This window comes from Arthrobacter sp. B0316-1-20 (assembly GCF_059091865.1).
This window is the reverse complement of sequence record NZ_JBNHHC010000002.1, coordinates 112,315-169,985: the sequence shown is the minus strand read 5'-3', so window position 1 is coordinate 169,985 and position 57,671 is coordinate 112,315. Positions and strand designations below refer to the sequence as shown.

Sequence of the window (57,671 nt, the reverse complement as noted above, 5' to 3'; positions counted from 1 at the left end):
CGCTGGGCTTTGGTCAGTTTGGCCATGGATCTTGTTACTTTCCTAGCAGGATTCGGGCGTCGGCCACCAGGGTGATGGACCCGGTGATCAGTACGCCGCCCGAGAGGTCGTTGTTGGCTTCGGCCCGGCCGACGGCCCATTCGATGGCATCGTCCAGCCGAGGAGCAATGTGGACAGCATCTTCCGGGAAGCCGGCGGCCATGGCGTCCTCGGCCAACTGCTCGGCCGGAATGGCCCGGGGCGAGTTGGACGTCGTGACGCAGATTTCGTCGGTCAGGTCGATGAGCTGCTCGCGCAACTGCTGGAACAAACCGATGGCGTCCTTTTCCTGCAGCACGCCGACCACCGGGACCAACGTGGTGAAGTTGAACGCCTCCAGGATGGCCTGCGCACTGGCCTTCATTCCGTCGGGGTTGTGGGCGGCGTCCACAATGATGGTGGGCGCGGTCCGAACCACTTCCAGCCGGCCCGGTGACGTGACCTCCAGGAACGCCTCGCGGAGCACTTCGACGTTGAGCTCTTTCTCCCCGCCGCCAAGGAACGCTTCCAGCGCCGCCACGGCCACCGCGGCGTTCTGGGCCTGGTGCGCGCCGTGCAGCGGCAGCAGCAGATCCTCGTAGCGGCCGGCCAGCCCGCTGATCGTCAACTGCTGGCCGCCGACCGCCACCGCGCGCGACTCGACGCCGAATTCCACGCCCTCGAACCGGAACGGCACCTGCAGGTCCCGCGCCTGTTCCAGCAGCACCTCGGCTGCGTCCAGCGGCTGCGCGGCGCTGATCAGGAATCCGCCGCTCTTGATGATGCCTGCCTTCTCCCGGGCGATGTCCGCGGTGGTGTCCCCCAGCAGGTCCGTGTGATCCAGCGAGATCGGGGTGACCACCGAGACCTGGCCGTCCACCACGTTGGTGGCGTCGGTGATGCCGCCGAGGCCCACCTCGACCACCGCCACTTCCACCGGCTCGTCGGCGAAGATGGCGATGGCGAGGATGGTCACGCACTCGAAGTAGGTCAGCCGCGGTTCGCCCTCGGCATTCAGCTCCTGGTCCACAATGTCCAGGTACGGCCGGATCTCGTCCCAGACCCGCACAAACGTCTCGTCCGCGACCGGCTCGCCGTCAATACTGATCCGCTCGGTGACCTTGGACAGGTGCGGGCTGGTGTACCGGCCGGTGCGCAGTCCGTGGGCCCGCAGGCCGGCCTCAATGATCCGGGCCGTGGACGTCTTGCCGTTGGTCCCGGTCAGGTGGATGCTGGCGAACGCCTTGTTGGGTTCGCCCAGGATGTCCATCGCACGGTACAGCGGCTCCATCCGAGGTTCCATCTTGTTCTCCGGGGCGCGGCCCAGCAGTTCCGCGTAGACGCTCTCAACGCCGAATTCATCACTCATGGTCGGTACCCCTTCAGGATCCGGTTTTTTCCACGGACACGGCATCGCCGTCCCCGGCCACCAGGACCAGGTCCACGGTGAGGGTTTCCTGCGACACCAGCCCCTGGTGCAAGGTGAGCGCGTCGAGCACGGACTGGTCCGCCGTCACCGTGGTACGGATCCGGTCGCTGACTACCAGTCCGGCGTCCTTGCGGGCCTGCTGGATGGTGCGCACGTAGTCGCGCGCCACTCCCTCGGCCTCCAGTTCGGCAGTCACGGTGGTGTCCAAAACCAGGAACCCGCCGCCAGGCAGCATAGTGACGGCGGCACCCGCCGCGGCGTCCTCGGCGACCACCGTTTCCAGCGAGTATTCCGACGGCTCCAGTACCAGTCCCCCGGCGGTGACCACACCGGCGTCGTCCACCAACCAGTCACCGGACTTGGCCGCCTTGATGGCCTGCTGCACGTTCTTGCCCAGCCGCGGTCCAGCTGCCCGGGCGTTGACCACCAGCTTCTGCGAGATGCCGAACTCCTCCGGCGAGGCGTCGGCGGCGTCGATCAGCCGGACGGACTTGATGTTCAGTTCGTCCTGGATCATAACCGCGTACTGGCCGGAGAGTCGTTCGGCGCCCGGGACCACCACGGTCAGCGAGGCCAGAGGCAGGCGCACCCGCAGGCTCGCACCCTTGCGCAGGCTTGAGCCGGACGAGCATATCTGCCGGGTGGTGTCCATCAGTTCCACCAGCTCGGCCAACTGCGGGAACTCAGCGGCGTCGGGCAGGTCGGTCAGATGGACCGACCTTCCGCCGGTGAGCCCGCGCCAGATCTCCTCGGTCACCAGCGGCAGCAGCGGAGCGGCCATCCGGCACACGGTTTCCAGGGCGGTGTAGAGCACGTCGAATGCGTCCCGGTCCTCGTCGAAGAACCGTTGGCGGGAACGGCGGATGTACCAGTTGGTCAGCGTGTCCAGGTACTCGCGCAGCGCGTCGCAGGCACCGGAGACGTCGTAGGCGTCCAGCGCGGCGGTCATATCCCGGACCAGGTCGCCGGTGTTGGCCAGGATGAACCGGTCCAACGACTCCATCCCGTCGATCCGGGCGGTGTCGCCGAGGACGGAGACCGCCTCGTAGCCCGCACCATGGTTCGCGGAGTTGGTGTACAGCTTGAAGAAGTGCCAGACGTTCCACAGCGGGAGCATCACCTGGCGGACGCCGTCGCGGATGCCCTGCTCGGTGACGATCAGGTTGCCGCCGCGCAGGATCGGTGACGCCATCAGGAACCAGCGCATGGCGTCGGAGCCGTCGCGGTCCAGCACCTCGGACACGTCCGGGTAATTGCGCAGGCTCTTGGACATCTTCTGCCCGTCCGAGCCGAGCACGATGCCGTGGCTGATCACATTGCGGAACGCCGGCCGGTCGAACAGCGCGGTGGCCAGCACGTGCATGGTGTAGAACCAGCCGCGGGTCTGGCCGATGTACTCGACGATGAAGTCCGCCGGGTTGTGGCTGTCGAACCAGTCCTTGTTCTCCATCGGGTAGTGCACCTGGGCGTAAGGCATCGAGCCGGAGTCGAACCAGACGTCCAGCACGTCCTCCACTCGGCGCATCATCGACTGGCCGGTCGGGTCGTCCGGGTTCGGTCGGACCAGGTCATCGATGTACGGACGGTGCAGGTCCACCTCGCCGTCGTGGTTGCGCGGCAGGTTGCCGAACGCTTCCTCCAGCTCGGCCAGCGATCCGTACACCTCGCGGCGCGGATAGTCCGGGTTGTCCGATTCCCATACCGGGATGGGTGAACCCCAGAACCGGTTGCGGCTAATGGACCAGTCGCGGGCGTTCTCCAGCCACTTGCCGAACTGACCGTCCTTGACGTTTTCCGGGATCCAGTTGATCTGCTGGTTCAGCTCGACCATCCGGTCCTTGAACTTGGTGACCTCCACATACCAGGAGGAGATGGCGCGGTAGATCAGCGGCGTGCGGCAGCGCCAGCAGTGCGGATAGCTGTGCTCGAAGCTGGCCTGCCGGACCAGCCGGCCCTCGGCCTTCAGCACCCGGGTGATCGGCTTGTTCGCCTCGAATACCTGCATGCCGGCGATCTCGGCCAGCGGGCCCTCGGCGAAGGTGGACAGGAACTTGGCGCCCTCGTCCACGGATACGATCACCGGGATGCCGTGGTCCTCGCAGATCTTCTGGTCGTCCTCGCCGAACGCCGGCGCCTGGTGGACCAGGCCGGTACCGTCGGTGGTGGTCACGTAGTCGGCCACCACGATCTGCCAGCCGTTGCCGGTGCCCCACTTTTCGGCGTCCGTGTAGTAGTCCCAAAGCGGCTCGTAGCGCAGGCCGGCCAGCTGGGTGCCCGCGTAGGTGGCGGCGACCGCCTCGGTGGCGGCAGCGGCGTCGTCGTACCCCAGGTCCTTGGCGTAGGCGCCGAGCAGGTCCTCCGCCAGCAGGAACTTCTCCCCCGTTGCCTGCGTGCCGTGCGGACCGGCCGGCAGCACCACATAGCTGATGTCGGGGCCGACGGCGAGGGCTACGTTCGTGGGCAGCGTCCACGGAGTGGTGGTCCAGGCGAGCGCGTTAACGCCGGCCAGCTCCGCGGCCAAGGGGTTCTCCGAGCCTTCGGCAAGAATCGGAAAGGTGACCGTGACCGTCTGGTCCTGGCGCATCTTGTAGACGTCGTCGTCCATCCGCAGTTCATGGTTGGACAGCGGCGTCTCGTCCCGCCAGCAGTACGGCAGCACGCGGAAGCCCTGGTAGGTCAGGCCCTTCTCGTGCAGCTGCTTGAACGCCCAGATGACCGACTCCATGTACTCGACATTGAGCGTCTTGTAGTCGTTTTCGAAGTCCACCCAGCGCGCTTGGCGCGTGACGTAGTTCTGCCATTCGTCGGCGTACTTCATCACCGAGCTGCGGCAGGCATCGTTGAACTTGTCGATGCCCATGGCGAGGATCTGGTTCTTGTCCGTCATGCCCAGCTGCTTCATCGCCTCCAGCTCGGCGGGCAGGCCGTGCGTGTCCCAGCCGAAGCGGCGCTCGACCTTGTGGCCGCGCTGCGTCTGGTAGCGGGCCACCAGGTCCTTTACATAGCCAGTCAGCAGGTGGCCGTAGTGCGGCAGCCCGTTGGCGAAAGGAGGCCCATCGTAGAAGACAAACTCGTTCCCGCCGTCTTCGCCGGCGTCGCGGGCATCCACGGAGGCCTGGAACGTGCCGTCCTGCTGCCAGTATTTGAGCACCAGCTCCTCGATCTCGGGGAACTTGGGCGAGCTCTCGGCAGCGGCAGCGCCGGCAGTGGAGGCCTTGGGATAGATCTGTGGCATTTTCGTCATCCTGGAAAGACAGCTCGGCAAGTGTGGGTACTTCTGCGAGGACGTGTCCTGCTCCGGCGCACCGGTGCGGCCTGAAAAGCCGAACCTGCTGCCGGGCGGAACCCGCGGTACCACCTCACTTGCTGGCCTAATGCGCCGAAACCGGTGCAAAGGGACAGCCACTCGTTCGCTGCTGTGACGGGCTTACCCGTCCGGCTCTACTAGGCCCGCTGTTGCTATCTGGACCGTTCTTCCGGAAGCTCGCCGGTGATGGTCGGGTCAAAGCTTGTAGCTCAAGTTTAGGGCCACAGCGGCGTGACTGTCGAAACGCTGCGCCCTGCCGGCACATCCGGAACTTTGGTGTGCCAATATCGGTTGCGTCTTCTGCGGCGGCGCGGATCGATATAGCCGGGCGGGATGAACCAAGGGATGCCGTTCTGGACCTCGATTTCCCAGTCACCTTGTTCAACCAGGTCGTGGTGGAAAATACAGAGCAGCACACCGTTGTTCACAGTGGTCCGACCGCCCCGATACCAGGGCACGATGTGGTGGGCTTCGCACCAAACGGCCGGCATTGTGCAGCCGGGGAACGCGCACCCGCAGTCCCTGACGACGAGCGCCTTGCGAACCCCTGGGGTGAAAAACCGTGACGCGCGGCCCAGATCCAGGACCTCGCTCTGAGAACCTAGCACCACCGGAATGATGGACGCGTCGCACGCCAGTCTTCGTACAGTCTTGACCGAGACGGGATGGCCGAACACCGGATGCGCCGGTCCGCTTAACTCGCTGACCAGTTCCTGGTAACCGGTGGTGACCATGATTTGTGCCCGGTGTCCGCCGGTGGCCGGCAGCCTACCGGCAGACAAAGCCACCACGCACCCGGCCACCAAACCGGCCAACTGCTTCTGCGCGAACGACCGCGGATCCAACGTCTCAGCGTCCAGATCCGTCGACCCATCCTCAAACACGGCGCCTGTTGTCCCGGACATGGGAGCGGGCAAAAAGGCCGCAGTACCCGGCACCTCACCGCCTGCATCCACGGTGGCAGCTGTGGTCATGCCTGTGCCATTGCCGGCAGTCACGTTCTCCCCGGTCAGCCGCGGATTGGTCGCTGAATTCATCACCGTCGCCAGCGCCTGGTACTGAGCGTCATCGGCCGCCAAAGTGAAGTAGTGCAAGCCCCCGCGCCGTCCGCGATAAAACACGCCCTGCTTCGCGCGCAGCGCCGCCTCGGATGGCTCCTTCCCGTCGGCGTCGGCGGCCGCCTCCCACATTTTGGCGACCTTGCCCAAAACGTCCTGGTCGGCTTCCACTGCTTGAAGCACCAGCGCCGACTCCATCTTCGACGCAGTGTCCATCCCGGCAGTCGGACGCACCCGTGCCACGGCATCTGTGATCAGTGACGCTGCCCTGCTGGCAATGCGGCCCTCCGCGAGCGCTTTACCAAGCACCGGTAGCTGGACACTGCCCAGTTCCCCGGAGGCCAGCCGCCCGGCGAGCGCCGCCTGACCGACCCTGATCCGCCGCTTGGCCTCGCCTGCACTAATCCCGAGCCGGGCCCGCAGATACTCCGCATTCGTTCGGAACTCAGTGCCCCGGCCGGCGCTGCCGCCTTTTGCCGGGGCTTCGGCTCCCATTGCCTCCGCGGGATCAGCCCACTTGGGCGCTTGCACGTCCACGTCCGTATCCGCACCTGCCGCAGAGACTGCGCCACCATCCGGTAATGAATCGGCACCGTGGCACTTAGCAGCAGTGCCTCCGAAGAGTCCGTCCCGCTCCCCGACGCTTGCAACATCGGCCCGCTCTACTGCCCAAGCGCCTGCAAGCTGGAAGAACTCCACGATCTTGGAGATGTCCTCCACGGCTGCCACCGTGGCCGCCAGTTCACTGGTGGACATGGCCTCCATTCCAGCCACGAAGCTACGGGCCTCGCTGGTCAGTTCGACGCGCACCCGAGCCAGGGAAGCAAGCATCCCGGGTTCCTGTTCGAGCGGTGCGATGGCCATGCATCCATTTTTCTTCGAAGACAGATTCGAAGCAATCGGATTCCTCAATTGTGTAGGGATAGTCGGCCTGGGTGGGCAGCGCGAACCGGTAACGGATGCCGCCTAGTCGGCAGCGCCAACCGGTGCGGACCCCGCCGGGCCGGCTATTCCGCGCTGTGGCCGGGCGCTCCGAACTCCTATTTCCTGATCAGCTTGTGCGCGGCCGCCTGTGCCACAGGGCGCATGACGATCTGGTCAAGGTTCACGTGGTGTGGAAGGTTGAGCGAATAAGCCACGACGTCGGCGACATCCTCGGCCAGCAGCGGCTTCTCCACACCGGAGTAGACATTGTCCGCCGCCGTCTGGTCGCCGCCAAGGCGGTTGAGCGAGAACTCTTCGGTCTGCACCAAGCCCGGCAGGATATCGATCACCCGCACATTGTGTTCGGCCTCTTCCAGCCGCAGCGTGCCGGCCATGGAATGCTGGGCGAACTTGGCGGCCACGTAGCCGCCGCCTCCTTCGTAGGCCACGATGCCTGCCGTGGAGGTCAGCAGCACTACCGAGCCTTCGCCGTTCTCCCGCAAGGCGGGCAGGAAAGCCTGGATCATCCGCAGCGAGCCGAGCACGTTGACGTCGTACATCTTCTCCCAGTCAGCGAACTTGCCCTCGGCGATCGAGTCCACTCCGAAGGCGCCGCCGGCGATATTCACTAGCGCGTCGATCCCGCCGTCCGCCAGCACCTCGGCCACCAGTTGGTCGACGGAGTGCTGGTCGGTCACATCGCCGGGCATCGCAACAGCACCGGTTTCTGCGGCGAGCGCGGCAAGCCTTTCGGCGCGGCGGGCCACCGCCACCACGCCCCAGCCACTGCTACGCAGTGCCCTTACGGTGGCTGCCCCGATACCCGAACTTGCTCCGGTTACTACTGCGCGCTTCGTCATAAAACCCAGCGTAACGGCAGACGCAGAGAGGCCGAAGGACCTTGACAGCGAATGCGAACACTCAGTGATGCGCCGCTGCGCGGGCCGGACCGGTGACGTGGCTCTTTTTGCCAGGCCGGCCTAGCGGCTGATGATGAGGGGCTTCACGGGCATCGCGCAAGACACCCGTTCCATGGTGTTAGCAGGAGGTTTTGCGGCGCGGTTGTTCCGGCCCGTGTCATCGCACCAGTCGACGTTATAGGGCATCGCCGTGACCGTGGCTTCGCCGGCCGCACTTTCGGTGGGGACCGTGAATGTATAGGTGAAGCCGCCGCCGTCGTTCATCGGAGCGGTTTCGCGCAGGACTTCTGCGCCGGAAGCGTCGGTCACCATCACTTCGATCTGGGCGTCGCTGCCGTACCGCGGGTTGCAGCCGGCGTCCGGCGCCGACACCGCCACGGTCTGCCCCGGACTCGCCTCCGTGGGGCTTACCGAATACTCCGGCGGCATGCACGGCGGCGCCGCGAACCCGGTGAAAGCCCCGCAGCCCGGCATGGCAGCGCCCAGAACCGCCGCACCCACCAACCCCAGAACGGCACGGCCCCCAGCACGTCTGCCCCCTGCAACAGGCGACCCGGGAGCCCCCATCCACCGGGCCATGTCAGCCGGCTTCCCCGCCGAGTTTTTCCAGGATCAGGTCACGCAGCACCGCCGCCTGGTTGTGCGTCTCATCCTTGGCGCCGTAAAGCAGGCAAAGCTTCGGATGCTCGCGGGCCAGTTCCAGCAAGCGCTGCAGCGCCTCGGAACCGTCCAGCTCCTTCCGGTACGCCACCGTAAACGCTGCGAACTTCTCGGGCTGGTGGCTGAACTCCTTGCGCAACTCGGCGGATGTTCCCGCTTCCTTCAGCCAGAGGTCCAGCCCTGCCTCATCCTTCTTGATGCCTCGTGGCCAGATCCGGTCCACCAGTACGCGGTAGCCGTCGCCGTCGTCGGCCGGTTCGTAGACCCGTTTGATCTGCACGTCCGTCATAGCCGCATGCTACGCGAGGCGGGCCGAGGCAGGTAGGTTGCACCGCCGTCGCGAATCTTCATTCCGTGCCCGGCATGAAAGAATGGCCAGCATGGCAGACCATACCCCGGGCACAGACACGCCCGTTTCCGTAAACGTTCCCGACAAGCCCGCCCTCGAAGGCCTTGAGGAGGCCCTGTCCCGGCGCTGGCGCGCGGAGGGAACCTACAAGTTCAACCCCGAGACCACGCGGGAGCAGGTCTACTCGATCGACACTCCCCCGCCGACGGCCTCCGGATCGCTGCATGTGGGACACATGTTCTCCTACACACAGACGGACGTGCTGGCCCGCTACCAGCGGATGCGCGGCATGAATGTGTTCTACCCGATGGGCTGGGACGATAACGGCCTGCCCACCGAGCGCCGCGTGCAGAACTTCTACGGCGTGCGCTGCGACCCGTCGGTCGCGTACAACCCGGACTACCAGCCGCCGGCCACGCCGGCGAAGAACCAGCGCGACTTCGACGTGGTCTCGCGCCGGAACTTCATTGAACTCTGCGAGACCTTGGCTGTGGAGGACGAGAAGGTCTTCGAGAACCTCTTCAGCACGCTGGGCCTGTCCGTGGACTGGGACCTGACCTACCGGACCATCGACGACGTGTCCCGTTCGGTCTCGCAGCGTGCCTTCCTGGTCAATCTGACCGCCGGCGACGCGTACATGGCGGAGGCCCCGACGCTCTGGGACGTCACGTTCCGCACCGCCGTGGCGCAGGCCGAGCTGGAGGACCGGGAGATGCCCGGCGCCTACTACCGCTATGCCTTTGAGACTGCCGACGGCAGGAAGGTCCACATAGAGACCACCCGCCCCGAGCTGCTGCCCGCCTGTGTTGCGCTGGTGGCCCACCCGGACGACGAGCGTTACCAGAAGCTGTTCGGCACCACCGTGAAGTCCCCGCTGTTCGGCGTGGAGGTGGAGGTCAAGGCGCACCCGCTGGCCAAGCCGGAGAAGGGCGCCGGCATTGCCATGGTCTGCACCTTCGGCGACCTGACCGACGTCACCTGGTGGCGCGAGCTGCAGCTGCCCACCCGCTCCATCGTGGGCCGCGACGGCCGGATTGTGGCCGAGACGCCGGAGTGGATCACCACCGAGGAAGGCAAGGCGAACTACGCCGAGCTGGCCGGCAAGACCGTGTTCTCCGCCAAGGAGAAGGTGGTGGAGCTGTTGACCGCCGCCGGCGAGCTGGACGGCGAGCCCAAGAAGATGTCCCACCCGGTCAACTTCTACGAAAAGGGCGACAAGCCGCTGGAGGTTGTCACCTCACGCCAGTGGTACATCCGCAACGGCGGACGGGACGAGGACCGGCGCGAACGGCTGATCTCCCGGGGCCGCGAAATCGAGTTCCACCCCGCGTTCATGCGATCGCGCTACGAAAACTGGATCGAAGGCCTCAACGGCGACTGGCTGGTCTCCCGGCAGCGCTTCTTCGGCGTGCCGATCCCCGTCTGGTACCCGCTGGACGCCTCCGGCAACCCGGACTACGACAACCCGGTGCTGCCCAGCGATGACATGCTGCCGGTCGACCCGGCCGCGGAGCCGGCGCCGGGCTACGAGGAGTCGCAGCGCAACCAGCCCGGCGGCTTCATCGGCGACGCCGATGTGCTGGACACCTGGGCCACTTCGTCGCTGACGCCGCAGATCGTGGGCAAGTGGAGCCGGGACGAGGCGTTCTTCAACAACGTCTTCCCGTTCGACGTCCGCCCGCAGGGCCATGACATCATCCGCACCTGGCTGTTCTCCACCGCGGTGCGCGCCGATGCACTGAACGGCTGTGCGCCGTGGAAGCACGCGGCGCTCTCCGGCTGGATTCTGGACCCGGACCGCAAGAAGATGTCCAAGTCCAAGGGCAACGTGGTGGTCCCCACCGACGTGCTGGAGCAGTTCGGCGCGGACGCGGTGCGCTACTGGGCGGCCTCGGCCAAGCTCGGCGCGGACACCGCCTACGAGGTCGCGCAGATGAAGATCGGCCGCCGTCTGGCCATCAAGCTGCTCAACGCCTCCAAGTTCGTGCTGAACCTGGGCGCCACCGAGGCGTCGGTGATTGGCGACGACGCCGCTGTGGTCACCAACCCCTTGGACATCTCGCTGCTGGGTCAGCTGGCCGATGTGGTGGAAACCGCCACGGCAGCGTTCGAGAAGTACGACCATGCCCGGGCGCTGCAGGTCACCGAAAGCTTCTTCTGGTCCTTTACCGACGACTACGTGGAACTGATCAAGGACCGCGCCTACGGTGCCGCCGGCCAAGCGGAGCAGGATTCGGTCCTGGCCACTCTGGCCACCACGCTGGACGCGCTGCTGCGCCTGTTCGCGCCGTTCCTGCCCTTCGCCACCGAAGAGGTCTGGGGCTGGTGGCGCGCCGGTTCCGTGCACCGCGCTGAATGGCCGACGACGGCGGGGCTCGCCTCGGTTGCCTCGGCTGCGGACAAGGACCTGCTGGGCACGGTCGGACTGGCGCTGGGCGGTATCCGCAAGGCGAAGTCGGAAGCCAAGGTCAAGCAGCGCACCGAGGTGCTCACGGCGACCATCAGCGGTTCGGCCGCCCAGGTTGCGCAGCTGGAGGCCGGGTTGGGCGACCTGAAGGCCGCCGGCAATGCCCGTGAGGTCATGCTGGCCGAGGCCGAGGGCGAACTGACGGTCACCAAGGTGGAACTTGCCGCCGTCGAGGCAACGGCCGAGTAACCGGTTACAGAGCCGTTAACGAGGGGAAGCCCCATCAGCGTTTCGCCGTTGGTGGGGCTTCGACTCTTTTGATCCAAAGGTGACGGCTTTGGATCTCGCGAACTCCTCGGATTTTCAGGTCTTCCTAGCCTCGTCACTGGCTGGCAGTTTGTGGAGCTAGTCCACTACCTGTCACTGAATCTTTGGTGTTCGGTCCCGCATCTTTTGGTGGATGCGTATAGATATTTATACTCCTGTGCAAGCCGACACGCCATAGCTGTGCCGAATTAATTTCCGGCTTGCTATGGCGTGTCGGCACGAGGCAGTTGTTAGCCGGGGAAGGTCCGGCGGAATCGATCAGTCAAATTCCGGGCTGGTGGTCCGGGAGCGTTTGATCTCGTAGAAGTACGGGAAATCGGCCAGCGCCACGGCGCCGTCGAAAATCTTGCCGGCGTCCTCGCCTCGCGGGATCCGTGTCATCACCGGTCCGAAGAAGGCGGTGCCGTTGAAGGCCACCACCGGGGTTCCGACTTCGTCGCCTACCTTGGAGATGCCTTCCTCGTGGCTGGCGCGCAGCTGCTCGTCGTACTCGTCCGAGGTGGCGAAGCGGGCCAGCTCAGCGGGCAAGCCGACCTCTTCCAGAGCGGCGGCGGTGACGGACTCGTAGTCGTTGTTCCCCTCGTTGTGGATGCGGGTGCCCATGGCGTCGTAGAGCCTCCCTACGTAGGCCTCACCGTGCAGCTCCTGGGCGGCAATGATCACCCGGACCGGCCCCCATGCCTGCTTCAGGAACTCCTTGTAATCTTCCGGAAGCTCGTCGCGGCCGTCGTTGAGTACGGCGAGGCTCATCACGTGCCAGTCCACCTTCACCTCGCGGACTTTTTCGACCTCCAGCATCCAGCGGGAGGTGATCCAGGCGAACGGGCAGGCCGGGTCGAACCAAAAGTCAACGGTGGACGGTGCGGCGTTTTCAGACATATGGCAGTACTCCTTCATGGGACCGGTTATGGGTGCTGTTGTGCGTAACGGCGCCGCCGGAGGTTTTGTTCCGCCGGAACGGAGTTCGCTGCAGGTGAGTGCGCGGCGTTGGCGGCCGCACAGGATCTTTGGTCAGGCTGAGTCGCGGCGGCGGATGGCTTCCACATCGTGCGGGATGAGCGTGGGCTCATCCCCGTCCAGCACCGTCGCCGCGGTGATCACGGCGGTGGCGATGTCGTCGCGGCCGGGCAGATCGAACATGATCGGCTGCAGCGTCTCTTCCATGATCGCGCGCAGTCCGCGGGCTCCGGTCCCCCGCTCCAGGGCCAGGTCCGCCACGGCGTCCAAGGCGTCCTGCTCGAAGACCAGCTCCACACCGTCCAGCTGGAACATCTTCTGGTACTGGCGGATCAACGCATTCTTCGGTTCGGTGAGGATCTTGATCAGCGCCGGCTTGTCCAGCTCGGCCACCGTGGTGATCACCGGCAGGCGGCCGATGAACTCCGGGATCAGCCCGAACTTGAGCAGGTCCTCAGGCATGACCTCGCCGTAGTTGTCCTGCTGCCGGGCGGCGTCCCTCAGCGGGGCGCCGAAACCGAGGCCCTTGCGCCCGGCCCGCGAGCCGATGATTTCTTCCAGCCCGGCGAAGGCGCCGGCAACAATGAAGAGGATGTTGGTGGTGTCGATCTGGAGGAACTCCTGCTGCGGGTTCTTTCGTCCGCCTTGCGGCGGCACCGAGGCCACGGTTCCTTCCAGGATCTTCAGCAGCGCCTGCTGGACGCCTTCGCCGGAAACGTCCCGGGTAATTGACGGGCCGTCGCCCTTGCGGGTCACCTTGTCGATCTCGTCGATGTAGATGATGCCCTGTTCGGCCTTTTTGATGTCATGGTCCGCGGCCTGGATCAGCTTGAGCAGGATGTTCTCCACATCCTCGCCCACATAGCCGGCCTCGGTCAGGGAGGTGGCGTCCGCCACCGCGAACGGCACGTTCAGCTGGCGGGCCAGCGTCTGGGCCAGATAGGTCTTGCCGCAGCCGGTGGGACCGATGAGCAGCACGTTCGACTTGGAGATCTCCACGTCCTGCAGCTCGCCGGCGGCAGACAGCGCGGCGTTGCCCGGGGCAGCGTGGCCGGAGCGGATGCGCTTGTAGTGGTTGTAGACCGCCACAGCAAGGGCGCGCTTGGCCGGCTCCTGGCCGATCACGTATTCCTGCAGGAACCCGAAGATCTCCCTCGGCTTGGGCAGCTGACCCAGTTCAGCGGCGGCCGCGCCGGCACCGAATTCTTCCTCCAGCAGCTCGTTGCACAGCCCGACGCATTCGTCACAGATGTAGACGCCGCCGCCGGCGATCAGCTTCTTGACCTGCTTCTGGCTCTTCCCGCAGAACGAGCAGGTGAGAAGCTCCGCGCTTCCGGCGGTGCGGGCCATAGTGTGTCCCCTTGTCTGGTCCTCGTGCGGTCGTCCGGTGGTCGTCAGTGGTGCGGCGTCAGGCCGATTTGTTCCGCCGCTTGGCTACCACGTCGTGGGAAATCAGCGTCGGTTCCGCCTTGTTAAGCACCACGTCGGCCGTGATCACCACAGAGGCAATATCTTCGCGGCTGGGCAGGTCGAACATTACCGGCTGCAGGGTCTCTTCGATGATCGCCCGGAGCCCGCGGGCGCCGGTCCCCCGTTCCAGCGCGAGGTCCGCCACTGCTTCCAGCGCTTCCTGCTCGAAGTTCAGTTCCACGCCGTCCAGCTGGAACATCTTCTGGTACTGCCGCAGCAGGGCATTCTTCGGTTCGGTCAGGATCTTGATCAGTGCCGGGCGGTCCAGGTTGGATACCGTGGTGATCACCGGCAGCCGGCCGATGAACTCCGGGATCAGGCCGAACTTCAGCAGGTCCTCGGGCATGACCTCGCCGTAGCTGTCCTTTTCCGCTGCCGCGTCCTTGAGCGGGGCCCCGAAGCCGATGCCCTTGCGGCCGGCCCGCGACCCGATGATCTCTTCCAGCCCGGCGAAGGCACCGGCCACGATGAACAGCACGTTGGTGGTGTCGATCTGGATGAATTCCTGGTGCGGGTGTTTCCGCCCGCCCTGCGGCGGAACCGAGGCCACGGTCCCTTCCAGGATCTTCAGCAGTGCTTGCTGGACACCTTCACCGGAGACGTCGCGGGTGATCGACGGGTTTTCGCTCTTGCGCGAGATCTTGTCGATCTCGTCGATGTAGATGATGCCCTGTTCGGCCTTCTTGACGTCATAGTCGGCGGCCTGGATCAGCTTGAGCAGGATGTTCTCCACATCCTCGCCCACATAGCCGGCCTCGGTCAGCGCGGTGGCATCTGCGACCGCGAAGGGAACATTCAGCCGGCGGGCCAGCGTCTGGGCCAGGTAGGTCTTGCCGCAGCCGGTGGGACCGATCAGCAGGATGTTGGACTTGGAGACTTCCACGTCCTCCAGCGGACTGGCATCGGACAGGTTGGCCGTCCCCTTGGGTGCATGGCCGGACTGGATCCGCTTGTAGTGGTTGTAGACCGCCACCGCCAGCGCGCGCTTGGCCGGCTCCTGGCCGATCACGTACTCCTGCAGGAAGTCGAAGATTTCGCGCGGCTTGGGCAGTTCGAAGCTGCCCAGGTCCGAAACCTCGGCCAGCTCCTCTTCGATGATCTCGTTGCAGAGCTCGATGCATTCATCGCAGATGTACACGCCGGGGCCGGCGATCAGCTTCCGGACCTGTTTCTGGCTCTTGCCGCAGAAAGAGCACTTGAGCAGGTCAGCGCTCTCACCTATGCGAGCCATATCCGTCCCCTTACTTGGTCCTACGTCGGCCGCCTGCCGCGGCAGCTATGGTGCACTGACTCTGCTTAAAAGTGCTGCGTTGATGCTGCGTTGATACAGAGCCGGTGCTGCGCTGCCGAAGCTGGCTGACACCAACTCTAATTCACTGCGCCGACAGTTTCAGTAACCACACTGCCCGTGGTGCGATATGACGCGCCACGGGCAGTGAAGGCAATCTGAGCAATCTTACCTGTTGTTACTTGGTGATCGCCGGTTTGTGGATCTTGCGGGAGTCGAGCACCTGGTCGATCAGCCCGTATTCCAGGGCACCGTCGGCCGTGAGGATCTTGTCGCGCTCGATGTCCTTATTAACCTGCGCCGCGTCCTTGCCCGAGTGCATGGCCAGCGCGTCCTCCAGCCAGGCCCGCATCCGCATGACTTCGTCCGCCTGGATCTGCAGGTCGGAGGCCTGGCCGCGTTCGCCGCCACCCAGCGCCGGCTGGTGGATCAGCACACGGGCGTTCGGCAGCGCCAGCCGCTTGCCCGGCGTACCCGCAGCCAGCAGCACCGCGGCGGCGCTGGCAGCCTGGCCCAGGCACACGGTCTGGATCTCCGGGCGGATGTACTGCATCGTGTCGTAGATCGCGGTCATCGCGGTGAACGAGCCGCCCGGCGAGTTGATGTAGATCGTGATGTCGCGGTCCGGGTCCGTCGACTCAAGCACCAGCAGCTGGGCCATGACGTCGTCGGCCGAGGCATCGTCCACCTGGACACCCAGGAAGATGATGCGGTCCTCGAACAGCTTGGTGTAGGGATCCTGGCGCTTGAAGCCGTACGGTGTGCGCTCCTCGAACTGGGGCAGCACGTAGCGGCTCTGCGGCATGTTCGCGGCGTAACCGCCGGCAGCGGCGCCGAAGTTGTAGTCCATGAGATTCTCCTGCTTGTATTCGGGTCGGTGGCGCGGGGGCTCAGGATTCCGTCGGGTCTGAGCTGGTGTTCTGCGTTCCGCCGCCGCCGGTGACGCCGCCGGCGTGGGCGGAAATCTTGTCGAAGAACCCGTAAGCCAGGCCTTCCTCGGCTGTGAACCACTTGTCGCGGTCGTTGTCGATCAGGATTTGCTCAACCGTTTGCCCGGTCTGCTCGGCGGTCAGTTCGGCCATGACCTGCTTCATGTGCAGGATCAGCTCGGCCTGAATCCGGATGTCGGAGGCCGTACCGCCGATGCCGCCGGACGGCTGGTGCATCAGGATCCGTGCATGCGGGGTGGCATAGCGCTTGCCCTTGGTGCCCGAGGACAGCAGGAACTGTCCCATCGACGCCGCCAGGCCGGTAGCCACCGTCACCACGTCGTTCGGAATGAACTTCATTGTGTCGTAGATGGCCATGCCAGCCGTGACCGAACCACCGGGCGAGTTGATGTAGAGGTAGATGTCCTTTTCCGGGTCCTCGGCCGAGAGCAGCAGCAACTGCGAGCAGATGGCGTTGGCGTTATCGTCCCGCACCTCGGAGCCCAGCCAGATAATGCGCTCTTTGAGCAGGCGGTTGTAGATGTAGTCTTCGCGGCTGGCGGCCTCGACCGAAGCCATCATCGGAGTGGCGGATTCATTCGACATGCTGAAATACCTCTCGCTTCTTCCCGGGGTCCAACCGTCATCCGGTGGCCCTCGGGTCGTTTACCTACTTGGACAGTAACGTGTTCAGCTGCCCGATTCCTCCCTGACAACGCACTGTTCGCTGACGGCGCATCAGGCCAGTGTTGGCGCGGGAAAACCTCTGCCTGCAGCAGAATCACGACGCCGGAGCTTGCCTTCCGCAGGGCCGTTGGCCGCGCGCTCGGCGGGGTAGTTAAAGCGGCGGACCGCCGGTCCCCTGTGGGGAGTCCGGCGGTCCGTCGATGCGGCAGGGGTTGCCTACTTCTTGTCTGCTTCGGCGGCCTCTTCGGCAGCGTCGGTGTCATCCATCGAGTCGCTGTCCGCGGCGTCAGCTTCGTCAGCGCCCTCGGCCTCGGTGTCTTCCATCGACTCGATGTCCGCGGCATCGGCTTCCTCAGCGCCCTCCGCGTTGCCAGCCTCGGCAGCCTGGATCATGTCTTCGATGTTCGGCTCTTCGTCGCCGGCGGGGCGGACGAAGTCGCTCAGGTCCACCTCGTTGCCGTTCGAGTCGGTGACCTTGGCCAACTCCAGGACCTTGGCCAGGGCCTTGCGGCGGCGGACCTCGCCCACCATCATGCCGACCTGGCCGGACTGGTCCAGCAGCTGCGCGAACTGGTTCGGATCCATGCCGTACTGGCCGGCGGAGGAGACGATGTAGTCGATCAGTTCGGCCTGGCTGACGCCCAGCTCTTCCTTATCGGCCACGGCGTCCAGCACGATCTCGTTCTGGAAGGCCTTCGCGGTGTTCTCGCGGACCTCGGCGCGGTGCTCCTCGGTGTCGTGGTCTTCACCGTGGCTGTTCTCCGGGCGGAAGTGCTGTTCCAGCTGCTCCTCGACGACGGATTCCGGCACCGGAACCTCGACCAGCTCCATGAGCTTGTCCAGCACCTTGTCGCGGGCCTCGACGCCCTGCTCCATCACCTTAGCGTCGGCAGCCTGCTTGGCCAGGTCTTCCTTCAGCTCGGCGATGGTGTCGAACTCGCTCGCCAGCTGGGCGAAGTCGTCGTCGGCCTCGGGCAGCTCGCGCTCCTTGACGGCCTTCAGCTTCACCGTGACGGTGGCGTCCTTGCCGGCGTGCTCGCCGCCAGCCAGCTTGGTCTCGAACGTGGCGTCTTCGCCGGCGCTCAGCGCGGTAACGGCTTCGTCCAGGCCTTCGAGCATGGTGCCGGCGCCCACCTGGTAGGACAGGTCGGCGGCGGAATCAACCTCTTCGCCGTCCACCTTGGCGGACAGGTCCATGGTGATGAAGTCGTCGGCAGCGGCCGGACGGTCAACGGTCTTCAGGGTGCCGAAGCGGCCGCGCAGGTCGTCCAGTGCCTTCTGCACGTCTTCCTCGGAGGCCTCGGTGGCTTCCACGGTCACCTCAAGGCCGGCATACTCGGGCAGCTCGATCTCGGGGCGGATGTCAACCTCAACGTGGAAGGCCAGCTGGCCCTCGGTGGCGGCCGGGTCCGGAACCTCGGTGATTTCAACCTCGGGGCGGCTCAGCGGACGGATGCCGGTCTCTTCGATGGCGCCCTGGTAGAAGCCGTTCAGCCCCTCATTGATAGCGGTCTCGATCACGTAACCGCGGCCGACGCGCTGGTCGATCAGCTTGGCCGGAACCTTGCCCTTGCGGAAGCCGGGAACCTGGATCTGACCCGCGATGGTCTTGTACGCCGCGTCGATGCTGGGCTTGAGTTCCTCAAAGGGGACCTCAACGTTGAGCTTGACCCGGGTGGGGGTGAGGGTTTCGACAGCGCTCTTCACAGCGTTAGGACTCCTGATAGCTATAGGGGTTAAATCTGCACCAAGAATACAGAGTCGGGGCGACAGGACTCGAACCTGCGATCTCCTGCTCCCAAAGCAGGCGCGCTAGCCACTACGCTACGCCCCGTAGTGCACACGCAAGTCTACGGGCTATCCCGGCCTGCTGCACAATTACGTTCCGCGTGGCTGCTGCGCCGATGAAACCCTGGCGTCGCAGCCGCTAACAGAAAAGGCGGCCCCTACCGGACCGCCTCTCTCTGCGAGGGGATGACGGGAATCGAACCCGCGTAATCAGTTTGGAAGACTGAGGCTCTACCATTGAGCTACATCCCCGAGGACGTTGAAACTTTAGCACGACGGCGGCCCCGTTCAACAAATCGGCGTGCCCGATGCCGCGGCCGAGCTGGCCGGCACTGTGTGCTAGCGCGCGATCGGCCGGATCGGACAGGCGCTCGGCGGGAACGGGCGCGCGCGGGTGATTCGGACAGGCGCTCGGCGGGAACACAGTGACTTTACGAATCCTGCTGCCGCCCTGCCCCGGATCCTCCAGGGCGGGGTATATCGGTCAAGGCGGGGTATATCGGCGAGGGCACGGTCCGTGGAGGGTGCCCTCGCCGGAAAAGGGTGCCCTCGCCGGAAAAGGGTGCCCTCGCCGGAGATAGGGTGCCCTCGCCGCTGATCCGACACCGACGGGTGGCGGATGAGGCAGGGGCTGGCTGCCGGATACGCCAGATAGGCCGAAGGGTGGCCGTAGTCAGGCCGGCCGCAACCCGCCGACATCAGGCCGGCTGGCAGGTGGGGCACCAGTAGAGCTTGCGGGCGGCCATGTCCGTCAGCGCCACCGGGTTGCCGCAGACCCGGCACGCCATGCCCTGCCGCTGGTACACGTAGTAAGCGTTGTCCGGCCAAACCGGCAGCGCCCGGCCGGCGGCGTCGGTGTCCCGGTGTTCGGGCCGGGTGGTGATGATCTTGCCGTCGCGGACGCCGTCGCTCATCACGTCCACGATGTCCGCCCACAACAGCCCGGCCTCCTCCGGGGACAGTTGCTTGCCGGGCAGCCACGGGCTCAGGCCGCGGCGGAACAGTGTTTCGGCCCGGTAGATATTGCCGACGCCGGCCACGACGTTCTGGTCCATCAGCAGCTGACCCACGGCCGTGCTCTTGGAGGTCAGCCGGCGGACGAAGTCGGCGGCCCGGCCGGCGCCGTACTGCGGCGGCTCAGCCTCATCCTGCGGCGGGTCAACCTCATGCTGCAGCGGGTCCGGCCCCAATTTGGCGACGACGGCGGACGCCTCCTCGGGCGTGAGCACCTCGCAGGCGGTGGGGCCGCGGAGGTCCGCCCAGCCGTGGTCGGACACCAGCCGGACCCGCACCTGGCCCACCGGCTCCGGCGGGCCGTCGTACTCAACCGGAGCACCGTCGTCGTACGTTTCCCGCTCCCCCACCCGGCGCGGCGCGCCGATGCTGGAGGCGCCGCGGAAGGTCGCGTCCCCGCCGAAACTCCACGCCCCGTACAGGCCCAGGTGGACCCGGAGGACCAAGCCGTTGTCGAAGTCCAAAAACAGCTGCTTGCCGTGCGCGCGGGCAGTCAGCAGCGTCGCTCCGTCGAGCCGGCCGGCGCCGGCGGCGAACCGGCCCTGCGGGCTGGAGACGGCAAGCCGCGCACCGGCGAAAACGTCCTGGAACTGGCGGGCCAGGCGGTGGACCGAATGGCCTTCGGGCATGGTTAGGCCGGGACCTCGCCGGTGGTTTCGTAGGAGGCGATCTTGCCGATCCGGCGGGCGTGGCGTTCGGCGTTGGAGAACGGCTCGGCCAAGAACGCCTCGATGATGGCGGTGGCTTCCTCCACGCTGTGCATGCGGCCGCCGACTGCCACCACGTTGGCGTCGTTGTGCTCGCGGGCCAGCTTGGCGGTGTCCAGGTTCCAGGCCAGCGCGGCGCGGATGCCCTTGACCTTGTTCGCCGCGATCTGCTCGCCGTTGCCGGAGCCGCCCAACACGATGCCCAGAGCGTCCACGCCGGCCGCCTGGTCCGCCACCACGGCGAGCGCGGCGTTGATGCAGAACGAAGGGTAGTCGTCCTCGGCGTCGTACGCGGTGGGCCCGTGGTCGATGACCTCGTGGCCCTGCCCGGTCAGGTGCTCAATCAGGTGGTGGCTGAGGTCCAGGCCGGCATGGTCGGTGGCAATGTGAACGCGCATGGGGTCCTTCTGTGGCGTGTGGGGAGGGAGAATGGCGGCTTCCAGCCTACTGGAGCAGGCGCGGCGGTCCTGATTTGCGCTGATTTGCGACGGCGGCGGCCCGCCTTCGCGGGGGTGTTCCGGGGATACACGGCGGCGGCGGGTTGAACTTTCGAGTTCGACGTTACCGTCGCGGGCCTGTGCCGCCGGACGCATCGAGGCTGGCATACCCGCCGAGCAGGCCGGCGAGCTGCTCGGCGTGCTCCCGGGTATCCACGCTGTAGATAAAGTCCATGCCCGCCTTGCGGCGTACTCTCAGTGCCGGGCCGCTGCCGGTGATGAAGCCGACGCCGTGGCCGCTGATCCGGTAGCCCCAGCCGCCATACTCCATGGCCTTGATTTCGCGGACCACCACCGAACGCACCTCGGCGGGAGGCACAGCCAGCATCCGCCAGAAACCGCCGCCGTAAACCCGAATGCCCCGCGGGTCCACCACCACCCGGCCCCGCAGGCAGACGACGACAGCTCCGACAATGAGCAAAGCGGCCGGAATCAGGACCGGCAGCACAGAGGGCGGCGCCGCCACGGCAGCCACAGCCAGGACCGCCAAGGGGACCAACAGCAGCAGGTTGAAGACTCTGCCTGCCCGGATCGTCACCGTCATCGTTCGGCCGGAGGCGGCAGCGCCGGTACCAGCCGTCGGCGGCGGGGCGACCTCACCACCCGTTTCCGGGTGTCCCGGCGGCCGGTAGAGCCAACCACAGAACAACGCCCACAGGATTCCGGCCAACGAGCCGATAACCAAGGTCGGCAGATGCATCCGAGCACCCATGGCGTCGGTCCGGTCGAGCTGACCGACCAGGCCTGCGAGCAGCATTGCGGTCAGGACTCCGCCCAGGCCGATGCCGCCGGCCAACATCCAGCGGCTACCTGGCGCCTGCATCCCGCTGGCCACCGCTGTCCCGGCCAGCAAGCCCGTCACCAACAAGAGGGCCAGTGATCCGGGGATCACATGCAGCCAAAAACTTCCGGTACTGTCCACCAGACCGGCAGGTCCCCAGTGGATGCCGAGAGGGTCCGGCAGCCTGTCCCGAAGCAGCACGGCCCCGGCGACGTTGGCCACGGCGTAGCCAACGGCCGTTCCCAGGCCCAGCCACAGTCCCAGCTTCCGGTCTCCCCGGGTCATCGCTCCCCCGTCCTCGTGTCCTACTGGTTCGACTGTAACTCCACGCCCCAACACCTATTCAACTGCGTCCTCATGACGGCTACGCCTGCCGAATAGTCCATGGGTGATGGACGACGACGGGCCACGGACGAGTCGACGCGGGCCCACGCACCGCGGGGCAATTGACGGCAACGGCGACGAGCCACACGTCAGCGCTCATGGAACCGGCGGCCTTGGTCCTTTCGGGAGGCCATGACCGCGAGCGCGGTGAACAGCGCGCCCCACACCGGCCCGGAAAGACCGCCCAGAACCCTTGATTCCACGCCCCGGCCAGCCAGCGGCAACAGCCCTGCCGGGGCATTTCGGCGTCGTCCGCCCCTTTACGCACGCCCGGCTGGCCGTCAGAATAGCGGCATCCGTTCCGTCAGGATGCGAGCGTGTCGCCTATAGTCCATTTCCCCGTCAACACCCTGGCCCTCAAGCGCGGGGGCCTGGTCAAGGCGGTGCGCACCCGGGCCAACACGCTGGCCCGGAACCGCGCGGCGGAACAGATCTGGATCGAGGTGCTGGGCCTGCAGTTCCGGCTGGCCAGCGAGGTGGCCGAGCTGAAAGCGGGCGGCCATCTGCATCCGGACGTCAAGGTCCGCACCGTGCTGTATGGGCTGGATCCCAGCCCCGCGGCGGACACCCGACAGCCGGTCCAGCCGCCGCCGGAGAACGACTATGACATTGTTCCGGTGGGCACCTCCGGCTTCGCCTTCGGATACTTCCGCGACGGGGTCCAGGAGTATTACGTGCGGTTCCAGCCCGAAGGCGCCCTGGCCGCCGTCGAACAACTGGCGCCGAACCGCGCGCGGCTGCGCCGGGAGGACATGGACGATCAGGGCCGGCTGGTGCTGGTGCAGCATTTCCTGGAAGCGTCCAAGACGCCCACCGCGCAGCGCCTGATCGGCCGCAACGGCCACTGCTTCCTGACCATCACGCAGCATCCCGGCTCGCCCAAATGGGGACGCAGCTACCTGTTCGACGGCGTGCCGCACGACGACGGCGATGCCCTCACCTTCGCGGATCCGGCGGAGCTTTACCGGCATGCCTTCGAGCAACTGCTGGCGGACGAAGAGGCTCCGGTGCTCACGTCCGAATTCCGCGAGAACCTGAACAACCTGCCCGGGAAGACCTTGGACGACGCCGTCGCCAGCGTCCGGCACCCAAACCTGCGGCGCATCGCCGCCGTGCACAGCAACCATTTGGAACCGCCGTACGTGGGGGGTTCGGGTGTCAGCCGCAACTGGCGCAGGCTGCTGGAGCACCTGGACCAATGGGACGGACTCGTCCTGCACACCGATGCTCAGCGTGAGGACATCGCCGCCGAGTTCGGCCACGCCGACCGCCTGCATACGATCGGGCAACTGGCCCCGCCGGAACAGCCAGCGCCCGCAGAGCGCCCGTCCCAAGCCACCGATCCGGACCACCAAACCGCGGCCGCCCCGGCCACCGACCCGAACCGGCTGGTCATGGTCGCCCGGCTGCACCCCAAGAAGCGGGTGGACGAGGCCATCCGGGTCTTCGCCCTGGTGCGGGACGGCAACCCGCAGGCCCGGCTGGAGCTCTTCGGCTTCGGCTACGGCGACGAGGAAGAAGGAACCATCCGGGCGCTCATCGACGAACTGGGCCTCGGCGCCGCCGTCGACTTCCCGCTCTTCACCAACAATCTGGCCGACATCTACGCCACCGCCTGCGCCACGCTGCTCACCTCGGCCTCCGAGGGCTTCCCGCTGATCCTGCTGGAGAGCATGTCCTTCGGCGTCCCGGTCGCCGCCTACGACGCCAATTACGGTCCGCGGGACGTGATCCGCCACGGCACCAATGGCTTCCTGGTACCGTTCGGCGACCGGCAGGCCCTGGCCAACGGCATCCTCGCGGTGATGCGGGATCCGGAGCTGCGCGCGCGCATGGCGCAGGCCAGCCGCGAAACCCTGAAGCGGTTCGACGAAGCCGGCTACGTCACCGGCTGGACCAAGGCATTCACCGGCTGACTCACATCATCCGCAGGGACTCAAACCCGTCCGAAGGGACACAGAACCGAAACTATTCGCCTTTTTTCCACAACTGCTGCGCCGCCGCCTATGGCGGTGAGACAATGACCACATTGTGCAAGGGTTCTTTCAGATCCGGGCACGTCCGACCGGTCCCCCACGAGGGACACCAATGTATTACTGGAGGCGATCTTGCCAGGTTTGAATCTCACCCGTGACGAAGCGCGGGCCCGCGCCGAACTGCTCAACGTTGAGTCGTACGACGTCACGCTGGACCTCACCCGCGGCGCCGAGGTTTTCGGCTCGCGCACCGTGGTCACCTTCAGCGCCACCGCTGGCGGCTCCACCTTCATCGACGCCGTCACGGACACCGTCCGCTCGGTCACGCTCAACGGCACCGCGCTGGATCCGGCCGAGGTCTCCGACGGCGTACGCATCCAACTGCCGGACCTGGCCGAGCACAACGTGCTGGTGATCGACGCCGACGCGCTTTACATGAACACCGGCGAGGGCCTGCACCGCTTCGTCGACCCGGTGGACAACGAGGTCTACCTGTACAGCCAGTTCGAGGTCCCCGACTCGCGCCGCATGTTCGCCGTGTTCGAGCAGCCGGATTTGAAGGCGGCCTTCCGCTTCACCGTCATTGCGCCGTCGCACTGGGATGTCATCTCCAACTCTCCCACCCCGTTGCCGCAGCACGGTGGTTCCACGGCCGACGGCGCTGCTGCCGCCACCTGGGCGTTCGAGCCCACCCCGCGGATCTCTTCCTACATCACCGCGCTGATCGCCGGCCCGTACCAGTCAGTGCGCAGCGAGCTGACCAGCTCCGACGGCCGCATCATCCCGCTGGGGGTGTTCGCGCGCAAATCGCTGATGCAATACCTGGACGCCGAGAACATCTTCACGCTCACCCGGCAGGGCTTCGAGTTCTACGAGAAGCAGTTCGGCACCCCCTACCCGTTCGCCAAGTACGACCAGCTGTTCGTGCCGGAATTCAACGCCGGCGCGATGGAGAACGCCGGCGCCGTCACGTTCCTGGAGAACTACGTGTTCCGCTCCCGCCCCACCAACGCCATGGTGGAACGCCGCGCGATCACGGTGCTGCACGAACTGGCGCACATGTGGTTCGGCGACCTGGTCACCATGCGCTGGTGGAACGACCTGTGGCTGAACGAATCCTTCGCCGAGTTCATGTCCACGCTGGCTGCTGCCGAGGCCACCGAGTACACGAATGCGTGGACCACGTTCGCGTCCATGGAGAAGTCCTGGGCCTACCGGCAGGACCAGCTGCCCTCCACGCACCCGATCACCGCGGAGATCAAGGACCTGGAGGACGTGCAGGTCAACTTCGACGGCATCACCTACGCCAAGGGTGCCTCGGTCCTGCGCCAGCTGGTGGCCTGGGTGGGCCAGGAGGAGTTCATGGCCGGCGTGCGCGAGTACTTCGGCAAGCATGCCTGGGCCAACACCGAACTGGCCGACCTGCTGGGTGAACTGGAGATTTCCAGCGGCCGCGACCTGAAGGACTGGTCGGCCAAGTGGCTGGAAACCGCCGGCGTGAACACGCTGCGTCCGGAGATTTCCACCGACGACGGCGGTGCCATCACCTCGTTCGCCATCCTCCAATCCGCCCCGGAGGGCCACCCGACCATCCGGCCGCACCGCCTCGCCGTCGGCTTCTACAACCTGGACGGCAACGGCAAGCTGGTGCGCACGCACCGCGAGGAACTGGACGTGGACGGCGAGCGCACCGAGGTGCCGCAGCTGGCCGGGCTGGCGCGTCCTGACCTGGTGCTGCTCAACGACGACGACCTGGCCTACGCCAAGATCCGCCTGGACGAGGCTTCGCTGGCCACCTCCAAGGCGCACCTGAAGGACTTCACCGCGTCGCTGCCGCGCACCCTGGTGCTGGCCTCGGCCTGGGACGCCACCCGCGACGGCGAGACGCCGGCCCGCGAGTACGTGGAGCTGGTGCTGAACAACATTGCCTACGAGACCGACTCCTCGGTGGTGCTGGTGCTGCTGCGCCAACTGGCCACCACGCTGACCTTCTACGTGAATCCGGACGACCGCAAGCGGCTGACCATCGCCGCCGCGGACCGGCTCTGGGACCTGGCCGGCGAAGCCGCCGCCGGATCCGACTCGCAACTGCAGTTCGCCAAGGCCTTCGCCGTGCACGCGCAGACCGAGGAACAGCTGGACACCGTCACCGCACTGCTGGACGGCGGGCGCACGCTGGACGGGCTGACCGTGGACGCGGACCTGCGCTGGGAACTGCTCACCTCGCTGGTGGCCGGCGGCCGCTTTGGCCAGGCCGAGATCGACGCCGAGCTGGAGCGCGACCACACCGCCACCGGCCAGCGTGCCGCAGCCTTGGCCCAGGCCGCCATCCCCACCGCCGAGGCGAAGGCAGCGGCGTGGGACGCCGTCGTCGTCAAGGGCGACCTCCCCAACGCCACCCAGCAGTCGGTCATCGCCGGCTTCACCCGGGTGCACGACACCACCCTGCTAGAGCCCTACGCAGCCAAGTACTTCGACGCCATCGAAGACATCTGGAACACGCGCACGCATGAGCTCTCGCAGCAGATCGTGGTGGGGCTCTACCCGTCGCAGCTGACCACCCAGGCCACCGTGGACGCCACGGATGCGTGGCTGGAGTCGCTGGCGGAGCGCTCCCCCGCGCTGCGCCGCCTGGTGCTGGAAAACCGCGACGGCGTAGTCCGCGCACTCAAAGCCCAAGCCGCCGACCGGTAACCCCCCCCCATCGGTGGTCGACCAAGGCCGCTTGCGGCCGCACGGAGACCCGGCCGCGTGGAGACCCCGGCCGCGTGGAGACCCCGGCCGCGTGGAGACCCGCACCGCACCAACACACTGCCCGCCGGAACAAACGTTCCGGCGGGCAGCGTCGTCTTCACGGGCCGGCCACAGGCCTAGCTACGCCCGGCGGCAGCTTTCCTGTTCGCCCGTGGTTCACCGCGAGGACATCTGCCGCCTCTACGGTTCACTGAGCGCTCCGCGAAGAGGTACTGCACCTGCTGCCCGCGGATCTAGAATGCCTCAACAGCGCGGATGGGAAGGAGCCAGATGTCCAGCCGCCAGTCCCGCCACCGCCGGATTTCCGATGCGGCGCGGGACGATCGGCAGTCCCAGTACGGCGACCGCCGGAGGCCGAAGTTGGCATGGGCCCGCTGACGACTGCCGGGCAGCTGGCGGTGATGCTGACCGTTTTCTACCTGCCCGGGTTCCTCGCGCTGCGTGCGCTGCGGCAACCGGCAATCCGAGCCCTGGTGCTCGCCCCGGCCGCCGGCACCGCGCTGGCAGCAGTCGGCACCATGGTCTGCCTTTTCACCGGCGTGCGCTGGAACCTGCTGTCCGCCGCCGTCCTGGCCGCGCTGGGCATTGGGCTCTGCTGGTTGACCGGGCGGGCCATCGCACCGCCGGAAACCCCACTCGCAGCCGTGCCGCGCCCGGTCAAGTGGATGATGGCGGCGTCGTTAGCCGTCACGGCCCTGATCCTGGGTTGGGTCATGCTCCAGGCCATGGGCTCCATCCACCGCGTGTCACAGGCCTGGGATCCGACCTACCACGTCAACGTCCTGCAATGGATCAAGGACAACGGCCAGGCCAGCCCGTGGAGCATCTGGCCAATCTTCGGGGGCGCACCGCCGTCGTTCTATCCCGCCGGCTGGCACGCCATGGTGTCCTTGGTGCCGGGCGACGTGGTCACGGCGGGCAACTTGTCCTGCCTGGTCATCGGCTGCCTGATCTGGCCGGCCTCGCTCGCGCTGCTCGCCCGCGCCTTGTTCCCGGCACGGCCGCTGGTCTGGATCCTGACACCACTGCTCGCCTCGTCCATGCTGGCATTCCCCTATGTCCAGATGTTCCGAGCCGGCCAATGGCCCAACGGTTTCGCTGCGGCCCTGCTGCCGGCCATCATCGCGCTCGGCGTCGAACTGCAGAACCGGCTGCCGGCTCCCTCCGCGGGACATCCTGCCGCTGAGCGCACTGTCAACGCAGATACCGGCCCCGGCGCCCGGCAACGCTCCCTGCCGCATGCCAATCGGAGAAGGACGACGGCGGACCTCGCCGCGCTCGCGATGGTCACCTTCGGTGCAGCCTGGATCCACCCCTCGGCCCTTGCCAGCCTGCTGGTGCTCGGCGGCGTCTATTTGGCGCGCCTCGCAGTCATGGGGCTGGTCCGTCTGTGGCGCAGCCACCGCGGGCTGTTCATTGCTGCCATCAGCGCGCTCGCCGCGGCAGCGGTCGGCGTCGTTGTCCTCCTCACCCAGTCACAGCTGGTCGCGGCCGTGATTTCCTATCCGCGCGGGCGCACGGCGGGTTGGTCGGATGCGCTGGTGTGGTTGTTCTTCGACCTGCCGCGTCAGCCCGACAGCGCCGACGCCGTTCCGGAGAGTTATGGCCTCGCCGTCGGCGTCTTGATGGCCTGCGGCGCGCTGCTGGCCTGCTTCAACCGGAAAACGTGGCCCGCGGTAGCCGGGATGGCGGCAGCCACCGTGCTTTTCATCCTCGCCGCGGGGCCGGAAGACCGGCCGTTCCGTTGGCTAAGCGGCTTCTGGTACACCGACCCTCCGCGGATCGCGCCGCTGGTCCACATCTTCGGCGTGGTCTTCGCCGCGCTGGCCCTGGACCAGTTGTGCACGCTGTTAGTGCGGCTGATCCGTCCGCTGCGCGACAGCGCCAACACCCGCGCGTCAGCCCGCGCGGATCGCCAAAAGTTGGTGGCCGCGGGACTGGCCTTCGCCATCCTGGCCGCGGTCTTCGTGTCCAGCGGAGCCTTCCGGCATGACGTGCGCGTTGATGCGGCCTCCATCCGCTACGGCATCACCGAGCACCGGGACGGCCGGGCGCTGATGGGCGACGAGCAGGACTTCATCCGCTCGCTGGGGCCGCTGCTGCCCGACGACGCCATCGTCATCGGCGACCCGTTCAACGGCCTGCCGTACATCTACTCCCTCACCGGCCACCAAACCGTCTACTTCCAGAACGTCAGCAGCGCGGGGAGCAAGGACAAGGACTACCTGCGCTGGCATTTCCGCAACATCACGTCTGACCCCCGCGTCTGCCCCGCCCTGCAGAGCACAGGTGCCACCTACCTCTACGACGACGAGCCGATCCGTGGCTACCAGCACAGCGCCAAGCACCAGTGGCCCGGCTTCCAACACGTCGACTTCTCCCACGGCTTCCGCCTCATCGCATCGCACGGTGGCGCGGCGCTTTATGAAATCACCGCTTGCCGCTGACTGGCGCACGCCACGCACCGGGTCGCGCAGGTGCAGTGCGGAGGCGCAGGGTTTAATGGCCCCATGGACCTCTCCCAGCACCGCTACTCTGTTTCGCTCCACTGGACCGGCAACCGGGGCGACGGCACGGCCAGTTACCGCGGCTACGGGCGCGACCACGTAGTCCGCGCTGCGGGCCTGCCGGACCTCGCCGGAACCGCGGATCCGACCTTCCACGGCGACAAGGACCGCTGGAACCCGGAACAGCTGCTGCTGACCGCGCTGTCCCAGTGCCACATGCTCTCCTATCTGCACATCGCGGTGAAGAACGGCATCGTGGTGACCGCCTATGACGACGACGCCGAGGGCACCTTGCGCCTGAACCGGGACGGCAGCGGCGAATTCACCTCGGTGACGCTCCGGCCGCGCGTTGCCATCGCGGATGAAGGGCAGTCCGACCTCGCCCAGCGGCTACATGTGGACGCCAACAAGGTCTGCTTCATTGCGCGCAGCGTGAACTTCCCGGTGCTCCACGAACCAGCGGTTGTCCCCGGCTGAGACAATGGTTGCTGACAGCATCAGCGAACAGAGACCACCGATGACCGAAACACCCCAGCACCCCGCACAGCCCGCCTCCCCCGCCGCTCCGGCACAACCCGCGGAGGGTACGGCCCTTCCGTCCCGCTTCGGCCAGCCGCTGGCCACCCTGACGCCGGCGCCGGCAGCCGCGAACGCGTTCAAGCAGCCCGAGTACACGGACAACTTCTACAATGCGGTCGGCGGCCACGAGACGTTCGTGAAACTGGTGGACGTGTTCTACGACGGCATCGCCGAGGACGACGTGCTGCGGGAGATGTACCCCGAAGAGGACCTGGGACCGGCGAAGGTCCGGATGCGGATGTTCCTCGAGCAGTACTGGGGCGGCCCGGGCACCTACAGCGAACAGCGTGGCCACCCGCGGCTGCGGATGCGGCACCAGCCCTTCAAGGTGGACTTCGACGCCCGCGACCGCTGGCTGTCGCACATGCGCCGGGCAGTCGATTCCTTGGAGCTGCCACCGCTCCACGAGCAGACGCTCTGGGACTACTTCGAACGCGCCGCCCACTCCATGGTCAACAGCGCCTAGCAGCGCTCCTAGAGCGAGGCGCCGCTGCGCACCAGCACGTGCCCGCGGCCGGTGCTCACCCGCAGCCACCGGCCGTTCCGGTAAACGGCCGCCGGGTTCCCATCCAAAAAGCCCAGCGTCAGCGCGGCAAAGGCCGCCCCGGAGGGAATGACGACGTCGGCCGGTAGCCCGCCGGTGCTTGGCAGCGGCCTGCTCCAGACGGCGCCGCGGGCATTGTTGACCATCAGCTGCCCCGGGTTCTCCGGCAGTGCTTCGGAGACCTCCCGGATCCCTTCCCGGGCGGCCTCCTCCAATACGGCGGACTCCAGCACGCCGGCGTGTTCCCATCCGGAGCGGGGCGGCAGCACCCCGGTCCACGACTCGGTGACCGTAGTTGGCGGAATGGCTAGTCCGGTTTCAAGGTTCCCCATCCGGGCCAGCCGGTCCCCGACCGCCCCCAACGGGACGGTCTCCTCCACACCGGCCGGCACGGCCAGCGGCATCACCCGCAGGCCCAGAATCGTGGGAGTCGACTCGCCCAGAATCCGCGGCCGCATCAAACACACGTAGGCTGCCAGCACGCTGCCAAACGCCTGCAGGTGGATTGAGCTTTCACCCGCGGCGCGGGCCCGGCTGACGTAGGTCTTCAGGTCCGCCGCAACCTGGACATCGGCCAACTGCAGCACGGGCGGCACGGTGGGGGTCACTGGCTGGCCTCCTGTCCGGCGGCGGCGGCCTTGCTGCCTTCGCGGAACGGGACCGGCGGCCCGGCCCATTGCTGCAGGGCGGCACGGTACCCGTCGGGCAGCGGCACCGGCCGTCCCGTGGCGGCAGTTGCCAGCACCATGGTCGACGCACCCAGCGCATGTACGGTGCCGGTCTGGTCCTCATCAACGACGGCGTAGCCCAGGTCGAAGCTGGAGTTGCCGATCCGTGTCATCCATACGCCAACATGCACCGGTTCGGTCCGGAACTCCAGCGGCACGCGGTACTCGATTTCCTGCCGTCCCACCAGCGTGCGATTATCGGTGCCGCCCAACTCACGCAGGGTCGCGCCCGGCTCCCGGCCGGCTGTTGCCGGAAGTTCCGTCCGCAACTGGTGCAGCAGCACCCGGGCCGTTTCCAGATACCCCAGATACGTCACATTGTTCACGTGGCCATAGGAATCAATGTCGCTGAACCGTAGCTGGATTGGAAAACGCGGGGCATTCGGCGGAACAGTAGGCATGCTGCCATCTTCTCAAAGCCCGGCAGCCGCAACTAACCCGCCCGCCGGACTGGGCTGTTCCTGCCCGTTGCGCCGCGCCGGAGTTGAGTGGTTGACGGGTGCGAACTACTGTCGGAGATGTTCGTACCCGCGGGTAACCGGCAAGGAGAGCAAATGACCGCCATAGAGGAACACGCCGATCCGACGGCGGTGTTGCTGGAGTTGCTGGACCTTTCCGACGCCGACGGCGCCAACACGGACGAGGAAATCTTCGTCGGCGTCTCCGAAAGGCAGCCGCACGGGCGGGTCTTTGGCGGCCAAGTGCTGGCCCAGTCGGTCATCGCGGCGCAGAGGACGGTGGAACCGGACCGGCCCATCCACTCCATGCACGGGTACTTCCTGCGCGCCGGGGACGCCGACCTGCCGATCACCTTCGGCGTCGAACGGCTGCGTGACGGCCGGTCCTTCTCCGCCCGCCGCACCCATGCCTACCAAAAGGGCGTGCCGATCCTGTCGATGATCGCCTCGTTCCAGACGCCCGCCGAAGGACTGGAGCATCAGGAGGCCTTCCCCGACGGCATTCCGGACCCCGAAACGCTGCCGAGCACCGCGGATCTGCTGGGCAAGGTGGACCACCCGGTGGCCCAGCACATGGCCTACCACCGGCCGTTCGACGTCCGCCACGTCCAGGATGCCCTCTACATCCAGGCCAAGGGTGAACGCCAGGCCGTCAATGCCGTCTGGATGAAGACCAAGGGGCCGCTGCCCGACGACCAGGGCCTGCACCGTGCCGCGCTGGCCTTCGGCAGCGACTACACGCTGCTGGAACCCATCCTCCGCCAGCACGGCGTCAGCTGGGTGACTCCCGGCATGAGCGTGGCCAGCCTGGACCACGGCATGTGGTGGCACCGCCCGGTGCGGGTGGACGACTGGCTGCTCTACGTCCAGTCCTCCCCCAGCGCCTCCGGCGCACGCGGCCTGGCCGTCGGCAAAATCTTCAACCGCGACGGCGAACTGGTCGCCACCGTCGCCCAAGAAGGCATGATCCGGATCCCTGAGTAGGCAGCCAAAGACCGAGGGCCGGGCTCCAACACAGTGAACTGGTCCCCTAAAGTTGGACCAACTTATTAGAGCCTAAGCCGCAAGGGCTTGAGCACGGTATTGCACCGGGCTCAAGCCCTTGAGCTTTGTTGAGATCCTTTCGATGTTGTACCAGCGGATGTAGTCGTGCAGTGCTGATTCCAGTGCATTGGTGTTGAGGAATCGGACGTGATTGAAGAGTTCCTCCTTGAGGTGTCCGAAGAAGTTCTCGATGACGGCGTTGTCGTAGCAATTGGCTTTGCGGGACATTGATTGGACCGCGCCGGCGTGCTCTAAGAGTGTGCGCCAGGAGATGTGCTGGTGTTGGAATCCCTGGTCGGAGTGCACGAGCGGTTGCTGTCCGTTCTCCAGGGTGGCCAGTGCGCCGCGCAGTGATGAGTTGGTCAGTTCCAGGTTGGGCGAGGTTCCAATGGCGTAGGAGATGATTTGTCGGTCGAAGAGGTCCATGATTGGTGAGAGGTACAGTTTCCTATCGCCGACGCTGAATTCGGTCACGTCAGTCACCCACTTCTCATTCGGGGCGTCGGTATCAAACTCCCGATTCAGCAGGTTCGGCGCAACAACGCCCTGCTCGCCCTGGTACGAGTTGTAGCGCTTTTTCCGCCGGACCTTGCAGACCAGCCGCAGTGAACGCATCAGCTTCAGCACGGTCTTTTTCGCGATCGTCCAGCCTTGCTTGACCAGTTCGATGTAGACGCGGCGGTGCCCGTACCTGGCGTGGCTCTTCTCAAAGATGCCCGTGACCGCGGCCTTGAGGTCAGCTTGCGGGTCAGGGGCTAGGAGTCGAGCTTGGTGGTAGAAAAACGTCGACCGGGGCAGCCCGGCGACGTCCAGAAGAACTTCCAACCGGTGTTCGGCCTTGAGAGCGATGACAGCGCGGACCTTTAGTGCTGTTCCTTGTCCCTCAAGGCGTGTACTTTTCCCAGGAAGGCCACCTCTGCCCGCAACCGCTCGTTTTCGCGGCGCAACCGCTGAAGCTCCGACTCCGGCTGTGCCGGCGGCTTTGGGGGTGAGATTGGTCGGCCCGGTGGTTTCGGGCGCAAGCCGTCTTCGCCCTCGTTGCGGTATCGCCGCGCCCACTTCTTGATCAGGTCCGGAGACGACAGCTCAAGCTCTTCAGCCAAGGCGACCTGGTTCTCCCCGGCTTGGAACCGGTGCACCGCATCGAGTTTGAACTCGAACGAGAACTTCCGCTTGGTTCGTTTGGTCACTAGCGCCGTACCTCCGCGAACTCTCCACAGGTTGTAGATGCGGACGACAGCTTTTGAGCGGACCCCTAGCCTCGTCGCCGCTGACTTCGCACCCCAACCACTCTCGAACAACGCTACCGCGGCCTCACGCTGTTCCTCAGACAACGAACTACTTTCCTGCATAAAACTGCTCCCCGGAAGTAAGGACTGATTTCTCAGTCCAACTTTCGGGGAGCAGTTCACAGCTGGAGTCCGGCCCTCGTTTTGGGTGCGTGCGTCTAGTCGCGGGTCAGGCGACGGTGTGTCACCCGGTGCGGCTTGGCTGCGTCCGGCCCCAACCGTTCCACCTTGTTCTGCTCATAGGAATCGAAGTTGCCCTCGAACCAGTACCAGTTCGCCGGTTCTTCTTCGGTGCCTTCGTAGGCAAGGATGTGAGTGGCCACCCGGTCCAGGAACCAGCGGTCGTGCGAGACCACCACGGCGCAGCCGGGGAATTCCAGCAGCGCGTTTTCCAGGCTGGACAGTGTTTCCACGTCCAGGTCGTTAGTCGGTTCGTCGAGCAGCAGCAGGTTGCCGCCCTGCTTCAGGGTCATGGCCAGGTTCAGCCGGTTGCGTTCACCGCCGGAGAGCACGCCGGCCTTCTTCTGCTGGTCCGGTCCCTTGAAGCCGAAAGCGGAGACGTAGGCGCGGGATGGCATTTCGACCTGGCCCACCTGGATGTGGTCCAGCCCGTCGGAAACCACCTCCCACAGGGTCTTGTTCGGGTCGATGCCGCCGCGCGACTGGTCGACGTAGGAAATCTTGACGGAATCGCCGATCTTCAGTTCCCCGTCGTCCAGCGGCTCGAGGCCCACGATGGTCTTGAACAGCGTGGTCTTACCGACGCCGTTCGGCCCGATCACGCCGACGATGCCGTTCCGCGGGAGGGAGAAAGACAGACCGTTGATCAGCTCGCGGTCGCCGAACCCCTTGCGCAGGTCCTTGGCCTCGATGACCAACTGGCCCAGCCGCGGCCCCGGCGGAATCTGGATCTCTTCGAAGTCCAGTTTCCGGGTGCGCTCGGCTTCCGCCGCCATTTCCTCGTAGCGAGCCAGACGGGCCTTGGACTTGGTCTGTCGGCCCTTGGCGTTGGAGCGGACCCAGTCCAGCTCATCGGACAGCCGCTTGGCCAGCTTTTGGTCTTTCTTGCCCTGGACTTCCAGACGGGCACGCTTCTTCTCCAGATAGGTGGAGTAGTTGCCCTCGTACGGGTACAGGTGGCCGCGGTCCACTTCGGCGATCCATTCCGCCACGTGGTCCAGGAAGTACCGGTCGTGGGTCACGGCGAGGACGGCGCCCGGGTAGGACTTCAGGTGCTGTTCGAGCCAGAGCACACTTTCGGCGTCCAGGTGGTTGGTGGGCTCGTCGAGCAGCAGCAGGTCCGGCTTCTGCAGCAACAGCTTGCACAGCGCCACCCGGCGCCGCTCGCCGCCGGAGAGCACTGTTACGTCGGCGTCGCCGGGTGGGCAGCGCAGCGCGTCCATGGCCTGCTCCAACTGCGAGTCGATGTCCCAGGCGTCGGCCGCGTCGATCGCCTCCTGCAGCTTGCCCATCTCCTCCAGCAGCGCATCGTAGTCGGCGTCCGGGCTGGCCATCTCCTCGGAGATCTCGTTGAAGCGCTGGATCTTCCCGTAAATCTCGCCGACGCCTTCCTGGACGTTGCCCAGGACCGTCTTTTCCTCGTTCAGCGGCGGCTCCTGCAGCAGGATGCCCACGGTGTAGCCGGGGCTGAGCCGGGCTTCGCCGTTGGAGGGGGTGTCCAGCCCGGCCATGATTTTCAGGATCGTGGACTTGCCCGCACCGTTGGGCCCGACAACGCCGATCTTGGCGCCGGGGAAGAACGACATGCTTACGTCGTCGAGAATGACTTTGTCGCCAACGGCCTTGCGAGCCTTGGTCATCGTGTAAATGAATTCCGCCATGCCCTCAAGGCTAGTCGCTGCGCCCCGCGATCACACATTCAGCCCAGCTGCCGTCCGGTGGCGGCGCGGCGCCGCCGCCCGCCACCGCACGCTCAGCTGGCCATCGGCAGGTCGGCCCCGCTTCCTCTCGCTTCGCCGGAGGGTTCGTCATCCGGTGCGGCCATGGCCGGTTGGCCCGTTTCAAGCGTGTTTCCGCCGCCCGCCCCCTGCTGGACGTCTGCCGCCTGCGGATCCACCAAAGCCATTGAGCGGTAGTCCGCATTCGAGCGCTGCCCGTCCTGACCATCCGGCGGGGCCGCACCCAGTGGCGCCGCGGTCCAGTTCTTGATGAATTCCGCGGTGCCCCGGCGCAGGTCGTGTCCGATCGAATCGGCGTCGATCTCCGGAGACGTGCCGCGGCGGCCGTCCTGCAGCTCCCACTGGCGCAGTTTCAGCTTGCCGGTCACCACCACCGGATCCCCCTTGGACAGGCTTCGCCACAGGTTTTCGGCCAGGCCGCGGAAGGCCTGGACCGTGTACCAGTTCGTCACTCCCTTGACCCACTCGCCGGTGTCCCGGTTCAGCCAATCCCCCGACGACGCCAGCCTGAACTCGGCCACCGCGTCACCCTTCTTGGTCTGCTTCCGCTGCACCTCCGTGCCGAGCACGCCGCGGACCGTGATGTAGTCGCTCATCTCCTGCCTCCGATCTGGTCGAAACCGGCTGTCCCGCCGGCAGCAGCCACTCTTCCGGCACCCGCGGGCCAACGACAGCGCCGCGGGGCCGCCTGTGGACAGGACTCCGCCGCCGGCGGCCTGTGTAGGAAGGAACCCGGCGGAGTGGCCATCCGTTGGCTTGTCCACAGGAACCCCGCAGCCGGCCCCGCCGGGGCCGGCAGTCTCCTAGCCTCGAAGGCATGGACGCAGTCGGAGCCCGCGGACACAAGCGGCGCGTGTACCGGGTGCCCGCCAGCGGCGGCACCGCAGGACGCCCTACGCCCCGGCCGGCAGGCATGATGACCGTCGGAGAACTCTATGCCGACTGGATGCGCCTGCTGACCAGCCAGGGCCTGCGCGGCGGCCCGATCGCGGCCAGCACCGAGGCCAACTACCGGAAGAACTGGCACCGGCACATCGAGCCGCGTTGGGCCTCGATACCGGTGGACCGGGTGCACTGGCGCGACGCCGGCCAGTGGATCGCCGGCCTGCAGGCGGGCCGCCGCGGCCAGTCAGGCAACAACACCCGGCGCCGGGTCGCGCTGATGTTCATCCGGCTGATGCGCCACAGCGTCTACCTGGAACTGCTGCCGGAGAACCCGGCCACCGATGCCACCGGCCGCGCCGGCTATGTGCCCCGGGCCCCGGTGGAGAAGCGGCGTATCTATTTGTCCATGCCGGAACTCCAGGCCCTCGCCGGACAATGCGCGCCGTGGACGGACCTGGTCATGCTCGCCGGCACCACGGGACTGCGCTGGGGCGAGATTACCGCGCTGTGCGCCCAGGACTTCCGCAGGACGCCCGAGGGCTGGCTGCTGGAGGTGCTCCGCTCGTGGAAGTAGGGCGACACCGGTACACCGTCGCCCAACACCAAGAACGGCGGCACGCGCACCGTCCCGGTCCCGGACAAGGTCGCCGCCCCGGTGCTCGCCGCCCGCCCGCCGGAGGGACTGCTGTTCCGATCCCGCGGCCGCGGCGGGGGCACCGGCGGACGGCTGCACCACTCCAACTTCGCCGCCCGGGTGCTGCGCCCGACCGCCGCCGGCGCCGGGCTGAACCCGGCCCCCGTTCCACGACCTGCGCCACACGGCCGTCAGCCTGATCCTGCACGCCACCAAGGACGTCAAGCTGGCACAGCGGATCGCCGGCCATTCCTCCGCCCAGCTGACGCTGGACACTTATGCCGAACTCTTCGAACAGACCCTGTTCACCGCCTCCCGGGCGCTCGACGGCTTGATAGAGTAAATCCTGGATTTGACCCGAACCGCGCGCGCAGGGGCTCGGGCTGAAACCGCCAGCCTCGGTAGCTCAGCGGATAGAGCAGGAGCCTTCTAATCTCTTGGTCGCAGGTTCGATTCCTGTCCGGGGCGCAATAAGTTACGGTAGCCCTCGCGGCGTCATGCAGACGCGTTGCGCCGGTGGCCTGCAAAAATTTTGTTCGTCCGGGATCCCCGGATATGCGGATCGTGCCTATGCTTCTTCGCCCGATCTAGCCATTGGCCGCCGGGCGCGTGCCTGGTGAGTGCCGGGGTGACGCTGCGGCCGAATCGGAACGCCCTCCCAACGGGAGTGAGCAGCGTCTCAGTTAAAAGCCAGGCGTGCCGGGAACCGGCCACGTACAGGTATCGTTACCTATCCGTAATATTCTCGATCGAACTAGGTACGAAATATGGCTGACGATTCCGCTGCCAACGATAAGCCCAAACCGTTTCTCGGACTAAGTGGCACTCAAACTATTGGCTCCGCGCTTGCCGCGGTGACCTCCGCACTAGTGGGATCCTTTCTCGGCGTCGCCGGAACGCTGATCGGCGCCGCAATTGGTTCCATCGTCGCCACGGTGGGGGCCGCGCTCTATGCCCGGACGCTGAGTTCGGCCGCCACGGTGGCGCTGAAGAAAATCCCCAAGGCGCGGGTGGGTGCCTTGCGGGGGATTGAAGAGGTGGCTGCCAGCGCTCCGTCCGAGGAGATCGAACCGCAGCCACAGGATAAACCCGCCAAGAAGCGCATCGCGCCGATGACGTGGGTCAAGGTTGGACTGGCCAGCGCAGCCACTTTCGCCATCGCGATGGTCGGCATCACGGCGGTCGAATTCGGCACAAGCCAGCCGATCTCCAGCCTGGTCTCGTCTGCCACGGGCATCGACCGTGCCTCAAGCGCCTACAAAACGACCCTTGGCTCCTTGGGCGGCAACCAAGAGGCAGCGGAACAAACGGACAAACCGGCCAAACAGGACGAGGCCCCCGCGAAGACCGAAGACGGGGCGACCGACGACGGTGCGGCCGACGACGCTGTGACGACGGATGATCCCACAGTTGACGGGAACAGCTCGACCGAAGTTGAAGAGCCGGGTCAAAACGAATCGAACGGCTCCGAACAGGGCCCGGCCCCTGCCCCGGCAACGGGCCAAACCGCCGAGCCTGCCCCGGAAACGACCCAGGCCCCGGCACCGACTCAGGCTCCGGCACCGGACGAGCTCCCAGAACCCGGTCCAGCCGAGCAAGGCGCCCCGTCCGTTGGTGGCGGCGACGCCGGAACCGGTCAGTAGCAAGTCCTTCCCCCGCGCAAGCCCGGCGTCGCGGACGCGGCGTTGGGCTTGTGCAAACGGGTCGGAACAGTGCGCCTTTCTTCAGGTGGCAGTACGCGCAGACCTGGGTGACGATGGAAGGCACTGCCGTGGCCGCTCTTGCACCCATCGACGACCCTCGTTCAGGGTGGAGCTTGACGCGCCACTAGTGCTGAGGGCTGGCTGCGAGAGGTCGCGTTGACCAACGGATCGAGTTCATCTACATCCCCTTCGCCGCCGTGGACGGCCATTCCCGGTTTGCCTACGCCGAGTCCCTGCCGGGATCAGAGGCAGCAGCCGGCCTACCTGTACTGGCTGTTCATCCAACTAATCCGGCTCTTCATCCAACTGCGCAGGTAGCTGACTTCCTTCGACCAGGTGCCCTTGACGATGTGGTAGTTGCGGAGCTTCTGCTTGACGTTCCACATCTTGAAGTTTGCAGCCGCGGATTTCGAGATCAGCTTGCTTTGACTGGCCAGGTAGGAATCGCTCTTCTTCAGCGCGGCGTGAACCTGTGTCCAGCGCTTGCTGACAGCTTTTTGGAAACCGGGATCGTCATTCAGCCGGTTGAACCAGGTATCCGCCGACTGCCGTGTGGAGATCTTTAGCGGATCGCGGAGGTACCAGGTGTTTGTATTGTCCAGCCTGCCAGCCTTGTTTGCGTTCCCGGCTGCGATATCAAAGTCCCAGAGCGGTCCGAAATACAGCTTCCCATTGGCCTTCTTGTACATGTACACACTGGCAAACATGTTGCCATCGAGGGGCTTCATGACTTCCATGGCGATGTAATAGTCGACGGCGGAGCGCTGGTCGATGTACTTTCGCCAGCCTTTCGTGGAGGACTTGAAGTTCTTGCCGAACAGCGCCTTGTCCGCGGCATCAAGATACCCGTCGATGTACTTGACCTGGGCGGATGTAATGCCCTTTCCGGTATCCTTGCCAGCTTCGTCATAGTCGTTTTCGGGTTCCTTGATGCCCACGTAGCCGTGTTTGCCGACCGTCACGTTGTGGTCGGCACCCTTGCGGAAATCCCACTCGAGGACGTAGCCGCCGGTCTTATCGGTGGATTTCGAATCTAGCTCCGGCACGCTGACCCGGACAGCATCCCCCGGCTTCTTCTTGGCCGGATCGGTGACTGCAATCCGCTCGATCAGCAGATACGAACCGCGGTAGGAACCGTTGACATAGAGGTCCACTGGCCTGGATTTGGGGGTCCAGGCCAGTTTCGTCATCTTTGAACCGATGAAGCCGGCGAGCGAGTTGCGCAGCAGCGACTTGTCATAATGATTCGCCACCAGAGCCCATTTCTTGCTGGCGCCCATGCCACACAGATCAACCTTCTTGTCGAGCTTGACGGTGTACGACTTCTTGTCGAAGGTCCATGATGAGTTGCCCCGCCCCTTGGCCACCGCCAACTGTGACGAGACGGCGGCGCAGCCAGCCCCGGCCTTAATGGCAAACCGGCCTTCGAAGTAGCGGCTGCGGGTGTTGATCGATTTGCCTTCGTTGGTGTTCAAGGACACTGCGGGAATCCCGAGCTTCTTGAAGGGAGTCTTGGCCACGTATTTGACAGTGCTGGAGACCGTCTCGGTGCTGCCGGTGCCGGTCACTGCACGGTACTCGTGCTTGACTTCCAGCGGGTTGGCAATGTTGAAGGTCGCCTTGCCATTGGAATCTTGAGTACCGGTGGCAACCGTCTTCCACGTCGAGGACGTCACTTCGGTGGTCATCGAGGTCACGATCGTTTTTGCTTGCAGTTTGACAGCCTGGCCCGATACGGCCGGGCCGAACTGCGCGGTCGCCTTTGCGGCGGTTCCTGCTCCGCCGTCGGCAATGGCCAGAGTTGCGGTAGCCGCACTGGCCTGCGGCAGAGAAGGTGGTAACACCACTAAACCGAGCGACAGTGAAACTATTGCGGCAGCAGAAAATAGGCTTTTCATGATTCCCCCGAATCAGCGCGCGACCCCAAGATGCGATAGTGCCCGTACCCTACTCTTCCTAGTGCTATCGGACAACACCCCCCGCGTTGACTCATAGAGAACCTACGCGTAGCCGGATACACTGCCTCATTGGAAAACCTCCGCACAGCGGCGTGTTGGACGGCAGTGGCGGCCTGTGCCGCGGGTTATGCCCGTTTCTATGGAGCTAGCGATGGCCCAGCGGCAAGCCTTGACGAAGAAAAGGCCCTCACCTACAAGAACGCCGATCGTGCAGGGAAGTCCCGGATCCTGGACGAGCTGGTCGAGCTGACCGGTTGGCCCGCGACCACGCGCGGCCGCCCTGCGGGAGGCATTGGTCTTGAAAATAGTCCGGCCCCCGGCCGGGCCGGGCACCGGTCTATGGGCCGGACCTGCAGCCTGCGCTGATCAAGTGCTGGGCAGTGCTGCGCGCCCCGGCCTTGCAAGCTGCTGGCCCCAATGCTTCCGATCCTGGTGCCGTTGCTGCGCCGCGACAAGGAACTCGAGATCACGGACGCGCATGCCGCTCTGCTGGTGCGGATGAGCGCGGCGACGATCGGCCGCAAGCTCTCCGGAGAACGGGGGAAACTGCTGCTGCGCAGACGCTCCCATACCAAGCCAGGCACCCTGCTGAAGTCCCAGATCCCGGTGCGGACCTGGGCCGAATGGGACGACGCGGTCCCCGGCTTCGTGGAGATCGACTTGGTCGGCCATGACGACCGGCGGGACTATGGACCGCTCGGTGCGCGACAAGGGTTTCCAAAGCGGGAGCCCGTCACTACGTTGCTACTCCTTCTCAAGCAGCGCCGCCGTGCGAGGGTCACCAGCAAGCACAATCTCCCAGTCATTCCGCATCAGCTGGCGGTCTGGGCCGAGCCGATGAGCCTCTTCGTTCAGAAGCACTCGGAGTTCAAGCGCATCAACCCTGCCACCCTCTGCCTGCAATTCCTTTCACCGGCCAACTGGACCCCCTCGCCAAGTACCAACCAGCGCCCAAACCCTGCGCCAGCCGTACCTAGAAACCGTCGCTCTCCCTCCCCGGAGAACAGGAATTCTGCGACCGCACCTTTAGCCTCAAGCCGTAATCTACAGCGGACTGAGGCATCCGGTGCGGTCTACCCGTTGCATGGCCAAGCCGGATGACAGGCTAGAACCACACCGGCATGGACCCCACGAGAGCTGTCCCGGCACCAGGAACCGGCTTCAGTAACGTCAGGTCCGCGATGATCGGCCGATGATCGGAAGACTGCGTGTCGATGACTCTGGTAGCACGCACCTGAATGCGGCCTCGGACCAGTATGTAATCGATCCTCTTGGTCGGCCGGTCGGACCGAAAACTATAGCCCTTGCCCCCACCCCGCATGACGAAGGAGTCTGTGAATCTGGCGGTGATCCTCCGCATTTCCGAAGTTCCAGGAACAGTGTTTAGGTCGCCCACCAGGACGGCGGGCTGACGAGATGCACCGGCAATCGCCGCGACCTGCCTCATCTGCAGCCGGCGCTGTTCAGCGCGCTGGTGATCCAAATGAGTAGTGAAGAAATTTAGGCGGACCTGTCCCAAATCGATGACCGTTTCGAGCAGTCCGCGCTGTTCCGACGGGTCTCGGGCGTACAGGATATTGTCGAGCACGTGATTGCGCGCGCTGATGATCTTGTGCTTGCTAAGGACAGCGGTACCGAACTGCCTGCGCTTCGACTTCCCGACTTTTGGCGGCCGGTCCAAATTGGCGCCATAGACGAAGTACATGCCCAGCCTGTGGGCTAGCCACGCTGCCTGATCTGCGAAATCGCTGCGGGAGGACATGTGCCGGTCCACCTCCTGCAGGCCGATGACATCTGCCCCGCTGGCACGGATGTCGCGGGCGATAGCTGGGAGATCCAGTTCGTCTTCGTCGTCCGCACCGTGGTGGATATTGAACGACATAACGCGGACATCTTCGCGGACGACAGTCGGCCTCTTGTAGGCGCCCGGGTAGTGGGCTGAGGGCGGGGCCTTCGTTGCTGCAGGCAGAGCGCTGAGGAAAAGAGCGCCGGTTTCGGAGGAGCGGCCAGATGGGGTGGCACCGTCGCCCGACATCGCCCCCTGCCCTGGTATGGCAAGAGTTATTGCCAAGGCTGCTGCCGCCGCCAGCTCGCGTGTGCCCATGTTGCCACCCGCTGTCCCAAATTCCTGACGCGGCCGGAACTCCCTGTAGCTCGGTCGGGTTCGCGCAGGTTCCAGCAGTTTGGACCCAGAGGAATACCTGTGTCAACGGCCTTCGCGAGCCGCGGCAACCCTGCCAGTGCGCACCGTTCTTCACATTTACCCCATGTGGGCAAGGCTCATTTCGATGTGCACTCGCAGGGAACTCTAACGCAGCGGGATATCCAAGGCTGCGCTCGGGTTGTCGCACTCGCAGCGGGGACGCCGCCAGGCGAATGCATCGAGGTGGTCAGCCATCTGCCCCGCTGGAGACCGAAGTAGTCACGCTCGCGGCCTTTCAATCCTTTCGATCCTTTTCTAAGAGGTTGATGTGCCCTATGACTCAGCCGCAGCCGGCGTGGCGTCTTCCCGATGGAAAATGTGAACCAGTTTCTGATTCGGGACCACGCCGTGCTGTCAGCGCGGACGCTGTGCCAAGCGCGAAAGACGTCCGCGAGCGGCTGGAGAGGGTACCGGCAGACAGCACCCTTTAAGACGGCCCCCACGGCGGACGTTGAGTCACCGAGACCTTGACCAGCGTTGAATAACTCGTGGATACCAGCCTCATTTTCTCGTCTATGCCCCGGGGCCAGGACAGAAAGCGCGAGTCATTCAGATTACCGGTCTAGGAATCAGTTCGGGGCTTCCTGCGCATTGGTTCGGATGTGCGCTTTAAACGCGAACCCCTTGTTTCCTATGACGTTTCGGGCTCAGCCTGCCATTTCTGCGTGGGCCATTAAGGACACAGCTTGAATGATCGGATTTCTCAACTGGCGCTGCTAACGTTCAATTGCAACCTCATCCTTGAGTCAAAGCTTCGGCAATTTTGAACAAACGCTGCGGCTTCTTTGACTGGCCCTTTGTGTTCCCTAGCGTCCGGAGCAATCTATGCCCAGCTTCCGCATCCCCGGAGTTTCCGCCGGCCAGCGCCAACATGCAACAGCCCGCTTGGCCGGTGCCACCGCTCTTGTAATGGCGGTCGGCCTCCTCATGGCCCCGGGTGCGTCCGCACAGGACCTTCGGACGCCGACACCGTATTCCGAGCCTGTGCCGGCGTCCAGAGCCGCCGGGCTGGAATCACTCGGCGCCACCGGACCGGAGCCCACCGACCTCGCAGCTGTGGGTACGCCCGGCAGCGACACCCAGATCGATAACAAAACCGTTCCCACACTTGGAGGCGAGACGCTCCAGCCGGCTGATAGCTCCGAGCCGTCCTCCACTGCGGCCGGAACTGAGGAGCCGACGGCTCAGCCCTCCCCCGAAGCCAGCGAAACCCCCGGGGCAGATGAACCTACATCCCTCGAAGTCCCGATTGATGAGCTAACCCAGGAACAGCTCCTGGAGCTCTTGAAGACGTTACAGGGCGAACACGGCGCTGACATGGGCCGAGGCCTCCAGCAACGCCGGGAACGCGAACAGGAGCTGGAACAGCCGGAAGCGCTGGCAGAACTTGATGCGCAGCTCGAAGTCCTCGACATCGAACGTACCAACGTTGTGGCACCTGCGGCGGTCCCCATGCTTAACCGCAACAAGTGGAGGCCCAGCGGGGTCCAAGGCATGGACGTCAGTAGCCACCAGCCGAACGTCAACTGGAAAACCGAGTGGAACTATGGCGCCCGGTTCGCCTACGTGAAATCGACGGAAGCCCTCTCCTATAAGAACCCGAAGTTTCCCTCCCAGTACGCAGGCTCGTACAACGTCGGCATGATCCGCGGCGCCTACCACTTTGCAATCCCCAATGTGTCCTCGGGCAAGGCGCAGGCCAATTACATGGTGAATAACGGCGGGGGCTGGTCCGCAGACGGGAAAACCCTGCCGCCGCTGCTCGACATCGAATACAACCCGTATCCGGAGCTAGGCAACACCTGCTACGGCATGTCCGCCAAAGCCATGGTCGCCTGGATCAAAGACTTCTCGAACACCATCAAGGCCAGCACGGGCCGGCTGCCGGCCATCTATACCACCGCCGACTGGTGGAACAAGTGCACGGGCAACAGCACCGCGTTTAAGAACCACCCGCTACACGTCGCACACTACACCACCGGTACGCCCTGGCTGCCCGCCGGTTGGAAATCTTACGACATCTGGCAGTACAGCTCCACGGGCCCCTACTCCGGCGACTCGAATGTATGGAGGGGTTCCTACACCGACCTGCAAAACTTCGCCTACAACAGGACCGTCGCCGGCGATTGGACCGAGCGTTATGCCGCACCGGGCGACCTGAACCGGGACGGTAATGGCGACCTGCTCTCTCGCCGGTCGGACGGCTCGCTGTGGTTCTACCCCGGGAACGGCGCCGGCGGTTACAAGGCGCCGTCCCGGATTGGCGGCGGCTGGCAGATCTACAACCTGCTGATCGGCACCGGAGATTACGACGGCGACAACCTCGACGACCTGCTGGCCCGCCAGACTGACGGCTCGCTGTGGCTGTACAAAGGCAAAGGCAATGGGACCTTCCAGGCCCGAGTCCGCATCGGCAGCAGCGGCTGGAACGGGTTCACCGACATCATCGGCACCGGCGATCTCAACGGCGACGGTACCAACGACCTTCTCGCCCGACGGACAGACGGCACGATCTGGCTGTACGCGGCTCCCGGCAACGGCCAGCATGGAACCCGCAGCCAGGTCGGCAGCGGCTGGGGCAGCTACAATAACCTGGTAGCAACTCGGGACTTCAGCGGCGATCGGCGCGTGGATGTCCTGACTTCCAGGGCAGACGGAACCCTTTGGCTGCACACGGGAACCGGCAAGACCGGAACCAGCACCTTCGCGGCCCCTCGCCAAATTGGCTCCTCTGGCTGGGCAGCGTTTGCAGACATTCTTGGCGGCTGGGACAACGACCGCGACAAAAAGAACGATCTAGTCACCATCAGTACCAACGGCTCACTGGGATTCTACAAGGGCACGCAGATGGTCGACTCCGAGGGCTACAGCCCCAGGACGCTTGTCAGCAGCATCTGGAAGCGATTCGACGCGGTGGTGACCCCCGGGGACTTCACCGGCGACGGTCGCAGCGACCTGGTCGGCCGCAAGGCGGACGGGACCCTCTGGCTGTTGCGCGGCACCGGCAAGGGAAGCTATGGCACGCCGGAACGGATCGGGCGCGGCTGGCGGATCTACAGCTCCATCGTGGGCGTCGGCGACTATAACCGGGATGGCAAGAACGACCTCGTTGCCCGTCAAACTGACGGAACCCTGTGGTTCTACGCCGGCACCGGCACAGTCAGCGGATCGAATGAAGGATACAAGCGCCGCGTGAAGATCGGCACCCGCGGGTGGAACCCGTTCAAGGCCCTCGTAGGCACCGGCGACGTCAACCGCGACGGGAAGAACGACCTGCTCGCCGTCAGTCCCAACGGAACCGCATGGCTTTACGCCGGCCCGGGCAACGGCCAGCACGGTTCACGCACGCGCATCGACACTGGCTGGAACTACTCGAAGATTGTCGGCGTCGGCGACTATGACCGCAACGGCACCGTCGACGTAGTGGCTGGCAAATCTGACGGCACTCTTTGGCTGCGGCAGGGCCGCACGGCCAAGACCGCATCCGGCGCGTGGTTCAATGCCGAGCGGAAGATTGGCAGCGGCGGCTGGCAGCAGTACCGGGAAATTCTCGGGCCCGGCGATATAACTTCGGACAATAAGGTGGACCTGCTGGCCACGACCGGCGCCGGCGCCCTCTGGCTCTACCGGGGCAACGCAATGACGAACGACGGCTACGCCAAACGACGCAACGTGGGGAAGCTCTAAGCTAGTCCCGTAGGCCCACCGCCCCTCCCACGTCAGGATTCACTGTTGCCCCTCGCGTCCCGTCTTCAGCCTCTCGTCTCACGGATTACCCGCGAGGCCAAGAGCGTCCTGACCGAACGCAGCGTGCGCCGGCGACTGACCGAGGCCAACCGGGATGCAGGCAACCGGTTTGACTGCGTCTTGTACTTCGCCGACGGCCCGGACAGCGTCTACCAGGTGCGGCAGTGGCTGGCGCCCATGGCGAAACTGGCGGAGCGGCACCGGGTCGCGGTGCTGGTGCATCGACCGACCACGGCCACGGAGCTGCTGCGCGGCTCACCGCTGCCAGTGTTCCTCACCAAAGGCATCGGTGAAGTGGAAGAGTTCATCTACCACGCCAATGTTCGGATGGTGTTCTACGTCAACAACAACCGGGACAATTTCACCGTGCTTCGTCTGCCGGGCCAGGTTCACGTACATCTGAGTCACGGCGAGAGCGACAAGGTGTCCATGATTTCCAATCAATTGAAGGCCTATGACTACGCTTTTATCGCCGGCGCTGCCTCGAGGGAACGGATCCTATCTGCCCTGCATCGCTTTGATGAGTCGCATCTGGTGGAGATAGGACGGCCTCAGCTCGACTTCGCCCCTGACGCGCCCAACAAGCTGAACGACAGTGGGCGCGTCACGGTCCTCTACGCCCCCACGTGGGAGGGCGACCGTTCGGCAATGGCCTATGGCTCGGCGGCAAGCCATGGCAGGAAAATCGTCGCCTCGATCTTGGCGGACCCACACTACCGATTGCTGTTCCGTCCGCATCCGAGGACCGGCAGCAGGCTCGCCTCCCATCGCATGGCCCTGAAAGAGATCAAGAGCATGATCGCGGCTGCCGAGAAGGCGACGCCGGCGGGCCACCGGATCGACACGTCGGCTGACTTCTTTCACGCCATGGCCGAGGCGGACGCCTGCATCTGCGACATCTCAGCCATGGCCATAGATTGGCTTCCTCATGGTAAACCGCTGCTGATGACCAGGCCTTCGGACCCGGAGGCCCACGTGGACCTGCACAGCCTGGCCGCCAAAACTCGCCTCATAGACCAGTCGGAGGCGTCCCGAACGCCAGCACTGCTGGCCGAGGCCACAGGGGCCGGGATCAGCCCCGAGCACCGTGAGCTGATTACCCATTATTTTGGCGATGTCTCGCCGGGCGCGAGCACCGCTCGGTTCGTTGACGCCGTGACAAAAATCCTCTCAGGACGCACGGGACCCTAGGACAACAGGCGGTCCACCACTCGGCTCGCAGCATTGCCGTCATCGTACGGTGCATACTTGGCCACAAACTCCTGCATCCTTAGCGTCCGCTCTGAATCGCTTCGTCGGATCGCGTCCAGAGCGTCGTAGAGTTCTGACTCGGTCCGGACCACCGGGCCGGGGAGGTCGCTGGTGTAGTCCAAATAGAACCCGCGCAGAGTATCCCTATAGTTCTCCAGATCGTGGGCGTAGAAGATCACTGGCCGCTGCAGGATGGCGTAGTCGAAGACGACCGATGAATAATCGGTGATCAACGCGTCGCTGGCAAGATAGATTTCTTGGATCTCAGGGAACTTGGAGACGTCGTACACGCAGTCGCGCACATCTTCCGGTATCCGCAGGGCGTCGCTTACCAACACGTGCATGCGCAGTAGCAGGACTGTGTCTTCGCCGAAACGATCCTTGAAGCTTGTCAGACTGAACGGAAGGTTAAAGTGGAAGCGTCCCGTGCCGGTCGATTGATCATCGCGGAACGTCGGTGCGTAGAGCACTACGCGTTTCCCATCGGGCACGCCTAGTCTGCGCCGGATCGCCGAGGAGCGCCCCGGCACGTGTTCGCCCACTAAAATATCGTTGCGCGGATAGCCCAGTTCAACGATCTCGCCGGAGTAGCGAAACGCGCTCCTGAACGTCTCTGTGGCATAGGGGCTCGGCGAGAGGAGCGTGGTCCACTGCCCCACCCCCTCGTCCACCCGAGAGATATACCCTTGGTCCCGGCCATGGACCGTTTCCAGGTCGTGCACCATCTTTTTCAACGGTGTGCCGTGCCAGGTTTGGATGAAGACCCCGTCCTTGCGGCGCCGGAGGTAATGCGGAAAATTCTGGTTGTTGATCCAGTACTTGGCCTTTGCCAAGTACCAGTAGTAACTCGGCGAGAGCCGCTTGACCACCTTGGTGTGGGGATCAGGTGCTGGCAGCTTGCCTTGATACACCCACACTTTGCGCCGGGTATCCCCCCTACGCACCAGTTCCTCATAAATGTAGCGGGGGCTATCCGCGTACTGTTTTCCAAGTCCCGACTCAAACACCATCAAATCCTCGTCCATCGGCAACCTCGACGCCGCGGTGAAGACCTGCTGCATGACCGGATAGTAGAACCGGCTACGGCGAAACTTGCCCAACACCTTTTCGATGAGTTCCGGGTCAAGGGACTTTTTCCACCGCGGTTCGGCGGGCCGGGCTGCCGTTACAGCCTCAAAAATGCGTCGACAATTGTTGGTGTCCTTCGCCGTAAGGAACCTGTGGGAACGGGCGACGCTCTCCGCGGTCGGGGTGCATCCTCGGGACAGGGTTGACTCAAGGTCTTCCAAAACAGCGGCGCGCCCAAACGCAATCTGTCCCGGCAGTTCCTCGTCTAGGTTTAGATGTGATCCGCGCGGTCCTAGGAACCGCTCGCGATCGAACTGGAAGTAGTGCACCGGCTTCTCCAAGAAGCTGAAGTCAAAACCTACGCTGGAATAGTCCGTCAGCAGGACGGCGCTTTCCTTGAGCAGGTACTGGACGTCGACCTCGCCCTGTGAAATGACGCGCGCCGGAGCACTAGCGAAATGGTGCCGGAATTGCTGCATGTTGGGGTGGAGACAAAAGACTAGTTTGGCCTCGTGTCTGTCAGCTAAAATGCGGAGGCGAGGGTCGTGGAGCAGCGCGTTCCACTCCTGGAAATACTCCGACTCCTCGAACTGGTCCGGACGCTGCAGCCAATCACGCCAGGTCGGAATAATCAGAATCTGGTTCGACCGTACGGGCACGTCGTTAGCGAAAAGTGCATCGAAGCGGGCCAATCCGGTGACCATGACGTTCTTGGCCTTATATCCGAAGTCGCTGACGATGTACTCTTTCTCCCGGTCAGAGCTGACCAGAAAGAGATCGGTGTCGAATCCGGGAGCGTTCTTGCCGTAGTTAGGGACCATCCATTTGGTTCCCATGACGCCGTGCTGAAGGAACACCTTGACGCCAGCCACCGCCCTGCGGAACTGCGGTAGCCAGGTCGGATACAGAAAGTCGGGGTGGTGCGAGCCGATAAACCGCACCGCCCTCAACGCCAACTCGAAATGCTGCTTGGAACGGTACTCCACCACGTGGTCGAGCCCGTCGAGGTTGCGCAGGTCAGGGGACGAGGGATCAATGACGTAATACGCGTCTATCTCAGGGTGCTCCCGGCGCATGTAGCGAAAGAAGTGTAGCCCATTGTCCTGGGCCCTGTAGGGTCTCTCCCCGACCAACCAAACTGGTTTCTGTCTGTTTCCTATCTGCGGCACCCTCGCCTTTAGGGCTTGTCGCTGCAGGAAGTCGAAGGCATCCGTGTCGAGCAGTTCGACGTGGAAAGAGGTGTTCTTGGCCTTAAACGTGTAGTAAGGCGTGATAGCCAGTGTCTTGTCTCCACGTTTTTGCCATCCAGGGCGGGTCAGCTTGCGGGCGAAGTAGCGGGTACGACCCACCCTGGCGCGCTGCGGCTCGGTTCGGTTGACTGCATGGACCTGAAGCCAAGCATCCAGAATCTCGTCGCGCGCCAAATCTTCACTGGTAACGGCGCCAAGGTCCATGCGCGCGTGCACCTTGTACCGGCGCAGTCCGAACTTTCGCCGCGTTGCCTCAGCATCCAGCGAGACTTTGGCTGGCGTCGAATATCGGGTCGCGCTGTCGCGCCCAAGCAACATCAGCTCAACAGCGTCCGCCTCTCCATGGCGGGTGGCCAAGGTGGCCTGAAGGTTGACGGTACCTCCCTTCACGCTGAGGTGATGCACGTAGACCGCATTGTAGGGTTTCAGCGGTTTATTCAATGCCAGCGACATAAGCCCATAGCGGTTGACGTAGGGTTCGATCGTTGCGTCTCCTATGGAGACACTGCGCATCGGGCCGATTACCGTGTCGGCAAATCGGCCGAATGAGGCCCAAGCGGTCATAGTGATCGCACCGGCTAGCGAACCGTTGGCAAGGGCTTCCCGGACTTCGGCTAACGGTCGGGCGTCCCCGGCTTGAACGCCGGTCGGACCGCCCTCGTGGATATTGGTGCTGAATTTAGGTAGGTCGCTGGCCGCAGCTGTGAACTGAACAAAGAGACCCAGGATTTCCCCACCCTCGGTCAACTCAGTTCCAGCATCCACCGCTGCCGACAAGTCGATTTCCGCCCTGTAGCTTCGCGCTCCATCTCGCGGCGCTCTGGGCGTTTCCGTCGCGTTGGCGAGCTTTACCCAATTGCCGCTCGAGTCTCTGCACCATAACGAGGTAGGTCGCAACCGCGCGGCAACGGTGAACCTGGCTTGCAAATCCCTACCCGTTTGGTCAAGCTGCAGGCTGTGAAAATCTTCCCGGGCCGTTGCCCCGCCCGTGCCGGTTATCGCTCGGACGGCAGAAACGGCTCCTTTAATGGTGCGGAATGCTGATTGCATGGCGGTTCGCTCTCAAAGGTACTAGCGACGGGAAAGTATGCGTCCAAGAAGCTACTGGTTAGCGAGTCCACCTTTCGAGTATCGATTCCGGTGCGGTCCACCTCGTTGAGGCAGAATACGTCCGCGTCCCTGCGCCGGAGTAGCCGCAATAGCTTTGCCTGGGCCGACGGGTCGTTGATGTCACAGTAGCGGTAGGAAAGCTTTCCGGGAACAGCCGCACCAATGGCGTAGCCATAGTAGTGGGCCAGCGACGACGCAACGGAGAGGTCGGAGGGATCCCTGAATTTGCTCCGCTGTGTCCGCAACAGGTCCTGTGAATGTTCCTGTTCCAATCGGAGCAACGTGCTAACCCTCTGGGGATGGGCAGCATGCTGAAACTTGCGCTCCACGGTCCTGCCGAAGGCCGTCTCCAGCAAAGCGCGGTTGTTCTTGGCCGCGCTGTCCACGGGTAAATCTTCTGCCGAACGCGGCGAGAAATCTACTGTCTGTTCAGACAGGAAAAACTTCGCGAGCCCGTTGCCGTGGAAGAACAACTCGGGTCTTACCGGCCGGCCGAAGAACACGTCGTCGTTCATATAAAGGAAGTGTTCGTTCAGCCCGTCAATGTGGTGCAACTGCGACTCGATAGCGTGTGAATTAAAAGTTGGCAATGCTGTGGTGTCGGCGAAGATGTCCCGGTGGTCCACCACTGTGATCCGGCGGTTGGAGGTATCAAGCCAGTGCGGCGTTTGCCCGTCCGTCACCAGATAGACGTGGTTGACCCATGGAGCAAAGTAGTCCAGCGACCTGAGCGAGTAGCGCAGTTCGTCACGCGAGGCAAAGCGCGCTTCGTTGACTGCTGTTTTGTTTAGCCGCGTGGAATCGTACCGGGTTTCCGCCCTCGCCTTGCTCTGCCGCCACTGTGCGTCACTACCATCCACCCAGGTGTAAACCACATCGATCGGGAAGTCGACGGAGGTCATCATCTTCATCTTTGCTAGCCCGGTCCCACGCGGCAAAAGCGTCACACCAGCGTGAGGACCGCCCAGTTTCCTACCGCCGTGCCCGACTGCTTCGAAGATTACTGACTCCGCCGGCGGCCACTGGCCAGTCACGGGCTTAGTCTCGCCATTGGACTGAAAAAAGAATGGCCGCGTTCCGGCCGCAGCGACAATGGCTTTTGCTGCCGAAGACCACTGCTCTTGAGGCACACCTACCACGGTGGGCATTCCGGCTTCGGTGCGCAGCACAGAGTGCTGCACCTTCGCCTGTGCCATGGCGTCGAGAACGACGGCGGAAGCTGCCGCCGTCGCACCGTGTGCGGAAAACCGTTGCACGCAGCGAGTGCCCGCGTTTGAGGATACCGGAGACGCTGGCCCGGGAACCCCGCGAACCGGAATGTTGAGTGCCTGCAGCATTTCCCGGGGAGCAGCGCCGCCGCTGAGCGCACGGAATGCTGCACGGATAAAGCTCAGCGGAACAATCGCCGCCACGCGGCCCTTGAGTCCGACGCGCATGGGCTCCTCTCCCGCAGCGTTCCCGCTGCTACACGGCCAATGGTACCGCCAGTGTTAGGCGCCACGACTGGTTAGCTTAGCAACGCACCTGCGGAATTCCTGCAGAGTGCTGCTGGCACCTCGTACTCCAAAGAACCAGTTCGATAGACTGTCGGCTGTCACTACGACGCACCCTCCAGGAGCAACATCATCGCTGTAGCAGCGTCTCCCAGAACCACCTCAGCGAAGACTATCGATAAGGCGCTTCGGCTGGATATCCAGGGGCTACGGGCCATAGCCGTGGCCCTGGTGGTCGCCTACCACCTCTGGCCTGAACGGTTAACCGGTGGGTTCGTCGGAGTGGACGTGTTCTTCGTCATTTCTGGGTTTCTCATCACCTCCCACTTAGTCAAACGGCCTCCCTCGGACTGGCACGGTCTCGCAATTTTTTGGGCACGTCGGATCCGTCGCCTCCTGCCGGCGGCGTTCGTGGTGCTTGCTGCGACCGCTGTCGCCTCCAGGCTGGTGGCCCCGCCTACGCAATGGGGGTCGATCGCTAAGGAGATCATTTCCTCTGCACTGTATGTGCAGAACTGGGCGCTGGCCGGGAGTTCGGTGGACTACCTGGCGGCTGAAAACGCCCCTACCCCTACCCAGCATTTCTGGTCCTTGTCCGTAGAGGAGCAGTTCTACGTCTTTTGGCCGGTCCTCGTATTCGCGGTCTTCTGGCTCGCAGGCAAACGGCAACTGAAGGCACGCCGCCTGCTCTTCGGAGCAATGGCCGCAGTCGTGGTCCTTTCCTTGGTCTTCTCCATCACCGCCACCGCTTCTGAACCTGGCAGTGCCTATTTCATCACTCCCACACGAATGTGGGAGCTGGGCTTCGGCGGCCTCGTGGCTCTGGCAGCGCCCGCCCTAATGCAACGCGTGCCTGAGCCCGCCCGGGCTGCCTTGGCTTGGATCGGTGTTGCGGCGATCGCGGGTGCGGGCGGATTTTACACAGGGTCCACCCCCTTCCCGGGGTACACCGCACTGCTCCCGGTAGTCGGGACGGCGCTGGTGATCTTCGCCAGTGCCGAAGGCAGGCTTTCCCCCACTGCTTTGATGCGGAACCGCCCGGTTCAATGGCTCGGCGACGTTTCGTACTCGGTTTACCTGTGGCACTGGCCCTTGATCGTCCTGCTGCCATACGTAAGCGGCGGAAAGCTGGGCTGGCTGGACAAATCGCTGATCCTTGCTGCGACGCTGGTGCTTGCAGGGCTAAGCAAGACCTTGATTGAGGATCGCTTCCGGTTCCCGGCACGCCGCAAGGGCTTGGTGCCTACATACCGGATCGCGGCAGTGGGGATGGTATTGCTCACCGCGATGGGCAGCGCGCAGTTGCTGGAGGTCAATTACCGCAACTCCCAAGCTGAACAGCAGCTCGCTGCCATGGTGAACAATGGCGATCCGTGCTTCGGCGCCGCCGCCATCGCCAAGGGCTTTGACGAGTGCGTACCTGACCCTAAGGCGCCGGTAGTTCCGGAGCCCGCGCTGGCCAAAGACGACAAGTCCGACGCCTACGCCGATGGCTGCTGGTCAAATGAACCGTTTACTGGGCGCCCCGTGTGCACTTACGGCGACGGTCCGACCAAAGTAGCGCTGGTCGGAAACTCCCATGCCGGGCAATGGCTCCCGGCGCTGCAGGTCCTGGCCGAACGGAACGGGTGGACGATCTCCACGTACCTGGTCTCACGATGCAATCCAACATCGGCGCCGCTGCAGTTTGACACCGAGCAAAAGACGATAAATTGCGCCGCCTATGGTGAGTGGGTGATGGATCAGACTTCCGGCGATGCGTTCGATCTGGTCATCACGTCGGAACGCCAGTCCGTTCCGGTCCAGGGAGGGTCGTGGGCAAATACCGAAGAAGCTGCCATTGACGGCTACAAGGAATACCTCTCCCGCTGGGCGGACAGCGGGACCAACGTTCTGGTGATTAAGGACCCGCCACTCCCCGGCAACACCATCGATTCGATTCCGGACTGCCTCGCCGAAAACTCGGGCAGTCCGCAAAAGTGTTCGGGCACCCCCAAAGCGTGGCATTGGATGGACCCAGTCACCACCGCTGCCATAGAACTGGACCGCTCCACGATCAATGCCGTGGACATGGACAAGTACTTTTGCGCCAACGATGTGTGCCCGGCCGTAATCGGTTCAGTTGTCACCTACTTCGATGCCTCGCACATCACTGCCACTTACGCCCGAACGCTCGCCCCGTACTTGGAACACTCGATCCTCAAGGCGCTGAAGATCTGAATGACGGCGGAGACTCTCAGATTGCCATGAGGTTTAGTAGGAAGCGGATACCCATGGGCAAAGAGGTCTACGTCCGGGACGGCCTCCCACTCCTTAAAGTTCGCACATAATTCATTAGGCGACGGCGCTGTTGCTGGCGCCCCAAAGCCTTGCCGTGGAGCGCGTCGTGCGGGTAGGCATCCCAGAGCATATCGAGATCTACCTTCATGGCAGGCACCGTCGCGCGTCGAGCGGCGGCAGCTAGGGCACTCGCAGAGAGTTCATCGGCAGGCAGAATGACGCGACTGATGGAATCTTCATCAAGGGTCGAGAAAAAGTCCTCGAACTTGAACTGGTCGCCGGCCAGTTTCTCGCCCTCGATCTGAAGCCAAGTCCATGGAACTTTATAAGCTTGAGCCACGATCAAACCGTGCAGGGAGGTAGCCACCACATGTGACGACGAGGCGATATCGGTCACGACACGTTCCGCCTGCCGTTCTACATCAATAATCGACATGTGTGACTCGAGCCCGAGTGGCAGCAGCGCCTTGTGCTTGTAGTGCGGTAGAAACGCTGGTTTTTCCATCTCGGCTCTGGTTGACGGCTGGAAAATCCGAGGCAGCAATAGGGCAGGATCTCCGAATACTTCCGGGGCGTCCCAGCCCAATCCGGCTTCAAGTTCATGCAAGGTTAAACGGCCGCGGACCGCCGCTATGCGGGCTGGTTTGCGGGCTCGAAGACGCTGTACAGTGCTGCTGCGCAGGGGCGCGAGCAGCCCGGACCCCCATATGTTATAACCCGGCCGCTCCAGCATGTTGATCACCGACCCCACGGACATGATGGCGCCCGGGTGAGCCAAAGTCCCTCGCACGTTGACGGGGTTCTTGCCCGTCATTGAAGAGACGAGCCACGGTCCTATGAGATCGCCAAAATTGACTCGCCCATCCCACCAGAATGCCGGAACCTCATCTCGCTTAAGCCACGGGGTCCTGGCCTCAACCCTGTCCCATCCTGCCTCTCGGACAAAGGATGAAATGATCTTGTCTGTTTCTGAGGCGATCTGTTCCAAATTGGAACCATGTCTCCACGCCTTAAGTCGGTGCTTGCCACCGTCCCCGTCGGTGCACCATTCCATGTTGGCCAACAACGATCGTACGAGGGTTCGGGCGGTGTGAGTTCGGCCGAAGAGCAGGAGGTGGATTTCGTCGGACTCCAAGAAAAGGTCGAAAGCGACGCTATCCCCGTAGAGGGAGACGTCGAGCGCCACGCGGTCTTCCGATTGTCGTCGCAGGCGCACGTGGCCTGCGACAGGCGTGCTTCGCAGAGCCAGGAAAAGGTCGTCCAGTGAAGGTGCTTTGGCCGACACCGTCATCACATTTCCTCACACGGTCGCATGGCAACCACTGTAGGACTCGGCCCAACGCTGATGCCTCGCGACACGCGCGCTAAAGTGGCAGCTCCTCGATTGCGGCTGAGGATCCGAGAGAACGAGCTGCTAGGACAGCTCCTTGACGATCTGGCTGATGCTATCCAAAGTCCGCTTCAGCTCCTCAACGTGGCGCTCATCGAAGGCACTCAACACCCGCTTCATCTCAGTTGTGGAGATGCCGGAGGTCCGAGGCAGGTAGACCACCTCTACCTTGTCCTCCAAATCGTCGAACTTGCCCTTCCAGTCCTCGCCGATGCCAAAAACGTTCGCACCGTACTTCTCGATGTCGGTCCGCTTTTGCTCCCAGTTGTTCTCCGGGATGGCTTCCGAGACGTAGCGGATGGAGCGTACTATCTCTATTCGCTGTTCGAACGGCACTACGGGTTTCTTGCCCTTTAGAGCATTGAACTCGTCGGTGGACACACCGACGATCAACCGATCCCCCAGTGCACTGAGGCGCTTGAGGATGTTGAGGTGCCCAATATGAAAGAGATCGAAGGTGCCGTACGTCAGTACTGTCTTGCCCAAAGTGATCCTTGTCTCGGTGAGATGAGGCGGAACTAGGCTCCATTCTAAACAGCTCAGTTCATCCGCTGTTAGGCAGGAAGCGGTCAAAAGTTAGCCTGCTAGCATTGACTGCTGAACTCCGGTACGCCAGACCTCGAAAATCCGAGTCAGACGAGCGAAGGGACAACCTAAGGAAACCATGTTCTTCAGTGGGAAATACGCGATGCGGTCGCAGGAAACCGCAAAGAAGCACCAAGGCCAAGACCCCGCGGCAACTGGCATGGCCGCTCCTACAACCCCACCCAAAACACGATGAGTTCCCCCAACACTCAAACCTTGCGAAAGATCATCCGCAAGTCTGGAGTTACCCGCACCTTGCGTGGTGCGCTCGGGCCAGAGGCATACCGGCATTTCCGCAAATCAGTCTCTGGAATCGCCTCCTCTGTCATCGACCGGCGCATACCTCGTCAACGAATGATCGCAGAGAAGCGATTGCTGAAGCTTGATGACACCTTGTACCGTTCCGATGGTGCCC

Annotated in this window: 42 protein-coding genes and 3 tRNA genes (2 of these 45 only partly in view); 15 read left to right on the top strand and 30 right to left on the bottom strand. The window is 64.4% G+C overall.

The features are described 5' to 3' along the window. The 7 genes from AC5RW2_RS03760 to AC5RW2_RS03730 all read right to left on the bottom strand — a co-directional run. A protein-coding gene (locus tag AC5RW2_RS03760; protein ID WP_493962182.1) for a DUF4233 domain-containing protein crosses the window boundary here: on the bottom strand, positions 1 to 26 show its start. The gene continues 472 nt to the left of window position 1, outside the view; 26 of the gene's 498 nt are visible here — the first part of the coding sequence; its start codon is at positions 24 to 26; its stop codon lies off the left edge, out of view. A gap of 8 nt (positions 27 to 34) precedes the next feature. Then, on the bottom strand, positions 35 to 1,387 hold the full coding sequence (locus tag AC5RW2_RS03755; RefSeq protein WP_493962183.1) for a bifunctional folylpolyglutamate synthase/dihydrofolate synthase: 1,353 nt from the start codon (positions 1,385 to 1,387) through the stop codon (positions 35 to 37). Between the two features lie 13 nt (positions 1,388 to 1,400). Further along, a complete protein-coding gene (gene ileS, locus AC5RW2_RS03750; RefSeq protein ID WP_493962184.1) occupies positions 1,401 to 4,691 on the bottom strand; it encodes an isoleucine--tRNA ligase in 3,291 nt (1,096 codons plus the stop codon). Positions 4,692 to 4,969: 278 nt separating this feature from the next. Beyond that, on the bottom strand, positions 4,970 to 6,532 hold the full coding sequence (locus AC5RW2_RS03745; protein ID WP_494073696.1) for an HNH endonuclease signature motif containing protein: 1,563 nt from the start codon (positions 6,530 to 6,532) through the stop codon (positions 4,970 to 4,972). Positions 6,533 to 6,852: 320 nt separating this feature from the next. Further along, positions 6,853 to 7,596 (bottom strand): SDR family oxidoreductase, encoded by a 744-nt coding sequence (locus tag AC5RW2_RS03740; protein WP_493962186.1) that lies wholly within the window; start codon positions 7,594 to 7,596, stop codon positions 6,853 to 6,855. Between the two features lie 120 nt (positions 7,597 to 7,716). Continuing rightward, positions 7,717 to 8,034 carry a hypothetical protein gene (locus AC5RW2_RS03735; protein ID WP_493962187.1) on the bottom strand — a complete coding sequence of 106 codons (318 nt, stop codon included), beginning with the start codon at positions 8,032 to 8,034 and terminating at the stop codon, positions 7,717 to 7,719. A 202-nt stretch (positions 8,035 to 8,236) separates the two neighbouring features. Further along, positions 8,237 to 8,605, bottom strand: a complete 369-nt coding sequence (locus AC5RW2_RS03730) for a DUF488 domain-containing protein (RefSeq protein WP_493950667.1) — start codon at positions 8,603 to 8,605, stop codon at positions 8,237 to 8,239. Positions 8,606 to 8,696: 91 nt separating this feature from the next. On the opposite strand from AC5RW2_RS03730, the gene valS reads away from it, so the two are divergent. Next, positions 8,697 to 11,321, top strand: coding sequence for a valine--tRNA ligase (valS, locus tag AC5RW2_RS03725; RefSeq protein WP_493962188.1), 2,625 nt, complete (start codon positions 8,697 to 8,699; stop codon positions 11,319 to 11,321). 336 nt (positions 11,322 to 11,657) lie between these two features. Here valS and AC5RW2_RS03720 read toward each other — a convergent pair whose 3' ends face one another. The 11 genes from AC5RW2_RS03720 to AC5RW2_RS03670 form a co-directional block, all read right to left on the bottom strand. After that, positions 11,658 to 12,278, bottom strand: a complete 621-nt coding sequence (locus AC5RW2_RS03720; RefSeq protein ID WP_493962189.1) for a mycothiol-dependent nitroreductase Rv2466c family protein — start codon at positions 12,276 to 12,278, stop codon at positions 11,658 to 11,660. Between the two features lie 132 nt (positions 12,279 to 12,410). Further along, positions 12,411 to 13,706, bottom strand: coding sequence for an ATP-dependent Clp protease ATP-binding subunit ClpX (gene clpX / locus AC5RW2_RS03715; RefSeq protein ID WP_493962190.1), 1,296 nt, complete (start codon positions 13,704 to 13,706; stop codon positions 12,411 to 12,413). Positions 13,707 to 13,764: 58 nt separating this feature from the next. After that, on the bottom strand, positions 13,765 to 15,057 hold the full coding sequence (clpX, locus tag AC5RW2_RS03710; protein ID WP_414958766.1) for an ATP-dependent Clp protease ATP-binding subunit ClpX: 1,293 nt from the start codon (positions 15,055 to 15,057) through the stop codon (positions 13,765 to 13,767). A 235-nt stretch (positions 15,058 to 15,292) separates the two neighbouring features. Then, positions 15,293 to 15,964: an ATP-dependent Clp protease proteolytic subunit gene (locus AC5RW2_RS03705; protein WP_493950671.1), complete on the bottom strand. Its 672-nt coding sequence runs from the start codon at positions 15,962 to 15,964 to the stop codon at positions 15,293 to 15,295. A 40-nt stretch (positions 15,965 to 16,004) separates the two neighbouring features. After that, positions 16,005 to 16,649: an ATP-dependent Clp protease proteolytic subunit gene (locus AC5RW2_RS03700; RefSeq protein WP_493950672.1), complete on the bottom strand. Its 645-nt coding sequence runs from the start codon at positions 16,647 to 16,649 to the stop codon at positions 16,005 to 16,007. Between the two features lie 297 nt (positions 16,650 to 16,946). Then, complete coding sequence (tig, locus tag AC5RW2_RS03695) at positions 16,947 to 18,437, bottom strand: trigger factor (RefSeq protein WP_493962191.1); 1,491 nt, start codon at positions 18,435 to 18,437, stop codon at positions 16,947 to 16,949. A gap of 54 nt (positions 18,438 to 18,491) precedes the next feature. Then, positions 18,492 to 18,564 (bottom strand) — tRNA-Pro (locus AC5RW2_RS03690). A gap of 135 nt (positions 18,565 to 18,699) precedes the next feature. Then, positions 18,700 to 18,770: transfer RNA gene (locus AC5RW2_RS03685), tRNA-Gly, on the bottom strand. Between the two features lie 446 nt (positions 18,771 to 19,216). Beyond that, positions 19,217 to 20,161, bottom strand: coding sequence for an Fpg/Nei family DNA glycosylase (locus tag AC5RW2_RS03680; protein ID WP_493962192.1), 945 nt, complete (start codon positions 20,159 to 20,161; stop codon positions 19,217 to 19,219). A gap of 2 nt (positions 20,162 to 20,163) precedes the next feature. Further along, on the bottom strand, positions 20,164 to 20,637 hold the full coding sequence (locus AC5RW2_RS03675) for a ribose-5-phosphate isomerase (protein WP_493962193.1): 474 nt from the start codon (positions 20,635 to 20,637) through the stop codon (positions 20,164 to 20,166). Positions 20,638 to 20,800: 163 nt separating this feature from the next. After that, complete coding sequence (locus AC5RW2_RS03670; RefSeq protein ID WP_493962194.1) at positions 20,801 to 21,802, bottom strand: hypothetical protein; 1,002 nt, start codon at positions 21,800 to 21,802, stop codon at positions 20,801 to 20,803. A 416-nt stretch (positions 21,803 to 22,218) separates the two neighbouring features. Here AC5RW2_RS03670 and AC5RW2_RS03665 point away from each other — a divergent pair, with 416 nt between their 5' ends. From AC5RW2_RS03665 to AC5RW2_RS03645, 5 genes are all read left to right on the top strand, one after another. Further along, positions 22,219 to 23,817: a glycosyltransferase gene (locus AC5RW2_RS03665; RefSeq protein WP_493962195.1), complete on the top strand. Its 1,599-nt coding sequence runs from the start codon at positions 22,219 to 22,221 to the stop codon at positions 23,815 to 23,817. Between the two features lie 201 nt (positions 23,818 to 24,018). Then, positions 24,019 to 26,571, top strand: a complete 2,553-nt coding sequence (pepN, locus tag AC5RW2_RS03660; protein WP_493962196.1) for an aminopeptidase N — start codon at positions 24,019 to 24,021, stop codon at positions 26,569 to 26,571. A 425-nt stretch (positions 26,572 to 26,996) separates the two neighbouring features. Further along, on the top strand, positions 26,997 to 29,078 hold the full coding sequence (locus AC5RW2_RS03655; RefSeq protein ID WP_493962197.1) for a DUF6541 family protein: 2,082 nt from the start codon (positions 26,997 to 26,999) through the stop codon (positions 29,076 to 29,078). Between the two features lie 63 nt (positions 29,079 to 29,141). After that, positions 29,142 to 29,615, top strand: a complete 474-nt coding sequence (locus AC5RW2_RS03650) for an OsmC family protein (RefSeq protein WP_493962198.1) — start codon at positions 29,142 to 29,144, stop codon at positions 29,613 to 29,615. A gap of 40 nt (positions 29,616 to 29,655) precedes the next feature. Beyond that, positions 29,656 to 30,183 carry a globin gene (locus AC5RW2_RS03645; RefSeq protein ID WP_493962199.1) on the top strand — a complete coding sequence of 176 codons (528 nt, stop codon included), beginning with the start codon at positions 29,656 to 29,658 and terminating at the stop codon, positions 30,181 to 30,183. Positions 30,184 to 30,191: 8 nt separating this feature from the next. Here AC5RW2_RS03645 and AC5RW2_RS03640 read toward each other — a convergent pair whose 3' ends face one another. Then, positions 30,192 to 30,869: a DUF8185 domain-containing protein gene (locus AC5RW2_RS03640; protein WP_493962200.1), complete on the bottom strand. Its 678-nt coding sequence runs from the start codon at positions 30,867 to 30,869 to the stop codon at positions 30,192 to 30,194. Further along, on the bottom strand, positions 30,866 to 31,390 hold the full coding sequence (locus tag AC5RW2_RS03635) for an acyl-CoA thioesterase (RefSeq protein WP_493962201.1): 525 nt from the start codon (positions 31,388 to 31,390) through the stop codon (positions 30,866 to 30,868). Before AC5RW2_RS03635 ends, AC5RW2_RS03640 begins: the two co-directional genes overlap by 4 nt. Positions 31,391 to 31,543: 153 nt before the next feature. On the opposite strand from AC5RW2_RS03635, the gene AC5RW2_RS03630 reads away from it, so the two are divergent. Further along, complete coding sequence (locus tag AC5RW2_RS03630) at positions 31,544 to 32,431, top strand: acyl-CoA thioesterase (protein ID WP_493962202.1); 888 nt, start codon at positions 31,544 to 31,546, stop codon at positions 32,429 to 32,431. Positions 32,432 to 32,503: 72 nt separating this feature from the next. Here AC5RW2_RS03630 and AC5RW2_RS03625 read toward each other — a convergent pair whose 3' ends face one another. From AC5RW2_RS03625 to AC5RW2_RS03610, 4 genes are all read right to left on the bottom strand, one after another. Continuing rightward, positions 32,504 to 33,316 (bottom strand): IS3 family transposase, encoded by an 813-nt coding sequence (locus AC5RW2_RS03625; protein ID WP_493962203.1) that lies wholly within the window; start codon positions 33,314 to 33,316, stop codon positions 32,504 to 32,506. A 38-nt stretch (positions 33,317 to 33,354) separates the two neighbouring features. Continuing rightward, entirely contained in the window at positions 33,355 to 33,681 is a 327-nt protein-coding gene (locus AC5RW2_RS03620) for a helix-turn-helix domain-containing protein (protein ID WP_493962204.1), read from the bottom strand. Between the two features lie 257 nt (positions 33,682 to 33,938). Beyond that, a complete protein-coding gene (gene ettA, locus AC5RW2_RS03615) occupies positions 33,939 to 35,621 on the bottom strand; it encodes an energy-dependent translational throttle protein EttA (protein WP_493952591.1) in 1,683 nt (560 codons plus the stop codon). Positions 35,622 to 35,713: 92 nt separating this feature from the next. Then, a complete protein-coding gene (locus tag AC5RW2_RS03610; RefSeq protein ID WP_493962205.1) occupies positions 35,714 to 36,295 on the bottom strand; it encodes a single-stranded DNA-binding protein in 582 nt (193 codons plus the stop codon). A gap of 221 nt (positions 36,296 to 36,516) precedes the next feature. Here AC5RW2_RS03610 and AC5RW2_RS03605 point away from each other — a divergent pair, with 221 nt between their 5' ends. From AC5RW2_RS03605 to AC5RW2_RS03595, 3 genes are all read left to right on the top strand, one after another. After that, positions 36,517 to 37,158, top strand: coding sequence for a site-specific integrase (locus AC5RW2_RS03605; protein WP_493962206.1), 642 nt, complete (start codon positions 36,517 to 36,519; stop codon positions 37,156 to 37,158). A 455-nt stretch (positions 37,159 to 37,613) separates the two neighbouring features. Beyond that, positions 37,614 to 37,686 (top strand) — tRNA-Arg (locus AC5RW2_RS03600). A 299-nt stretch (positions 37,687 to 37,985) separates the two neighbouring features. Beyond that, a complete protein-coding gene (locus AC5RW2_RS03595) occupies positions 37,986 to 38,861 on the top strand; it encodes a hypothetical protein (RefSeq protein ID WP_493962207.1) in 876 nt (291 codons plus the stop codon). 320 nt (positions 38,862 to 39,181) lie between these two features. Here AC5RW2_RS03595 and AC5RW2_RS03590 read toward each other — a convergent pair whose 3' ends face one another. Further along, complete coding sequence (locus AC5RW2_RS03590; RefSeq protein WP_494073695.1) at positions 39,182 to 40,819, bottom strand: CotH kinase family protein; 1,638 nt, start codon at positions 40,817 to 40,819, stop codon at positions 39,182 to 39,184. 492 nt (positions 40,820 to 41,311) lie between these two features. On the opposite strand from AC5RW2_RS03590, the gene AC5RW2_RS03585 reads away from it, so the two are divergent. Continuing rightward, complete coding sequence (locus AC5RW2_RS03585) at positions 41,312 to 41,980, top strand: hypothetical protein (RefSeq protein WP_494073694.1); 669 nt, start codon at positions 41,312 to 41,314, stop codon at positions 41,978 to 41,980. Positions 41,981 to 41,984: 4 nt separating this feature from the next. Here AC5RW2_RS03585 and AC5RW2_RS03580 read toward each other — a convergent pair whose 3' ends face one another. Then, entirely contained in the window at positions 41,985 to 42,761 is a 777-nt protein-coding gene (locus AC5RW2_RS03580) for an endonuclease/exonuclease/phosphatase family protein (protein ID WP_494073693.1), read from the bottom strand. A 1,305-nt stretch (positions 42,762 to 44,066) separates the two neighbouring features. Between AC5RW2_RS03580 and AC5RW2_RS03575 the strand changes: the two genes are divergently transcribed. Both AC5RW2_RS03575 and AC5RW2_RS03570 read left to right on the top strand, forming a co-directional pair. Then, positions 44,067 to 46,769 carry a GH25 family lysozyme gene (locus AC5RW2_RS03575; RefSeq protein ID WP_493962210.1) on the top strand — a complete coding sequence of 901 codons (2,703 nt, stop codon included), beginning with the start codon at positions 44,067 to 44,069 and terminating at the stop codon, positions 46,767 to 46,769. 45 nt (positions 46,770 to 46,814) lie between these two features. Beyond that, entirely contained in the window at positions 46,815 to 48,020 is a 1,206-nt protein-coding gene (locus tag AC5RW2_RS03570; RefSeq protein ID WP_493962211.1) for a CDP-glycerol glycerophosphotransferase family protein, read from the top strand. On the opposite strand, the gene AC5RW2_RS03565 is transcribed toward AC5RW2_RS03570, so the two are convergent. Beyond that, positions 48,017 to 51,175: a CDP-glycerol glycerophosphotransferase family protein gene (locus AC5RW2_RS03565; protein ID WP_493962212.1), complete on the bottom strand. Its 3,159-nt coding sequence runs from the start codon at positions 51,173 to 51,175 to the stop codon at positions 48,017 to 48,019. The genes AC5RW2_RS03570 and AC5RW2_RS03565 overlap by 4 nt on opposite strands. 218 nt (positions 51,176 to 51,393) lie before the next feature. Beyond that, positions 51,394 to 52,944, bottom strand: coding sequence for a Stealth CR1 domain-containing protein (locus tag AC5RW2_RS03560; protein ID WP_493962213.1), 1,551 nt, complete (start codon positions 52,942 to 52,944; stop codon positions 51,394 to 51,396). A gap of 186 nt (positions 52,945 to 53,130) precedes the next feature. On the opposite strand from AC5RW2_RS03560, the gene AC5RW2_RS03555 reads away from it, so the two are divergent. Beyond that, positions 53,131 to 55,221, top strand: coding sequence for an acyltransferase family protein (locus tag AC5RW2_RS03555; protein ID WP_494073707.1), 2,091 nt, complete (start codon positions 53,131 to 53,133; stop codon positions 55,219 to 55,221). 67 nt (positions 55,222 to 55,288) lie between these two features. Here the strand turns inward: AC5RW2_RS03555 and AC5RW2_RS03550 are convergent, their stop codons facing one another. Both AC5RW2_RS03550 and AC5RW2_RS03545 read right to left on the bottom strand, forming a co-directional pair. Further along, a complete protein-coding gene (locus tag AC5RW2_RS03550; RefSeq protein ID WP_493962214.1) occupies positions 55,289 to 56,572 on the bottom strand; it encodes a polysaccharide pyruvyl transferase family protein in 1,284 nt (427 codons plus the stop codon). A 123-nt stretch (positions 56,573 to 56,695) separates the two neighbouring features. Continuing rightward, positions 56,696 to 57,157 (bottom strand): FAD synthase family protein, encoded by a 462-nt coding sequence (locus AC5RW2_RS03545; RefSeq protein ID WP_493962215.1) that lies wholly within the window; start codon positions 57,155 to 57,157, stop codon positions 56,696 to 56,698. Between the two features lie 315 nt (positions 57,158 to 57,472). Here AC5RW2_RS03545 and AC5RW2_RS03540 point away from each other — a divergent pair, with 315 nt between their 5' ends. Then, on the top strand, positions 57,473 to 57,671 hold the 5' portion of the coding sequence (locus AC5RW2_RS03540; RefSeq protein ID WP_493962216.1) for a Stealth CR1 domain-containing protein. It continues 1,481 nt past the right edge of the window; only the first 199 of its 1,680 coding nucleotides appear in the window; its start codon is at positions 57,473 to 57,475; the stop codon falls past the right edge of the window.

Bases quoted from the DNA above. Each gene is read 5' to 3' on its own strand.
- AC5RW2_RS03755 (WP_493962183.1), bottom strand. From the start codon at position 1,387: ATGAGTGATGAATTCGGCGTTGAGAGCGTCTACGCGGAACTGCTGGGC.
- ileS (WP_493962184.1), bottom strand. From the start codon at position 4,691: ATGACGAAAATGCCACAGATCTATCCCAAGGCCTCCACTGCCGGCGCT.
- AC5RW2_RS03740 (WP_493962186.1), bottom strand. From the start codon at position 7,596: ATGACGAAGCGCGCAGTAGTAACCGGAGCAAGTTCGGGTATCGGGGCA.
- AC5RW2_RS03730 (WP_493950667.1), bottom strand. From the start codon at position 8,605: ATGACGGACGTGCAGATCAAACGGGTCTACGAACCGGCCGACGACGGC.
- valS (WP_493962188.1), top strand. From the start codon at position 8,697: ATGGCAGACCATACCCCGGGCACAGACACGCCCGTTTCCGTAAACGTT.
- AC5RW2_RS03720 (WP_493962189.1), bottom strand. From the start codon at position 12,278: ATGTCTGAAAACGCCGCACCGTCCACCGTTGACTTTTGGTTCGACCCG.
- clpX (WP_493962190.1), bottom strand. From the start codon at position 13,706: ATGGCCCGCACCGCCGGAAGCGCGGAGCTTCTCACCTGCTCGTTCTGC.
- clpX (WP_414958766.1), bottom strand. From the start codon at position 15,057: ATGGCTCGCATAGGTGAGAGCGCTGACCTGCTCAAGTGCTCTTTCTGC.
- AC5RW2_RS03705 (WP_493950671.1), bottom strand. From the start codon at position 15,964: ATGGACTACAACTTCGGCGCCGCTGCCGGCGGTTACGCCGCGAACATG.
- AC5RW2_RS03700 (WP_493950672.1), bottom strand. From the start codon at position 16,649: ATGTCGAATGAATCCGCCACTCCGATGATGGCTTCGGTCGAGGCCGCC.
- AC5RW2_RS03680 (WP_493962192.1), bottom strand. From the start codon at position 20,161: ATGCCCGAAGGCCATTCGGTCCACCGCCTGGCCCGCCAGTTCCAGGAC.
- AC5RW2_RS03675 (WP_493962193.1), bottom strand. From the start codon at position 20,637: ATGCGCGTTCACATTGCCACCGACCATGCCGGCCTGGACCTCAGCCAC.
- AC5RW2_RS03670 (WP_493962194.1), bottom strand. From the start codon at position 21,802: ATGACCCGGGGAGACCGGAAGCTGGGACTGTGGCTGGGCCTGGGAACG.
- AC5RW2_RS03655 (WP_493962197.1), top strand. From the start codon at position 26,997: ATGGGCCCGCTGACGACTGCCGGGCAGCTGGCGGTGATGCTGACCGTT.
- AC5RW2_RS03650 (WP_493962198.1), top strand. From the start codon at position 29,142: ATGGACCTCTCCCAGCACCGCTACTCTGTTTCGCTCCACTGGACCGGC.
- AC5RW2_RS03645 (WP_493962199.1), top strand. From the start codon at position 29,656: ATGACCGAAACACCCCAGCACCCCGCACAGCCCGCCTCCCCCGCCGCT.
- AC5RW2_RS03635 (WP_493962201.1), bottom strand. From the start codon at position 31,390: ATGCCTACTGTTCCGCCGAATGCCCCGCGTTTTCCAATCCAGCTACGG.
- AC5RW2_RS03630 (WP_493962202.1), top strand. From the start codon at position 31,544: ATGACCGCCATAGAGGAACACGCCGATCCGACGGCGGTGTTGCTGGAG.
- ettA (WP_493952591.1), bottom strand. From the start codon at position 35,621: ATGGCGGAATTCATTTACACGATGACCAAGGCTCGCAAGGCCGTTGGC.
- AC5RW2_RS03610 (WP_493962205.1), bottom strand. From the start codon at position 36,295: ATGAGCGACTACATCACGGTCCGCGGCGTGCTCGGCACGGAGGTGCAG.
- AC5RW2_RS03605 (WP_493962206.1), top strand. From the start codon at position 36,517: ATGGACGCAGTCGGAGCCCGCGGACACAAGCGGCGCGTGTACCGGGTG.
- AC5RW2_RS03595 (WP_493962207.1), top strand. From the start codon at position 37,986: ATGGCTGACGATTCCGCTGCCAACGATAAGCCCAAACCGTTTCTCGGA.
- AC5RW2_RS03590 (WP_494073695.1), bottom strand. From the start codon at position 40,819: ATGAAAAGCCTATTTTCTGCTGCCGCAATAGTTTCACTGTCGCTCGGT.
- AC5RW2_RS03580 (WP_494073693.1), bottom strand. From the start codon at position 42,761: ATGTCGTTCAATATCCACCACGGTGCGGACGACGAAGACGAACTGGAT.
- AC5RW2_RS03560 (WP_493962213.1), bottom strand. From the start codon at position 52,944: ATGCGCGTCGGACTCAAGGGCCGCGTGGCGGCGATTGTTCCGCTGAGC.
- AC5RW2_RS03550 (WP_493962214.1), bottom strand. From the start codon at position 56,572: ATGACGGTGTCGGCCAAAGCACCTTCACTGGACGACCTTTTCCTGGCT.